The sequence below is a fragment of the Aquisalimonas sp. 2447 genome, from assembly GCF_012044895.1.
Lineage (GTDB): Bacteria > Pseudomonadota > Gammaproteobacteria > Nitrococcales > Aquisalimonadaceae > Aquisalimonas.
On sequence record NZ_CP050695.1, the window covers coordinates 2386731 to 2442374 of the forward strand.

Consider the following 55644-nt stretch of genomic DNA (forward strand, 5'->3'; position numbering starts at 1 on the left):
CGGAAGCCACGCACGCTCTGGTCACCGCCGGTGAAGAAACGCAGCGACGGCGGCGTGCGATCGAAGCTCTCGGAGATCACGGCCCCGCCATCCGCCCGTGCGACGACCCGGTGGCGGCCGTACGTGCGCAGCCACTTGGTGCCAAGCCGGAAGCGAGACAGCTGGATGCTGGAGCCGAGTTCCTCGTGGGTGGCCTCCACGGAGGCGAACTGGCGATCCCCCCAGGTGGGGTCCATGCCGCCGCGACTGCGGGTCCGTGTCAGACTCATGCCCGGGAGGGTCAGGGTACTCTCGCCGCGGTCCCCGGCCTGAGTGAATTTCTCCCGCTCCCAGCGCAGGAACAGGGTCTGCGTCCAGCCGCGGGTGAGCACCCGCTGCCGCTGGATCGCCGCAGTCAGCTTTTCCGTCTCTGTATCTTCGATGTCCTCGCGCTGCCAGCCCCCCTGGAACTGCAGCCGGTGGTCCAGCGGCGGCGTCAGCGGAATGGTGTAGGTGCTGCTCAGGGACTGTCGCACCTCCGAGACCTCGGCCTCGGAAGACAGGCTGTGCCCGTCGGCGTTGACCCACGGCTTGCGCCAGTTCAGGCGCACACGCGGGCCAACGTCGGTGGCGTAGCCCACGCCGACGCCCACGCGATTGGGGCGGTTCATGCGGACATCAGCCTCCACCGGCACGCGACGCTCGTCGCCGGCCCGGTCCTGGTGCGTTCGCACACGCACGTCCCGGAAGTAGTCGCTGTTGAGCAGGTTCCTGTTCAGCGCGGCGATGCCGTCGGAGTGGTACGGATCATCCGGTTCGAAGGGCACCAGTCGTCGCCGCAGGTCCGCCGACAGGGTCTCGTCGGTGTAGTCCACGTCACCGAAGCTGTACCGGTCACCGGAGTTGTAGTGGAGGACGATCTCCGCCTCCTGGTTGCGCAAGCTGACGTTGATGCGGGTGGTCTCGAAGGCACCGTCAAAATACCCGCGGGTCAGGGCCAGGTTGCGGATGGCGCGCTTGGAGGATTCGTAGCGCCCGTGGTGGAGCCGATCGCCTTCGCGCAAGGGAATGCGATCGCGCAACGACTGGAACGCGCTGTCATCCGCCGCCTCGCCGCGGAACTGGACATCCACCCGGGTGATCCGGATCGCCGGCCCCGGCTCCACATGGATGATGATGGTGTGCCGATCATCCTCCCGGCGGCGCTCCACGCGGATCTCCGGCTCGTAGTGACCCAGCGCCTGCAATGCCTCGGTGGCGCGCTGATTGACCCGCCCGGCGAAGCGGCGCACCACCAGTGGATCACTGCTCGGCGGCTCGCCCACGTGATTGCGGATGTTGTCGGCCAGATCCCCTTCCACCCCCCGGATCTCGATGGTGACACTGGCCGCGGCGGACGCGCTGCACAGCAATAGCAGCAGTCCGCAGACCGCGACCAGTGCGGCGCGGAAGGGGTGACGACAGCGGAACATCGGCAGCGGCATCGGTACGACCCCGCCTAGAGCTGCAGTGGCGGTTCATCGAGGAGTGCCGCCTGCTCGCGCAGGGCAAGGATCTGTTCCTCCCAGTAGCGTTCCCCGCCGAACCACGGAAACGCCGGAGGAAACGCGGGATCATTCCAGCGTAGCGCCAGCCAGTAGGAGAACCGCATCATGCGCAGCGTCCGCAGGGCTTCCACCAGGTGCAACTGGCGTGGGTCGAAGTCGGAGAAATCCTCGTAGCCCTCCAGGAGCTCGTCCAGCTGCCGGGTCATCTCGCCCCGGTCTCCGGAGAGCAGCATCCAGAGGTCCTGAACCGCGGGGCCGTTCAGGGCATCGTCCAGATCAACAAAGTGCGGACCGTCATCGGTCCAGAGAATGTTGCCGGGGTGACAGTCCCCGTGCAGGCGGATGGTGGCCACATTGCCGGCCCGCTGGAAACACGCCTCCACCCGGGCCAGGACATCCTCGGCGACACCGGCATAGACTTGCTCCAGCGCCGGCGGCACCAGACCGTTGTCCAGCACATAGCGCAGGGCCACCCGGCCGAAGGTCTCGGGGGTCAACGTCGGCCGCTCCGCGAACGTGCTCATGCCGCCGACCAGATGCAGGCGGCCCAGGTAGCGTCCCAACCACAGGCGCGCCTCCGGGCTGTCCAGGTCCGGCAGACGCCCGCCCTGGCGCGGGAACAGCGTGAAACGATGGCCCCGGTAGTGGTGCAGAGTCTCGCCGTTGAAGGCGAGCGGCGCCACCACCGGGATGTCCCGCTCCTGCAGTTCCACCGTGAAGGCATGCTCCTCAAGGATGGCGGCGTCGCTCCAGCGACCCGGCCGGTAGAACTTGCCGATCACCGGGGTCTGATCCTCGAGCCCGATCTGGTAGACCCGGTTCTCGTAGCTGTTCAGTTGCAGCAGGCGTCCGTCGCAGTCCAGCCCCAGGGATTCCACGGCATCCAGGACCACCGACGGCCCGAGGTCCGCGTAGGGCGTTTCACTGACGGGCTGCTCCATGAGGGCTTTCTGCTCCGGGGTTAACGATGGTCGCGGAAACGCTCCGCTCGCACGGGACGTGCCTGTTGAATCAGACACGCAAGCTGCCGCGGAGTGCCGTGACCAACCTTTCAGGCGGTATTGCCAGGTCAGTCAAACGACTCCGCGAGTTCACGGGCGCGTCGCCAGTCGGGGTGCTCCTGCAATGCCGCCAGGTCCGGCGCCGCCGGCGTTCCGCCCCGCAGCCGCTGCAGCCGCTCCGCGGTGACGTCCGGGACCTCCGCGCCGAGCGCGTCCAGCACCTTGCCGATGCCGTCGAGTTCATTGCACAGCATGACCAGATCACAGCCGGCGTGCACCGCGGATTCCGCCCGTGCCACCAGATCACCCACACTGGCTGCGGCCTCCATGCCGAGATCATCCCCGACCACCACGCCCCGGAAATTCATCTCCTCCCGCAGGGTGCGGTGAATCCAGGTGGGCGAGAACGTGGCGGGCTGGTTGTCCACGTGCGGGTATACCACGTGGGCGGTCATGATCGCGGTCAGGGCGTCCTCGTCGATGAGTCGCTCGAACACCGCCATGTCCGCACCGCGCAGTTCCAGTTCCGGACGATGGTCCACCGGCAGGTCGGTGTGGGAATCGGCGGTGACGGCACCGTGGCCGGGGAAGTGCTTGCCGCAGCTCGCCATGCCGGCGGCGCGCATGCCGCGGGACCAGGCCCCGCCCAGGGCGGCCACTGCATCCGGGTCACCATGGAACGCCCGGTCACCGATAACGGCGCTGATGCCCCGGTCCAGATCCAGCACCGGGGCAAAGCTGAGATCGATGCCGGCGGTACGCAGTTCCGCGGACATCAGCCAGCCGAGCTGCCCGGCACCGGCCTCGGCGGCTGCGGGGTCCCGGTCATGCCACTCGCCCAGCCGTCGCACCGGCGGCAGTCGCGTGCACGGCGCACCGATGCGCTGCACCCGCCCGCCTTCCTGATCCACCGCCACCAGGCCCGGCGTGCTCAGCGACCGAATGTCCCCCACCAGGGCCCGAAGCTGCTCCCACTCACCGATATTGCGCTGGAACAGGATGGCGCCGGCGACCCGCGGGTGCTGCAGCAGCTCCCGTTCGTCCGCGGTCAATTCCGGGCCCTGGAGGCCGATCATCAAACCGCCCGGCGTCATGATGTCCTCCAGTCCGGGTAGAGCCCGCTGTCCGGCGCCCGGGGCGCCATGGCCGAGTCTCCCAGCCACACCGGCGCGCCCGTCGGCACCTTGTGGAACAGCTCCAGCACGTCGCTGTTACGCATGCGAATACAGCCTCGCGAACCGGGCTGCCCGAGGGTGACGGATTCCGGGCAACCGTGAAAATAGATGTAGCGGCGCATGGTATCCACCGGTCCGAACCGGTTCCGCCCCGGCTCCCGACCACACAGCCAGAGGATGCGGGTGAGAATCCAGTCGCGACCTGGCTCGGCCGCCATGCGTTCCGGCGTGCAGATCTCCCCGGTCCAGCGCCGGCCACGGAACACTGCACCCTCAGGAGCGCCAGCGCCGATGCGGGCCCGGATAACATGCCAGCCCCGCGGGGTGCAGAAGGAACCGTCCTGCTCGCCGGGCCCGTTGGCGGCGGTGGACGCGGGATACACGCGCACTTCCCCATCCGCAAGCAGTTGCACTTGCTGGCGGTCCAGCAGGACGCGAATCCAGGGCATCGACGGCGCGCTCACTGCCACTCCCGGTAGGGATGCTTTACCAGGCAGACATTGTAATAGCGGGGATCGTCCGAGACTTCCTCACCCAGCCATGCCGGCCGCTGGAACGCCTCGTCCACCGACTGGAGTTCAAGTTCCGCCACCACCAGCCCGGCATTGTCGCCGAAGAACTCGTCGATCTCCCAGAGGTGCCCGCCGTGATGAAGATAATGACGCGTCTTCTCGATCAACGGGGTCTCGCAGAGGTTATCCAGCATCTCGCGGGCATCGGCTGCGGGAATGGGGTACTCGTACTCCTGCCGGGAAATGCCCAGCGTGGCGCTCTTGATATTGAGCCAGGCGTGATCGTCGCTGAGGCGCACCCGCAGGGACGCCTTTTCCGTGCCACCGAAGTAGCCCTGACGGATGACCTGGGTCTTCTCCACCTCCTGCCGCCAGCTGGCATCCGTGAGCAGAAACTTGCGTTCGATCTCGGCGGCCACATCCCCCCCTTTTCAGCCTGTGCGCAAAGCCAGCATGGTAACGTAATCGTCTGCCAGGACGTATCGTCAATCAACTCGTCAATCTACGGGGACCGCTTGCATGACGACGGCCAGAGAGCTGCAGGACCTGCTGCACCGCCAGATTCCACTGAGCGCGGCCATGGGCCTCACCGTGCAGGCGCTGGACGGGCGCAGTCTGACCCTGAGAGCCCCGCTGGCGGCCAACCACAACCACGCGGGCACCATGTTTGCCGGCAGTCAGCACGCCCTGGCCAGCCTGGCCGGCTGGGGGCTGTTGCGCGCCTGGGCAGACGATAACGACTGGTCCGCCGAGCTGGTGCTGGCCCACGCGGACATCCGCTATCTCCGCCCTGCCCCGGGTGACCTGGAAGCGACGGCAACCCTGGACGACGAGCAACGGGCGCGCCTGCAGGAGGCCCGGGAGACCAACGGCGCGGCGCGCCTGGAGCTGCGTATGGATCTGGTGGCCGACTGCCAGGTCTGCTCCCGCTTCACTGGCCTGTTCGCAGCCCGCGGCACTGCGTCCGGCGACTGATTTGGTAGACTTCGCGCCTGTTTTCGGAATCAAGGGAGATCTTCATGAAACGCCTGGTCATGCTGCGCCACGGACAGAGCATCTGGAATCTGGAGAACCGGTTCACCGGCTGGTACGACGTCGATCTGACGGATCAGGGGCGCGATGAAGCCCGCGCGGCGGGCGAACTGCTGCGCGCCCACGGCTTCCGTTTCGATATCGCCTACACCTCGGTGCTCAAACGCGCCATTCGCACCCTCTGGATCGCCCTGGACGAACTGGACGCCATGTGGATTCCGGTGATCAAGGACTGGCGTCTCAACGAACGCCACTACGGCGCACTGACCGGGCTGAACAAGGCCGAAACCGCCGAGAAGTACGGCGATGACCAGGTCCATGTGTGGCGGCGCAGCTATGCAACCCCGCCCCCGGCCCTGGAAGCGGACGACGAGCGCCACCCGCGGTTCGATCCCCGTTACGCCGGGCTACCCGCGGATCAGCTCCCGGGCACGGAATCGCTGGAGACCACCCTGCAACGGGTTCTGCCCTACTGGGAAGCGGACATTGCACCGGCGCTGAAGCAGCACGACACGGTGCTCATCGCCGCCCACGGCAACAGCCTGCGGGCGCTGATCAAGCACCTACAGGGCATCAGCGACGAGGAGATCACCAGTGTCGAGATCCCCACCGGCCAGCCGCTGGTGTTCGAGCTTGACGACAGCCTGCGTGTGAGCGAGGAATACTACCTGCGTGACCGGGCCCTGCCGGATCGCTGAGAAGGTGCGACACCATGACTGACAGCCGCTCCATCGCCCTGATTACCGGCGCCAACCGTGGCATCGGCTTCGAGACGGCGCGACAGCTCGGCAAGCTCGGGCTTCGCGTGGTGCTCACAAGCCGGGACGGCATCAAGGGCAAGGCGGCCACGGACAAGCTGCAGACCGAAGGCCTCGATGTCCTCTACCATCCGCTGGACGTTGACCGGGAGGACAGCCGTCTGCAGCTTTTCCAGCATCTGGAGGACCGCCACGGACGCCTGGACGTGCTGATCAATAACGCCGGTGTGATGCCCGACGGCGATCCTGCGCAACCGCAGCAGGCCAGCGTGTTCGATGCCGAGCTGGAGCAGGTGCGTCAGAGCATGGAAACCAACCTGTACGGGCCGCTGCGCCTGTCCCAACTGGCCGTTCCGCTCATGCGGCGCAACGGCTTCGGGCGTATCGTCAACGTCTCTTCCGGCCTGGCGCAGCTCGCGGAGATGCGGGGCGCCTTCGCGGCCTACCGGCTGTCGAAGACGGCCCTGAACGCATTGACGCGGATCCTCGCCGCCGAGGTGCGCGGCGAGAACATTCTCGTGAACTCTGTGAGCCCGGGCTGGGTACGAACCCGCATGGGCGGCGAGAACGCGCCACGCCCGCCGGTAGAGGCAGTGCGCGGCATCACGTGGCTGGCAACCTTGGATGACAACGGCCCCAGCGGCGGTTTCTACCAGGATCGCATGGCCATACCCTGGTAATCTTCGGCCTGCGGGCTTCAACACGTATGGGAGCGATGCATGGATGCTCTGAACACGCTGCTCAAGGCCCTGCTGGCGGTGATCGTGCTCGGCGTGATCCTGGTCACCGGGACCATCGTCAAGAACTGGCCACCGATGCTGGACAGTCCCGGACCGTTGGTTCGCGTGGCCACGTACCTGAGCACGAACACGGTGGAGACCCGCCAGCACGCTGCCCGGCCGGAACTCCGCAACCGCGTGTACGCCGCCACACCGCAGGAGACCTGGGACGCCGCCCGCATGGCCGTCGAGCGGCTGCGCTGGGAGGTGGTGCACAGTGATCCGGACAACCTCTCCATCCAGGCGGTGACCTACACGGCCCTGTTGCGGTTCGAGGGCGACGTGTACATCCAGATCCGGGACGCGGAACCCGACTTGAGCACCGTCTACTTCCACGCGAGCTCGCGCCTCGGCCGGGGTGATTTCGCCGCCAACACCCGGAAACTGCTGGATTTCCGTGAGCAACTGGAAACGGAGCTGATGAACCGGTGACACCGGTGCGGGACGGGGTGGTCAGTGCCGGTACACAGTGCGAACGGTCATGCCACCGGGCCGGATCACCACCGGTTCCTCCAGCCCCTGACGGCGTTCACCACCGGCACCGCGGGTGATCAGCTCCGGGGCGTATTCCCCCGGGGGCAGATCAACACGGACCATCCAGAAGCTGTCGGGGAGTGTGCGCCAGAGGCGGGTATCGGCCTGCTCGAACAGGAAACCCAGGATATTCACCAGGGCGCCCAGGGCCTGGCTCTCGTCGCGGGCCTGACCGGCCACCTGGTGGCGCGCCACGTTCCGGCTGATGGCGCGTGCGGTCAACAGGGGCATGCGGGCAGCCAGCCAGTCATCCACCAGATCGGACACCACCTCCACCCGCTCACCGTCGACACGCTGTTCATCAGTGCTCAGGGACACGGCGCGCACTGGATCCCCCCGTCGCTGGAGCGTTGGCAGGGAAACGCGGTAGAGCTGGCCGGAACGGGGATCCTGGGTGGCCACCGTTCGCTCCCGCAGCCGCGGCGCGAGACCACTGTGAACGACCACCAGCAGCTGCCCGTGGCCCTCCGGGCGCGGCTGCCACGAGGCCATGCCGAAGCGCTCGGCCCAACGGTCCCGCTCATCCGGCAGATCCAGGGCATCCAGCATGCGCACCAGGCTCACCTGCAGATCCCGGGGCACGGGCCTGCCCAGGGCCTCGTACCGCTGTGCGGCACGGCGGTATGCAATCAGGGCATCACTGCGATCGCCGCTGGCCTCGAACACGATGCCACTGAGGTAGCGGGCGAAGGCATCGCCGCCGTGGGGGGCGGCACCGTCGATCGGGTCCACCCGGCGCAGACCGAGATCCACCTGCAAGGCTTCCACCCGCGCGGCATCAGTGCGGCCGAGTTCCAGGAAGTTGAGCATCTGCATCAAATGGAGCAGCACCCGTTCGTGCACGCTGGCCTGGTAGGCCCCGGTGGTTTCGGCGAACGTCCACTCGGCGACGCTCTCGCTGATGCTGATGGGCTCCAGCGCACCGAGAACACCCTTGGCCTCCTCGAAGGCATCGACACTGGCCTCCAACTGCCCGTCCACGCGCAGCAGCATGCCGCGATTCATCAGGTACAGCGCCTGGTTCCGGGAGGTATCCAGGGCACTGGCGGCCTCCAGCGCCCCGGCCGCATCACCGGCGCGCAGACGCTCATCGATGCGATCGTAATGCTGAGTGGAGGCGCAGCCGGCAAGCACCAGCACCGCCAGTGCCAGCAGCGTGCGCGCTGCGGCCCCGATGGCAGACGCCGGGACCATGACGGCCTCCGTCAGGAACGGAACAGCCCGCGCCGGATCACCTTGCGGATTTCCTTCTGTCCGACCCAGACGCGGGTGTTGTCCGCCAGGCTGGTGAGCGCGAGGTTGACCTGGTAGTAGGCCACTTCGGTACGCCCTTCCACATCCTTGATGGTATTGATGGTGCCGGTGAGCATGTAGTCCGCACCCAGCTCCTGCCCCGCCGGGCTGCGGGTATCGGGCCGCGCGTGTTCTTCCTGATCCGCGCGCTCCCCACGGATGGCCTGGCGCTCGCCGCTGTCGGCGACAAAGGTCACGCGGCCGGAATTGATCAGTTCCCGCTCGATGTCACGAATGAAGGTGTTGGTGTTGATGTGCTCGTCGCTGAGATTGCGGATCTCGCCGACGATGACCGCGGGATTGCTGTCGCGTGTGGCATGGTGGCGCTCCAGCCAGGCACGCCGCATCAGGTCCTCGACCATCTCCTCGGACACCAGGCGGGAGTCACGCTCGTTCCAGCGCCCCGTCAGATCTTCGGTTTCGTCCGGGCCGACGCGGTCCACCTGGGTGGCGCAGCCCGCCAGCAGAAACAGCAGTGCCAGGAGGAGACCCGACCAGCGCACATGCCGCAATTTCATCCCTGCCCTCATCACCCTTGCCCTCTTCGCTGTTTTCATTCCGCCGCGTTTCAGCCGTAGCGGTTACGGAGCCCCATTGTACCCCGGCTCCATTCCCGCACTCAGACCATTTGCGCGCAACCGCGGTTCCCCGGACACGGGTGACGCGAACGCGCAGGGTGCATCAAGATGCACCCTCCCCTCCGTCGCTTCCGTCGCTTCCGTAGGGCGGACCTTCAGGTCCGCCGTCTCCCGACATGCAAGCCAAGGCGGCTTATCGAAGCGTGAACGGCGGACCTGAAGGTCCGCCCTACGGCCCTACGACCCCGTACGCCCCCGCACGCTCCCGTGCGGCCCCGTACGGTGTGCCATACGGTCCGGTGCGCCAACAAAAGGCCCGATCCGCCGGGCGAATCGGGCCTTTTTCCATGACGCGTGGTCAGCCGATCAGAGCTCGCCGCTCAGCCAGTAGTCCACGTGCGCACCGTTCTCGTCGATGAACTTGCTCACGGCCTCATCGTAGGAGTTCTCCTCGGCATAGGCCATGTAGTCCTCAAGGAGTTCGATGTCGATGAAGATACGGGCCAGAACGCCGGTAACCTCGGGATGGTCCTCGTGCAGGCCGTTACGCGCCAGCGCATGCACACGCTCGGCACCGCCCAGGCTGCCTTCCGGATCCTCGAGATAGCGCAGGTCGTAGGCGCCGAACTTCCAGTGCGGGCTCCAACCAGTGACGACGATCCACTCGTCACGGCCGATGGCGCGGTCAAGCGCCGCGGTCATGCCGGCACCGCTGGAGAACTGCAGCTCGTAGCCATCCAGGCCGTAATCCTCCATGGCCTGCTCGGACAGGTTGGACAGGCCAGCACCCGGATCGATACCGGTGATCTCGCCGTCCAGCCGGTCCCGCACCTCGTCGTTGGTGAGATCGGAAATGGAGCTCAGCTCGTCTTCCGGGATGTAGTCCGGCACCACCCAGCCCAGGCGAGCGCCCATGTACAGCGGCCCCAGGTCGACATAGTCGCCTGCGATGCCGTCCAAGTAGTCACCGTGGGTGCCGGGCTGCCAGGACATCAGCATGGCATCGATGTCACCGCTGGCGATGCCCTGGTACTGCGGCGCGATGTCAGTCTGCACCAGCTCGACCTCGTAGCCGCCGTGATCGACCAGTACTTTCTCGGCCAGCTTGGTGATGAACTCGGCATCCGACCAGGCGGTCCAGCCGATGGTGACTTCATCAGCCGATGCGGAGGTACCTGCGACGGCCGCCCCGAGCACCATGGTGGTCAGAGCGCGACTCGTGGTTTTTAACATGCTTGTACTCCTCGTTTGCCCTCGATCACGTTGAACAGGATCTGTTCAACTTTCACACACCGCCTCACCGGCCGTAAAGGCCGGCCAGGTGAAGCGGGCTGTAGAAAGCAGGGCTTTCCGCAGCCCGCCGGCCGGTGTCAAGGCCCCGGACAGGACGTTCTGCCCAGGGTTCTCCAGAGAGTATAACCAACTCACGCCTGCTGTTGGGGTTTGCCCGCCCAGCGCTTGAGGAACTCCAGCGGCGAGCGGCGCTGGGCGCCGGAGCCGTAGGTGGGCGCGAAACTCTGCGTGATGCGGTCCAGCAGGATCGCCAGGATCACGACACCCAGGCCGCCCTCGAAACCCAGACCGACGTTGAGACGCTGGATGCCCGTGAGCACCACGTTGCCAAGCCCCCCGGCGCCGATCATGGAGGCAATCACCACCATGGACAGCGACAGCATGATGGTCTGGTTGATACCGGCCATGATGTTCGGCAGCGCCAGCGGCAACTGCACCTTGTACAGCAACTGCCGGTCCGTGCAGCCGAAGGCGCGGCCGGCCTCCACGTTCTCCTGGCTGACCTGGCGGATGCCCAGGTTGGTGAGGCGCACCGCCGGCGGCATGGCGAACACCACCGTGGCGATGGTGCCGGGCACCTTGCCCAGGCCGAAGAAGATCACCGCCGGGATCAGGTAGACGAAGGGAGGCATGGTCTGCATGAAATCCAGCACCGGCCTGACGATCTGCGCCACCAGGTCGTTACGGGACATGGCCACGCCGATGGGCAGGCCGATGATCAGCGCCACCACGCTCGCCGCAAGCACCAGCGCCAGCGTCGACATGGTGGGCGCCCAGAGATCCATCACCCCCACCAGCAGCAATGCCACCGCGGCGAATACGCCGAACTTCCAGCTCACGCGCCAGAAACTCAGCAACACGATGGCGATGATGAACACCTCCGCCGGCACCCAGAGGAGGAAATCCTCGAAGTTGTTGGTGAAGAAACCGACGATATTGGCAAAGCCATCCAGCGCCGGTTCCAGGTTGTTCCGAATCCAGTCGACCACGTCCTCGACATAGCGGCCGATGGGGATTTCGACGTCATCCAGGAAAAAAGCCATGATTAACCTGCCTTGTCCAGAGTCTGCAGAAGGGCGGTCTTGGAGATGGAGCCGATGTAGCGCCCTTCCTCATCCACCACCGGCACGGGCCAGCGCGCTTCCGCTACCAGGCCCAGCACCTCGTTCAGGGGTTTGTCCCGGGGCACCGCCTCGGCCTCGGCCTCGAAGGCGCTCTGCCAGCGGTCTTCACCGCCGGATTCCGCGGCCTTCACCAGGTTCGCGGCACTGACGACGCCCTGGTACTTGCCATCGCGGTCCACGACCATGCCGTACTCGCGGTCGTGCTCGCGCAACCGCGCCAGGGCGGCGTTAACGTCCGCCCCGGGGCGCTGGATCACCGTCACCTGCTTGTTGGTGGCGATATCGCCGGCGGCAAAAACCTGACTGACGTCAACGCCGTAGAAGAAGGACTTCACGTATTCGTTGGCCGGCTGGGAGACGATTTCCTCCGGTGTGCCCACCTGGACCACGCGACCGCCCTCCATCATGGCGATGCGGTCGCCGATGCGCATGGCTTCGTCCAGGTCATGGGAGATGAAGACCACCGTGCGCTGGTCCTTTTTCTGCAGGGCGATGAGTTCGTCCTGCATCTCCGTGCGGATGAGCGGGTCCAGCGCGGAGAACGCCTCGTCCATCAGCAGGATGCCGGGATCCGTAGCCAATGCCCGGGCCAGTCCCACACGCTGTTTCATGCCGCCGGAGAGTTCATGAGGGTAGCTGTTGAGCCAGGCGCCCAGGCCGACCGCTTCCAGCGCTTCGCCGGCGCGCTTGTGGCGTTGTTCCCGGGGAATGCTGGAGACCTCGAGGCCGAAGGCGGCGTTGTCCAGCACGGTCTTGTGGGGCATCAGGGCGAAGGACTGGAACACCATGCTCATGTCGTTGCGACGCATGTTGATCAGTTCCTTCTTGCTCATCTTCGTGATGTCGCGGCCGTCCACCTTGACGGTCCCGCTGGTGGGGTCGATGAGCCGGTTGAGCATCCGCACCAGGGTGGATTTACCGGAGCCTGACAGCCCCATCACCACGAAGATCTCCCCGGGCCGGATGGCGAAGTTGGCATCCTGTACACCGACGGTGTTGCCGGTTTCTTTCAGGATGTCGTCCTTGTGATAGCCCTGCTCCACCATCTCCAGGGCTTGTTTCGGACTGGGACCGAATATCTTGTAGAGATTCTCGACGACAAGCTTCGCGTCTTCAGACATGGATTCGCCTTTGGATGACGCCTCCACGCGCAGGGGCCACTGCCGACGAAGGAACTCCGCCGCCAGGTCGCGGGCCTCGGCCCGGCCGACGCAGCGGAAACTCTCGCGCCGCGCCGGTTTCACCCTCCACGCGTGTTGGCTTGTTCTGTTTCCCCGGGACCGATGCCAACAGGCAACAGCCGGGATTACCAACAACAGCACTTTAAGAGAGGCATACCGCGTCCGCAAACGCGATTGCCACAAACCGCGCCCTGTGGCGCAGCACCACCCGCAACGCGAGCGGGTTTTTATTTAATCATTCAATTAATTTTGACGTAGTTTACGCATAACTCGCCGGATCACCAAACCCACATCACCATGAATGCGAACAATTCTCATTGCGTTTTACGGTCATGCCGGGCAAGGTCCTCTCAACGTCGTCTCAAAACGCCAAGCACGCCAAACCATCGGAGGGCACAACGATGATCGAACGACGCACCCGGGCGACCGCCACAGGTGTGACGCTGCTGGCACTGGCAGCCGCCACCACCACACTCCAGGCCCAGGAGGACCGAAGCCCCACCCTCCTCGACCGCATCAGCATCACCGGTGACCCGGACCGCATCCAGGACGTCCCCGGCTCCGCCCAGCAGCTCGACCGTGACGAGCTGGACCGCCACAGTTACAGCGATCCCCACCGCATCCTCCGGGCCATCCCCGGCGTCAACGTCGCGGAGGAGGAAGGCTTCGGCCAGTTCCCGCATATCAGCATGCGCGGCACCCCGCCCGAGCGGAACAGCCGCATCACCGTCATGGAGGACGGCGTGCTGGTCGCCCCCGCGCCCTACGCAGCGCCGGCGGCCTACTATTTCCCGCCCATGGGCCGCATGGACCGGGTGGAGGTACAGAAAGGCTCCAGTGCCATCCGCCACGGGCCGTACACCACCGGTGGCGCCCTGAACATGCTGTCCACGCCGATCCCGGACGACACCAGCGGCAAGGCGGACATTCTGTTCGGTTCCAACAACGGGCGTCGCATCCATACCCACGTGGGTGGCACGGAGGACCTTCCCGGGGAGCGCAGCGGCCAGATCGGCTGGCTCATCGAGGGCTTCGCCGAACAGTCCGACGGTTTCAAGAGCCTGGACAACCCCGCCTCCGGGCCCAATCAGCCGGACCCGAACACCGGATTCGACCGCCGCAACATCATGACCAAGCTGCGCTGGAACGCCGACCCCACGGCGGAGATCTACCAGGAAGTCGAACTCAAGTACGCCCGGGACGACCGCACGGTGAACGACACCTACCTCGGGCTCATCCAGGAAGACTTCGACAGCGATCCCTTTCGGCGCTATCACGGCTCGCAGAAAGACGAGATCAACACCGAGAACGAGCTGTTCCAGCTCCGGCACTACATCAACCCGACGCCCAACACCGACCTAACCACCACCATCTACCGCACGGATACGGTGCGGAACTGGTACAAGCTGCATGAGGTAGCGCCAGATGGCGCCGACTTCGACGATCCGGATTCTTTCACAGGAATCGGCAGCATCCTTGACGATCCTGACCAATTCGCAAGCGAGTTTGACTGGATTCGAGGGCAGCAAGGAGAGGATAGCGACGCCCGCGGCGCCGTCCGCGCCAACAACCGCGAGTATTACGCCCAGGGCATCGACTTCCGCGGCGGCTACTGGTTCGACCTGGGTGGCTGGAACCACGAACTGGAGGCCGGCCTGCGCTTCCACGAGGACGAGGAAGACCGCTTCCAGTGGCAGGATCAGTACGAAATGGGCGAGTTCGGTGATATGTATCAGGTGGAACGCGGCACCCCCGGCGAGACCACCAACCGCTTGACCGAGGCGGACGCCATCGCCACCTACCTGCAGAACACCATGCGCCGGGGCCCGTGGCAGATCACCACCGGCCTGCGCTACGAGGATATCGAGATCCTTCGCCGGGACTGGAACGATCCGGAACGTACCGGCGCCAACGAGAGTCGCGACGACACGGCGACGTACCGCGTGTGGATTCCGGGCATCGGCGCCACCTACGAGATCGACGCCAACTGGAGCGTCCTCGCCGGCGTTCATCGCGGTTTCGCACCAGGCGGTACGAGCCCGGACTCCGAGGCGGAGCGCAGCACCAACTATGAGGCCGGCTTCCGGTTCAGCAGCGCCAACACCCGCGCCGAGGTGATCGGTTTTTACAACGACTACTCCAATATCAACATCGAGTGCACCGCCGTGGGCGGGGGCTGCGCGGATGATGACATCGGCACGGTGCAGTCCGCCGGGGAAGTGGAAATCTACGGACTGGAGGCCCTGGCCATCCATGACCTGGGTGCTTCGCAGGGCTGGAACTACGCGGTACCGATCAGCCTCGGTTATACCCTGACCCAGAGCCGGTTCAAACAGGACATTGGCGAAAACGCCCCGAACCAGTGGGCCAAGGCCCGCAAGGGTGATTCACTGCCAGAGATCCCCGAACACCAGATCAACGCCAGCGTCGGCGTAGGTCAGGAGGACTGGCGGGCGACCCTGAACGCCAACTACGTCACCTCCGTGGTGGCACGCGCCGACCCGGATTTCAGCGACCAGGAAATCGAGTCCCGCCTGCTGCTGGACGTCTCCGGCGAGTATCGCGTCCACCAGAACGTGCGCCTGTTCGGCTCGGTGGAAAACCTCACCGACAAGGAGTACGTGGCCCACTACCGCCCGGCCGGCGCCCGCCCGGGCAAGTCCCGGGAGTTCTGGGCCGGCGTGAAAATGGACTTCTGACGATCCGGGTTCCCCGCCGGGGACCCCGTCATGGAGTGCCTCCTCGAGGCTACGCGCCCTTCAGCCGCATCTCCGGATGCGGCTGTTTTCTTTATCTGCGGAGCTGTCGCGACTGACGTCGCTCCTACAAGCCGGGGATAACTGGCGCGCCGTCGATTCGTAGGGCGCATCTCGATGCACCGCGAGTAACCGTAGGGCGGACCTTCAGGTCCGCCGTGAACAAGCAGCCCGGCACCGTTGGCCGATCCGCGGCCGACACGGTGGACCTGAAGGTCCACCCTACGCCTGAATCAGGCGGTATTGCCGGGAGGAAGCGTAGGGTGGATCTTCAGATCCACCTTCTCGGCCAGATGCGGCCTCCGTGGGAGCGACGTCAGTCGCGACGCCTTGCGTCCTGGCGACGGTCCCGGCAGCGCACGGCCGCTGCCGGCGGGCTCCGGCGGTCTACCCTTTCGCCTCGCGCTTCTCCCGCTCGCCGGCCTCCTCGTCCACGTCGTGCTCGGCGGCGTAATCGCTGGCGGGGCCCTTGGGTTCCTCGTCCTCGCCGAGGGGCTTCTGACTCTCCTCCCGGGCCTCGGCGTCGCTCTCGCCTTCCGCCTGCCGCTCGGCCTGCGGCTCAGGCTCGCCTTCCGGTTGCTCCTGAGCGGCCGGCGCCTGATCCGTACCTGCCTCTGCTGCTTCGCCGGCAGGCTTGGTCGTCGCGGCCTTGTCCTCGCTCCCAGCGTCCTCGGCTGCCTCGGTGGGCGCCTGCAGGGTGCGCTCCTCGGGCTTGCTCTCCAGCATGCCGGCACTGGGACCGGTGCCCAGCCGCTCGGAGCCTTCGGCCAGATGCTCGTAGAGGCTCCGGTAGCCGCTGGTGACCTGATTGAACAGGTGGGCGGTCTTCTCGAAGTGGGTGCGCACGTCCTCACGGTAGCGTTGCAGCTCGGCGTGGGCCTCGTCGCGCTCCTGCTCCATGGACCGGGCTTTTTCCACGCCCGGGGCGGTATAACGCCCGAGCCAGATGCCGCCGGCCAGGCAAATCAGCACAACAATGATCCAGACGATGGTCGTCATAAGGCGTTACCCCCAGTTTGACGAATTGGCGTGCGCGCAGACCCGCGACACCGCGGGTCAAGGAGACATGACCCCTCGACTATACTGCACACTTCCCCGGATGCCGAAGCGGATTGCACCAACGCCACCCTTCCCCTGCCCCGTCCCGATGGGCAATCATCGCGACATCACCCACCACTCCGCGGAGTCCCGACCATGGATGAATCCGTCCTCCACGCCATGCAGCGCTGGCCCGACGTCCCCGCCGTCTACGGCTACATCGGCGTCAACCGGCGCGGTGAGTTCCTGCTCAAGGGGCACGTGGTCAGCCACGTGCGCACCCGCGAGTTCATCAACCGCAACTACACGCTGGACGAGCAGGGCCGTGCCTACTTCCAGAACGGCCCCCAGCGCGCCTACGCGGACCTGGAGGTGACACCCTGGGTGTATCGGCTCATGGACGACGGCAGCCTGCGGACCCACACCGAGGCACTGGTGGCGGAACTGCGGGAGGCCTGGCTGGCGCCGGATGGCGACGTGGTGCTGGTCACCGAGCTGGGTCCGGGACTGCTCCACGCCCAGGATCTGGACGCCCTGCCCGGTTATCTGCGCGCGGAGGACGGGGTGTCGCTGGATGACGCCCTCACGGTGTTGCTGCAAGGCGACAACGCTGAGGTCACCCTGTCGCTGGTGTGCGGACACGCCCGACTGCGATTGTTGGATACTGACAACATCTCAGCCCGTTTCGGCATCAACACCCGCCCCGCACCCGCCGCCGGCGAGAACGCCGCGGAGTCGGAACACCGCCCCGCGTGGGAGCCTGCACCTGTCGAGTCGTCATGACGTTAGTGACGCACCGCGGCAGAAAATACCGGGAAAGTGCCCCAGAGCGCCCACTGACGGGGGTTGTCACGCTACGTACACGGGAGTATGGTTCGGATTGTTGCAACCGCACAACGGATTTGTCGCCTGTACGCACTTGCATCCTGAGAGAGCAAGCTACACTGAACAGGGAAAACCAGAATCGGGCGTCGGGTTTCCGCAACACGCGCCCAAACCAGGCATCTCTTGGATGACTGAAACAGGAGTAACAATAATGGCAACACGCACCACGCTGAAGGCAACTGCAGTTACTTCCATGTCCGCGCTGGCGCTGGCGGCTCTGACGACCACCGCGCAGGCTGACGACGACCGCGTCGAAGTCTACGGTATGGTGGATGTTGGGTTGGAAACGTATTCTGCCGATGATGAAGCAGCAGGATTCATCTTTCCTGGTTTCAACTCAGCCGGCGGCAACAACGACGCCAAAGACTTTGCGCTCGCTAATGGTGTGAGCTCCCGCATTGGAGTGCGCGGCGGCGAAGACTTGACGCCGAACCTGCGCGCTTCCTACAACATCGAGCTTGGCATCGACATCCTCAACGAGACTGGGGGCGCCACGGGCGCTGGCTCGACCGGTACCCGGCTGGGTTGGGCCGGACTTGGCGGTGATTGGGGTGAAGTGCGTGTCGGGACGGACTGGATGGCTCTGTACGAGTTTGGTGGCTGGAACACCCACCGCACGGACATGCACGGCTATGGTAGTTACTACTACACCACCGGCGTACTTCGTGATTCCGCCCAGTTTGGTTTCCGACAGGGCAGCACGGTCAGCTATCAGTACGGAAGTGCCTGGGGCCACTCTGATCCGTTTGCGTTCAATATCACCGCAGGCATCGGCGAGGGTGAAGATAACGAGGAAGGCATCAGCTCCCTTCAGGCTGCGGCCCAGTATTCGTTCAACGATGCTATCAGCGTGAACGCCGTCGTCTATCAGGAGTTTGTTGACGGTCCTGCCGATGATGATGAGGCGACTCTTTACAACGTTGGCGCCCGCTGGAATGTCACGCCCGCACTGGAACTGGCTGCCAACTACACCGTGGTCACGGACTTCTCCGACGCGGTGGCCGATTCAGGCACCGACGGCAGTGACGAGCGCGATTCCATCGCTTTGGCTGCCATGTACGACTTCGGTCAAGGTTGGGATGGGCATCTTGGCGTGTCCCAGGCGAGTGCCGACGACATCGCAGACATTGACTACAACGTCTACGGGTTCGTCCGGCATTCGTTTACCAACCGGACCAACGCGCGGTTGGAGTTCGAGCACATCGACTATGATGGCGACGCGAATGATGCCACCGAGACCGTCGGCATGGTCGCGCTGCAGCACAACTTCTAAGAAGAAGTTCAGGTCAGCATAGTGCTGAACCCCTGACGGGCGCCTTCGGGCGCCCGTTTTTTGTTGCGCGCGGGATTCCTGCCCGATGCAAAGCCCTGTGGGAGCGACGTCAGTCGCGATGCCAGTGCACACAGGTAGCTGTCGCGACTGACGTCGCTCCCACGGGGCGGGTGGGTCGGGTATTCTTGCGGCTTGCCAACCATCAACCGAATGAGCCGTTCATGCCGATTGCCTACTGGACCATCCTGATCGCCGCCCTCATGCCCATCATCTTCGCCGGCATTGCCAAGGCCGGTGGTGAGCGCTTCACGAACCGCCGCCCCCGGGAATGGCTGGCCAACCAGGCGGGCTGGCGGCAGCGGGCCAACTGGGCGCAGCAGAACAGCTTCGAGGCCTTCGCCCCCTTCGCCGCCGGCGTGCTCACCGCTCAGCAGCTGGATGCCGGCCAGGGCACCATCAACACCCTGGCGGTGGCCTTCATTGGCTTCCGCATCCTCTACGGCGCGCTCTACATCGTCGATGCCCACCTTTGGCGCAGCCTGGCCTGGCTCGGAGGCATGGTCTGCACCATCGGGCTGTTCGTGGCGGCGGCGGCATAGAGCAGGCGACACCCCTCCAGCCGCCCGCCGTGGGAGCGACGTCAGTCGTGACGTTGGGCTGATGGAACTGGATGTCGCGACTTACGTCGCTCCCACGGGCAGGGGGTGGAAATCGCGACTGACGTCGCTCCCACGGTGCCGGTGTCTCACCCCTGATACACCCCTTGGGCCAACCGGCCGGCCATCGTATACTCGAGCCATACCAACGATGAGCCCGAAGCGGAACAGCGCATTCCGCCGGGCGCCACTGCCGGTGCAACGCCGGCCCCGCGAGGGTGGAATCACCATGAAAACATTGGCATTGCTGTGGGTTTTGCTCCTGGCAGGTCCCGGGTGGGCGATGGCCCAGCAGGCCCCGTCGGAGATTCTGGAGGAGGCGCAGCAGTTGCGCAGTGACGGGGAACTGGATTGGGCCGCGGAACTGCTGGACGAGGCCCTGGACGATCTCCCTCCCACCGAGCCGTTATTCCAGGAAATCCATCTGGAGCGGAACTACCACTGGCGCATGGCCCGAATCCGGCAACAACTCAGCGACGGCGACATCGAAGGCGCCCGGGAAACGCACACCGAGGTCGTCCGGTTCCTGCGGGGACACCCCCAGCGTAACCGTTTCATCGGCAACGTGGATCGCTATGATCTGGTGATTCGCGGCCGGGAGCGTTGACTCAGTCCGCGCGGGGCCACCGGTAGATGCGCTCCAGGAGGTCCGCGTCATCGAAGTGGCGCCGGCCCACGAACGCCGTGGCGTGGCGGTGATACTGGCGCATGGCTCCGGGTTCCGGCACGCCGGAGACCCAGAAGAACCACCGCTCACTGCGCTCGGTTCCCGTCACCAACCCGTCCGCCTGGAACAGACTGGCGCGATCACCGTCCTCCCGGGGCAGACTGCGCAGGGTGTCGTAGGGCTCCAGGGCGTATGTCTCTCCGTGGTCCGGCACCGGCGCAAACGCCAGCCGGGTGACGTAGTGGCTGCCGTCCTGAAGATGGACCCGTAGCCGCTCACCCTCCTCCGGCTCGCCGGGTCCGGGCAGGATCAACGGTGGTTCGGCGTAGTCCGCCGAGGATCGCGCTTCCAGGCCCTGCACTGGATAATGCTGATGGTAGCAGCCGCAGTTGTGCATGCTTTCAACCAGCAGCAGTTCCCCGTCGGTGCTGAAGGTCATCCGGAGATTGAGTCCGTCCAGTCGGCCGCCGAGCAGATCGAACCAGTGATCCAGAGGGCGCTCCGTGAACCACCAGGTGTAGTTGATCTGCACCAGGGTCTGATCGCCGAAGCGGGTGCCGCTGGCATGGGCATAGACGACCGGGTCCCCGGTATCCACCTGCGGCAGCCCTTCGGCAGTGAGCGACGGACGGCCGATCCGGTTATGTTCCGCATCCCGCTCCACCTCCACCACTGGCGCGACCGCCCGGAAGAACTCCTGCCACTGCGTCTCGCTGAGTTGCGGCCAGCCAAGGGCATCCAGGTCGGCGTCGGCAAGCAGGCGTGCGCCCGCGGCGACATCACCGTCACCGGCGGCCGGAAGGTAGCGCAGCGCGGGCGTTTCCCCGGCGACTTGGTTGGTAAAGTCTTCCCGGACGCCGCGCTGCCAGGTCGCCACCCCGGCACGGATGAACCAGCGACTCACGGGATAGACGCCGACGGCCCGCTGCCAGGTAATGTATTCGTCTGGCACCGACAGGGCGTCCGCGGCCTCGCGCCAGGGGCCATCGTCCGCCTCCAGGCCATCCGCCTGGCGGAGCCGGTCACCGCAGACGTCCACCGCGCCTTCGGGATCATCAACGCCCGCGGGCCGGGGGAAGGCCCCGCGCTCCTCCGGTTCCAGGTGGCGCAACTCCAGCAGCCGCGCCTCGCGATCCAGGGTCTGCGCCGCGTCCAGCCAGGCATCGCGAACCCCGGACTCGTCCAGAGCGTCGGCGAAACTGTCGAGGAAGCGTGTCGAACGTAGATACGGGTAGGCGGCGGGTGGTGCCCCGATGCCGTCCCTGACGCCGGCCTCTTCAACGCGCTGGTCCATGGTCTGGAAAAAGGCCCGGCAGGCGGCTTCCGGTCCGTCATCGGGGTCGGGCCGGTCCGGGACCGTGCTGCACGCGGCCAGGACGAGGCCGGCCAGCAACACCACCGGGGCCCAGGCGCGCCCGCACGCGGAGCGTGCCCTCCCGATGGCCATACCGCGCCCGGGGGCGTTGCGGTTATCATGCCGCTTTAGCGGAACGCCGCCTGGCCGTTGCCGCAATCCCCAACTCGGAGGACCCATGAGCAAGCTCCCTCATCTCAACGAAACCGGTGAAGTCCACATCGTGAACGTCGGCGAAAAGGACAGTACCCGCCGAGTTGCCCTGGCGGAGGGGCGCATTCTCATGGCCCCGGAGACCCTCGCTGCCATTCGGGAGCAGCGCATCAAGAAGGGCGACGTCCTGGCCGTGGCCCGGGTCGCCGGCCTCATGGCCTCAAAGAAGACCTGGGAGACCGTTCCCCTTTGTCACCCCATCCAGCTTACCCACGCGGAGGTCACGCTGGAACCGCTGGAGGACGGCAGCGGCATCCACTGCACCGCGCGCACCGAGACGGTGGAGCGCACCGGGGTGGAGATGGAGGCGCTGAACGCTGCCCAGGCCGCTCTGCTCACCGTCTACGACATGTGCAAAGGCATGGACCGGGCCATGGAAATTACCGGCGTGCGACTGATGCACAAGAGCGGGGGACGCTCCGGCACGTGGGAACGTGACGGCTCCGAGAGTTAGCCGTTGCGGTGCATCAAGATGCACCCTACGAGCCTACGAGCCTCAGACCCGGGCACACGTAGGGTGCATCTTGATGCACCGTCTAACGGGGGGGTTACCTCCGCACCGTGCGGAGCCGCTCAGCGCGCCTACGGGGTACGGTAGCCTGAACCAGTGCCCTGGATCCTCGCGGGCCTTCGCGATGACGGCGTACCCATCACATGGTGCGCTGCCGGAACGCGTCGATGACGGCTTTCATGTCATCGGGAAGCTTTTTGAGGACGGCTCGCGCCATGTCCTCGGGGACACCCCAGGCGGCTTCGGCGATGGAGCCGGCAATGGCGGCCTGGGTGTCGGCATCGCCGCCCAGGGAGATGGCATTGCGGATGGCGTCCTCGACACTGTCGGCCTCCAGAAAGGCGCGGATGGCCTGGGGTACGGAGCCCTGACAGGTGATGTCGAAGCTGTATTCCGGGCGGATGACCTCCAGCGGGGTCCCGAGGTCGTAACCGGATTCCCGGGCCACGCGTTCGCGGATGGTCTCCATTCCCTGCCCCCGACGGGCCAGGTACGCCGCCAGCGCCACGGCGCGGGCACCGCGGATGCCCTCGGGATGGTCATGGGTACAGGCGGCGGTGCGCTCGGCTTCCGCCAGCACCCGCGCTTCGTCGTCGAACCACCAGGCCACCGGGCTGACGCGCATGGCCGAGCCATTACCGAAACTGTTGTAGGGCTCCGGGCTGGCGGCCATGAACCACTGGGCGAAGCGGATGCCGTAGCCGCGGGTGGGGAATCGCCGCGCCCACCGCCGCATGGCGGAGGCGTAGGACTCCCCCTCCAGCAGCGCATCGGCAACGGCGACGGTGAGCACGGTGTCGTCGGTGAACCCGCAGTCGTGGTGGAACAGGGGAAAATCCTTTTTCTTCATGGGCCAGTGCTCGTACACCGAACCGATGACATCGCCGCTGATTGCGCCCAGCATGGCACCCTCCGCTGGCATCCCGGCACGCCGGGCGCCCCTGCTGCGCCCGCACGCGGGTCAGGATGCTACCGCACGTGATTGACTTCCTGGCCCAGCATTTCGGCGGTCACCAGAACGATCCCCTTGGGCGAGACATGGAAATGGCGCCGATCCACCTCCGGATTGTGGCCGATGACGCTTCCATCCGGGATGTTGCACCCCTCGTCCACCACTGCATTGCGGATACGGCAATTGCGGCCCACGGAGACCGCCGGGAGAATCACCGACTGCTCCACGACTGACCCCGGCTCCACCACGACCTGGGAAAACAGCAGCGAATGACGGACCACGGAGCCGTCGATGATATCCCCGCCGGAAACCATGGCATCCACGGCCATGCCCGGGAGCTCGTCACCGCCGATCTCGGCGGTGATGAACTTGGCCGGTGGCAGTTGCGCCTGATAGGTCCAGATGGGCCAGTTCTCGTCGTAGATATCCAGCTCCGGGTCGGCGCCGATCAGCTCCTGATTGGCCTCGTAGAACGCGTCCACTGTGCCGACATCACGCCAGTAGGGCTGGAGATCGGTTTTCGGATCCCGGAACGGGTGGGCGACCACGCGGGCCTCATGGATGGCCGCGGGGATCACGTCCTTGCCGAAATCCCGTGTGGAGTCAGCGTTCTCGGCGTCTTCCCGCAGCACCCGCACAAGGAAATCCCGGTTGAACACGTAGATGCCCATGGACACCAGGGCGATATTCGGCTCCCCCGGCACCGGCGCGGGATCGTCGGGTTTTTCGTTGAACTCCAGCACATGCCCGTTCTCGTCAACACTCATGACCCCGAAAGCGCGGGCCCGCTCCAGCGGCGTCTCCACGCAGCCCACGGTCATGTCCGCACCGGACTCCACATGGCGGGCGATCATGGGCCCGTAGTCCATCTTGTAGACGTGGTCACCGGCGAGCACCAGCACGTACTCCGGGTTGTGCGCCTTGACGATATCCAGGCTCTGGTAGACGGCATCAGCGGTGCCCGCATACCACAGCGGCCGGTCCAGACGCTGCTGTGCCGGCACCAGTTCCACGAACTCGCCGAACTCGCCCCGCAGGAACCCCCAGCCACGCTGCACGTGCTGGATGAGGGAGTGTGCCTTGTACTGGGTGAGCACCTGGATGCGGCGAATGCCGGAGTTGATGCAGTTGGATAGCGGGAAGTCGATCAGCCGGAATTTGCCGCCGAAGGGCACCGCCGGTTTGGTGCGCCAGTCGGTGAGATTGGCAAGCCGCCCGCCACGTCCGCCGGCAAGGATCATCGCCAGGGTGTCGCGGGTGAGCCGGCTGACGAATCGCGGGTTACGCTCAAGGAACATCCGGCGCCCTTCTGCTGGTTGGCTGACAGGCGCTCAGGATAATGGCTGGCCGGTGCGGTCACAACGTCCGCCGCGTGACACGAGGACTGTGACGCATTGCACTGTCCGTCGACTGTATCTGCGCGACGCTGTACTGATACGGTTTCGAACGTTCCGAACTCGGCCGACCCCAATGACCAAGAACACACCCGGGCATACTTCTCGTTTGAAAACGGCCTTCTTCATTCAGTTCATGCTCTTCTTCGGCGCCATCGCCACGTTCACTGTGGGCACGAACATGGCGATGGGGCTGGACTTCTCCTTTAACTACAAGTGGATTGCAACGGCCCTGTTCGTCTTTGCCCTGGCGGCGGCGGCGCACCGTGGCTATCACCACGCCCAGGTGCTGCGCCTCGGGGTCTATGGGAGTGCCTTCGCCCTCTTTCCCATGGCATGGCTGTCCAGCGCCGGACTGGTGTCGCCGTCGATTGTCTATGCGGCGCTGCTGATAGTATTGATCAACTACCTGCTCACGGGCCGTGAGCGCCTGGCAACCAATGCCCTGTTCATTCTTCAGGTCATGGGCCTGATCACCGCGTATTACCTGCAGCCGGGCCTGTTCGCCACGTTGACGCCGGAGCAACAACTGGCGGACTGGCTCATTAACGTGCCCATCGTGTTCGCCTTTCTCGCTTTCCTGCTGACCCGGTTCGAGCGTGCCTACGAGCGGGCGCGGCAAAAGAACCTGCAGCGGGCCCTGGACATGGAGCGCCTGTCGGTCACGGACCCGCTTACCGGGCTTTACAACCGGCTGGAACTGGAGCGCCGCCTGGACAACGCCATGTCACGTTTCCAGCGCACCCGGGAACCCGTGACAGTCCTGTTCGTCGACATCGACCACTTCAAGCTCTACAACGACTACTACGGGCACGGGCAGGGAGACACCTGCCTGGTGAAGATCGCCGAGCTTCTGCGGGCGGCGCTACTCCGGGACACCGACACCGCATTCCGCATCGGCGGCGAGGAGTTCGTGATCCTGCTGGAGGGCGCCGACCTGGCCGGCGGACAGACCCTGGCGGCCCGCCTGGGTGAGCACATCAACGCGGCGGCGCTGCCCCACGCCGCATCACCCGGGGTGCGGCACATCACGGCCAGCATTGGCGTCGCCGCCTGCACCGCCGAGACAGACTCGTCCCGCGAACTGTTGCGCGCGGCCGACGCGGCGCTCTACCAGGCCAAGGCTTCCGGACGCAACCGCGTGATGGTGGCGGAAGAACACGCAGAGCGGTCGACCGATAAGCCCGGCTCTGTCACTCGACCTGAAGCGGTGGCCGGGGCCCGCCTGGCATAACACCCGGGCTTTCCAGCACGCCCGCACGTCGCAGAAACCGGACATCGGCCTGGCGATCCACATCCCGCGCCGGACTCAGTTCCGTGACCCGCCATCCAAGACGTCGTGCCCGCTGCCGGGTGGCCTGCATGACGTCCGCCGTTCCCCAGGGCACGGCGCGGAAGAGCCGAGACTCCACTCGCCGCAGCCCCACCAGGACATAGCCCCCGTCGTGGGCCGGGCAGAACACGGCATCGTCACCCGCGGCGAGACTGCTGAAGGCCTCCCGGACATGCCCGGCGGTCAATCCGGCGCAGTCGGCGCCGACGATCACCGCATACGGGCTGTCCGTCAGACAGGCATGCAGCGTCGCCGCCATGCGTTCGCCCAGATCCCCGGGGGGCTGGACGCGCAACGGCACCCCTGCCTCCCGGCTGCGGGTCCGCAGCCAGGGATGCGCGGCCGACGGTGCCGCCCAGACCTCCACCGGGGCAGTCCGGCTGTGCAGAACGGTCTCCAGGGTGCGGCGGAACAATTGCTGGTAGACCCCGCAGGCGCCCCGTGCACCCCAGACGGGCCGCAGGCGGGACTTCACCCGGCCGGGGACCGGCGCCTTGGCGAACAGGAGCAGGCGGCCCTCCGGGTACGCCCAGTACCCGGTCACGAGGAAGAACCGTAGTAGCGCCGGTGCAGGTCGGCAGGGTCGGCACCAAGGAAGAAGGCGAACCGCAGACGCCACATCAACCACACGGTGCGCCAGGTGCCGTTGTCCTGCCAGCGGCGGGCAGAGGTGTGCAAACGTGTGCTCAACGCCACGGGAAGGCCGCGCTGGCGCAGGGCCTGGGACATGGCCACGTCTTCCATCAGCGGCAGTTCCGGAAACCCGCCGACGGCGTCGAACAGCCGGCGGCTGACGAACATGCCCTGATCCCCGGTGGCAATGCCGGTGAAACGGGAACGCAGGTTGATGCTCGTCTCGATAATCCGGAAGGCAACACCCGACGCGTCCAGGGTGACGTCGAACCGACCCCAGGTCCGGCGCCCGCCGTGGCAGGCGTCGACAATGCGATCCACGGCGTCTTCCGGCACCCGGGTATCGGCGTGCAGGAACCACAGGACGTCGCCACTGGCGGCGTGCGCACCGTGGTTCATCTGCACCGCCCGCCCCCGGGGGCTTTCCAGCACCCGGTCGGCCATGGGTGCCGCCTGGTCACGGGTATCGTCGGTGCTGCCGCCATCGACGACCAGCACTTCATGCCCGTCGCGGCGGGCGGGCTGCAGGGGTTCGAGACAGGCGGCGATGGCCGCCGACTCGTTGAGCGCGGGCACGATCACTGAAAGACGCATACCCCGATGGTAGGCCTGTGCGGGCGGGAGGTGAAGGGGCAGACGACGGACGGCAGCCGTCTCCGGCATACTTCGGCCTGCAACCGACACGGAAACGCAGGGAGAGACAGCGGCACATGATCATTACACTCGGACTCATCGCCGCCACGGTTGCGGTGTCCTACCTGGCCTGGCGGGACCCGCAGCTGATGAGCAAGCTCATCCACTGGCCACCCGGCGTGCAGCGGGGCGAGTACTGGCGGCTGGTGACCCACGGCTTTATCCACGCCGACGGCACCCACCTGCTGTTCAACATGGTGACGCTGTTCTTCTTCGGCCGGTTCATGGAACAGGCGTTGACGCCGCGCATCGGCGAGGTGGGGTTCGTGCTGTTCTACCTGGCCGGGATCGTCATCGCCTCGCTGCCCAGCCAGTTCCGCCACCGGAACAACGCCCGTTTTCAGAGCCTGGGCGCGTCCGGGGCGGTTGCCGCGGTGCTGTTCGCCTACATCCTGCTGCAGCCGTGGTCCATGCTGATTGTGTTGGTGGTGCCGGTACCGGCCATCGTCTTCGCCGCGGCCTACGTGGGCTATTCCATGTGGGCGGAGCGCCAGGCCAGCGACAACATCAACCACAGCGCCCATCTCTGGGGCGCGGCCTGGGGCGTGGTGTTCCTGGTGGCGCTGGAGCCGGCGGTGCTGCCCCATTTCGTCAACGAGCTGCTGGCACCGCTGCAGTAATCAGAACGAGGAGCCGGGCTGTTCCAGAAACGCCAGCTCCTCGGCGGTGGACTGCCGGCCGATGATGGCGTTGCGGTGGGGAAACCGGCTGAAGCGGGCGATGACGTCCCGGTGGCGGATGGCGAAGTCCAGAAACACGTCGAAGGGTTGCTTGTGCGCCGCCGGCACCTCATCGCGCAGTGCCTGGAACATGGCCACGGAGCATTCCTGCATGGCCATGTCCTCGGCATGCTCTAACGGCATGTACAGAAATACCCGCTCGATGGGCCGAAGATCCCGGTCTTCCTCCGTCTCGATGCCGTCCAGCGCATGCGTCAGGGCACGGTCGTCCAGCGCGAAGGCATCCGGCGTGTCCCGGTGGATATTGCGCGTGAACTGATCCATGAGGATCACCAAAGCCAGGCGCCCACGTGGCGTTCGCGCCCAGGCATCACGCTCGCCTTGCCCGGCAGCGCGGACCAGGGTCCCGAAGCGCTCACGGATTTCCGCGTCGGTGGTGGCATTCTTCGACCACCAAAGGGCCCCGCGCTGATCGGCGAGGCGCCCGTCATCGGGCTCGTCGCCGAACCAGTAAGAAAGCACCTCGTCTGCCGTCGCCATGGATCGCTTCCCGGTTGTTTCGCCCGGTGGCATGATAGCGCACACTCCGGATCGATAACGACCTTGCGGAACAACGCGGAGGCCCTATGAGCGACCAGCCGATCAGCCGCTTTCCCGTGGCAACCCTTGAAGACGTACCGACGGACATCCGCGACTACGTTCTGGCCATCCAGGAAAAATCCGGATTCGTGCCCAACGTGTTCCTGGCACTGGCCCACCGACCCGATGAGTGCCGCGCCTTCATGAACTACCACGACACGCTCATGGACGGCGACAGCGGTCTCACCAAGGCGGAACGGGAGATGATCGTTGTGGCCACCTCCGCCGCCAACCAGTGCCTGTACTGCGTGGTGTCTCACGGAGCCATTCTGCGCATACGCGCCAAGGATCCGCTGCTGGCCGACCAGGTGGCGGTGAACTACCGCAAGGCCAACATCAGCGATCGCCAGCGCGCCATGCTGGATTACGCCATGAAAGTGGCGCTGTGTTCGGAAGATATCGAGGACGCCGACTTCGCCCCGCTCCGGGAGCATGGCTTCACCCAGGACGACATCTGGGACATCGGCGCCGTTGCCGCCTTCTTCGCCATGAGCAACCGCCTGGCCAACATGGCGTCCATGCGCCCGAACGACGAGTTCTACGGACTGGGGCGGTAGGCCCGCTAGGCGTAGGGTGGACCTTCAGGTCCACCTTCCGCTGAACCGCAAGTCGAGGTGGTTCATCGGAGGCCGTAATGGCGGACGTCGGGTAGGCCGGCCGGTTACCCGGCCGGCCCCCACAGATCCACTCGTGCGGGTTTCCCGCAAGTGGCTCCTCGTGTGAGTGGCTTCGCTACGTGGCGCAGATCCTGGCCCGGGCGAGCGGGTAACACTCCAGGAACCGGGAGAACTCCGACCACGGGATCGCCGCCTTCTGCGAGCGCCGCGACAGCCATCGGTGCCAGGAGCGCATCGCCTGGGAGCGGACCTGGTCGATCGCTGCAAAGTTACCACGCACGCCGAAGTAGGCGTAGTGGCCCCGGAGTCTGCGGTTCAGGGCTTGCCACTGCTCAACCACGGGGTGATGCCGCATCACACAGCACCAACGATCGATTGCATGCATGGCCCGGCGCAGCCATCCCGCGCCGTCTTGCGCTTGACCACCAGCGCCCTCGCCTCGACCGCCCCCAGTAGTGGGTGAAGCCGAGAAAATCGAAGGTCTCCGGGTGCGGTCCTCCGCCCGATCCGGGCCGGTCGAACCGCACAACCCGGGTCTTCTCCGGGTGGAGTTCCAGTCCGTAGCGCGCAAAACGCTTGGGCAGCACCTCCATCACCCGCCGGGCATCGCTCTCGCAGGCGAACACCAGCAGCGCATCGTCGGCAAAACGCACCAGGTGCGCCTCACCGCGCAACCGGGGCCGGACACTGTCCTCGAACCACGTATCCAGCACCTCGTGGAGGAAAATGTTGGCGAGCATCGGCGAGATCACCCCGCCCTGCGGGTGCCCCGCCAGGCTGGCGCCACTGCCCTTCCTCCAGCACGCCGGCGTTCAACCATTTGCCGATCAACCGAACCAGCACGCCGTCACGTACCCGCCGACGCAGCACCTCCCGCAACAGACCATGGTCGACCCGGTCAAAGAACTTGCGCACGTCAAGATCAATCACCCAGCCACCGCCCATCGCCATCAACGGCCGCCAGACCGCCTGCAGCGCCTGGTGCGCCGAGCGTCCCAGGCGGAAGCCGTACGAGCCCTCGTGGAACTCCGGCTCGTAGACCGCCTCCAGCACCATCGCCACCGCCCGCTGGAGCACCTTGTCCTCAAACGTCGGAATGCCGAGCGCTCGGCGCTCGCTCCCGTCACCCTTGGGGATCGAGGTGCCCCGCACCGGCGGCGCCCGGTACGCCCCGGACTTCGCCCGCTCCAGCAGCGAGCTCAGGTTCGCCTCAAGCTCCTCGCCGTAGGCGGCACCCGTGCGACCATCAACGCCCGGCGCCCCGTCCTTGCGCGTGCGTCGATACGCCTCACGCAACCACGCCTCGTCAATGTGATGGGCCAACGTCAAAAGCGGCCTGTCCGGAAGACGCCGCGCCAGATCCGCTATCTGTTGGCATCGCGTTGAGATGAGATCAGAGTCCAATGCCTCCGCCATCGGTCCCTCCAACAGCTCCACTCACACGGTCTCCCCTTCCCCTTCACCGGGTCCGCTGGGGCGCGTTCCCCGGCTGCTCCGGTACTATGGGAGACTCCGACTGCCTGCCGCCCGTCTGGAACCGCTCTGGCTGTCCTCGCAGCACCATACCGCCGCAGCGCCCTCAGCCTTCGCTCCAGCAGCAGGAGGACGCTCCCACCACTGGCCCGGACTGCGGATCAGCGGTCGCCCGCACCGTCTACTTCTTAGGCGGAGACGACAGGCCCTCCCAGGTTCCTGGGGGACCCCAATGTGCCCATGCCCCGCTCTCGGACCCCGGCGGGCACACCACACCAGGCCTCTACAGTGCAGCGTTACTGCCTTCCGGTCTTCAGACACCGTCGGCACCCACAATGTCGCGGATTTCGGGGCTCAATCACGCAGCCTGGACACTCGCTGTCTACGCTTCACCACAGCAGTTACCCACTGCAGCGCAAGACTCGCTTCCGGCTGGTGGCCAACCTCTACCGGGCGGGCTCAACGGCCCGCTGGGTCCCTCTCGCAATTTCATGGCCGCCTCCATGCCACCAATCCCAAGCGACCAGGCTTCGCCTGGCGCTCGTCGGGTAGGCCGGCCGGTTACCCGGCCGGCCCCCACAGATCCACTCGTGCGGGTTTCCCGCAAGTGGCTCCTCGTGTGAGTGGCTTCGCTACGTGGCGCAGATCCTGGCCCGGGCGAGCGGGTAACACTCCAGGAACCGGGAGAACTCCGACCACGGGATCGCCGCCTTCTGCGAGCGCCGCGACAGCCATCGGTGCCAGGAGCGCATCGCCTGGGAGCGGACCTGGTCGATCGCTGCAAAGTTACCACGCACGCCGAAGTAGGCGTAGTGGCCCCGGAGTCTGCGGTTCAGGGCTTGCCACTGCTCAACCACGGGGTGATGCCGCATCACACAGCACCAACGATCGATTGCATGCATGGCCCGGCGCAGCCATCCCGCGCCGTCTTGCGCTTGACCACCAGCGCCCTCGCCTCGACCGCCCCCAGTAGTGGGTGAAGCCGAGAAAATCGAAGGTCTCCGGGTGCGGTCCTCCGCCCGATCCGGGCCGGTCGAACCGCACAACCCGGGTCTTCTCCGGGTGGAGTTCCAGCCCGTAGCGCGCAAAACGCTTGGGCAGCACCTCCATCACCCGCCGGGCATCGCTCTCGCAGGCGAACACCAGCAGCGCATCGTCGGCAAAACGCACCAGGTGCGCCTCACCGCGCAACCGGGGCCGGACACTGTCCTCGAACCACGTATCCAGCACCTCGTGGAGGAAAATGTTGGCGAGCATCGGCGAGATCACCCCGCCCTGCGGGTGCCCCGCCAGGCTGGCGCCACTGCCCTTCCTCCAGCACGCCGGCGTTCAACCATTTGCCGATCAACCGAACCAGCACGCCGTCACGTACCCGCCGACGCAGCACCTCCCGCAACAGACCATGGTCGACCCGGTCAAAGAACTTGCGCACGTCAAGATCAATCACCCAGCCACCGCCCATCGCCATCAACGGCCGCCAGACCGCCTGCAGCGCCTGGTGCGCCGAGCGTCCCAGGCGGAAGCCGTACGAGCCCTCGTGGAACTCCGGCTCGTAGACCGCCTCCAGCACCATCGCCACCGCCCGCTGGAGCACCTTGTCCTCAAACGTCGGAATGCCGAGCGCTCGGCGCTCGCTCCCGTCACCCTTGGGGATCGAGGTGCCCCGCACCGGCGGCGCCCGGTACCCCGGACTTCGCCCGCTCCAGCAGCGAGCTCAGGTTCGCCTCAAGCTCCTCGCCGTAGGCGGCACCCGTGCGACCATCAACGCCCGGCGCCCCGTCCTTGCGCGTGCGTCGATACGCCTCACGCAACCACGCCTCGTCAATGTGATGGGCCAACGTCAAAAGCGGCCTGTCCGGAAGACGCCGCGCCAGATCCGCTATCTGTTGGCATCGCGTTGAGATGAGATCAGAGTCCAATGCCTCCGCCATCGGTCCCTCCAACAGCTCCACTCACACGGTCTCCCCTTCCCCTTCACCGGGTCCGCTGGGGCGCGTTCCCCGGCTGCTCCGGTACTATGGGAGACTCCGACTGCCTGCCGCCCGTCTGGCACCGCTCTGGCTGTCCTCGCAGCACCATACCGCCGCAGCGCCCTCAGCCTTCGCTCCAGCAGCAGGAGGACGCTCCCACCACTGGCCCGGACTGCGGATCAGCGGTCGCCCGCACCGTCTACTTCTTGGGCGGAGACGACAGGCCCTCCCAGGTTCCTGGGGGACCCCAATGTGCCCATGCCCCGCTCTCGGACCCCGGCGGGCACACCACACCAGGCCTCTACAGTGCAGCGTTACTGCCTTCCGGTCTTCAGACACCGTCGGCACCCACAATGTCGCGGATTTCGGGGCTCAATCACGCAGCCTGGACACTCGCTGTCTACGCTTCACCACAGCAGTTACCCACTGCAGCGCAAGACTCGCTTCCGGCTGGTGGCCAACCTCTACCGGGCGGGCTCAACGGCCCGCTGGGTCCCTCTCGCAATTTCATGGCCGCCTCCATGCCACCAATCCCAAGCGACCAGGCTTCGCCTGGCGCTCCTGAAGGTCCGCCCTACGAAAGCCTCCGGCCTACGCAATGACGGGGCCTCATGGATGCTCCCACTCATCCAGGATTTCCAGCACATGCGGAATCGCCGGGGGGATTTCATCGTCGGGCGATGCCCGCACCAGCATGCCACGATGGGACGCCGGCACCAGCGTCGGCGGCGGCGCCTCAGGGAGTGAAAGCGATGACACCGGAACGACACCATCGCCCAGGCCCTCGCCGACCTCGCGCCACCAGGTCTCGAAGGTACGCGGGAGCTGGTCTTCGCCCAGTTCGCTGGAGACGGCATCCACCGCCTCGATGATCTCGGCATCGGGCTGGCCCAGCATGCCGCCAATGAGCTGGATCGGAATCGCCTCGGGCCAGCGGCGGTCGTTGAGATCCGTCAGGAACTGACTCCCCGGGCGCAGGTCGATCTTGGCCGCGCCGGTGCCGCTACGCAGCGGCGCAAACAGGCTGAAGTCCTCTTCCTGCGCCTGTGCCACGAACTCGCGCAGCCCCAGCCAGACCCGCAACCGGGCCAGTTCGGAGCCGTGATTGGGCGTGCCGATGAGAATACCGCCCTGCACCGGCGGCCCCTCGACAGCGGGCGACGCAGCCTCGGGGTGCCGCAGGCGGGTGACAAAATCGCGAATCACCAGCCCGCCCATGCTGTGCCCCACCAGTACCACGGGCGTGTCACCGGGCAGCTCGGACCACCGCTCCGCCAGCAGATCCACGCTGCGGTCGATGGCCTGGTCGTTGGGGTAGCGGAACTCCCAGGGCTCGACACCCGCTTCCCGCAACTCCGGGATCAGATCGTTCCAGATGTCCCCCGGCTCATCGAGGCCGTGGATCAGGATCACGTCGGGATGCCGTTGGGCACTCCCTTCGCCACCCTGGGGGACAAAACCGATGCGGTGATCCGGCAACCGCATCTGTTCCGGGAAGCGCTCCTGCAGGAGTTGGTGGAGCTGAATCCGCAACTCCCGTTCCTCCGCCGGATGCTCCTCGGCCCACCACGTCCAGACGGTGACACTCAGCAACCAGATCAACAGCGGCAGACCGACGATGATCCAGAGCCAGCGGCGGCGCCACCAAGGCCTTTTCATGCATGCCCTCCAGACAGCGGAGTCACGTGTGGCGAATCTCCATGTTCAATGGCAACACTGAACGATCCGCTGATGAAACCGCAGGATGCCATCGGGCCGATATCCGATGTGCAATTCCTGCTCCGGCTGGAAGGTTCCGCTTTCAGTCACTCCCGGGCCTCGCGGTCCAGCAGGACCCGCTTGCGGTCCACACCCCAGCGGTAGCCGGAGAGCCCGCCGTCGTTGCGCACCACCCGGTGACACGGGATGGCGACCGCAAGGGCGTTCGCCGCACAGGCGCCGGCCACGGCCCGGGCGCTGCCTGGCGCACCGATACGGCGCGCCAACTCCGAGTAGCTAACCGTCTCGCCCGGCGGAATGGCCCGGAGCGCTTCCCAGACACGGCGCTGGAATGCGGTGCCGCGGATATCCAGGGGCAGATCCAGCCCGGTGCGGGGTGATTCGACGAAACCGACCACCTGAGCCACTTCCTGCTCGAAGGATGCGTCTCCACCGACCAGTTCCGCGGCGGGGAAGCGGTCCTCCAGTTCGTGGACCAGCGCTTCAGGATCATCACCCAGGAGAATGGCGCAGATGCCGACATCCGTCCGCGCCACCAGGATGGCACCCAGGCGGCACTCGGCCACGGCAAAGCGGATCTCGGCCCCGTCGCCGCCTGCCCGGTACCGCCCCGGGGTCATGCCCAGTTCGGCATCCGCTTGGGCATAGAACCGGCCGCTGGAGGAATAGCCGGCATGGTAGATGGCATCGGTGACACTGGCGCTCTCCGAGAGCGCCCGCCGTACGGTCTCGCTGCGGCAGCCTGCGGCGTAAGCCCGCGGCGTCAGGCCGGTTACCGCCTTGAAGGTGCGTTGCAGATGCCAGGGGCTCCAGCCCACCTCGGCGGCCAGCTCCGCCAGCCGTGGCGGCTGCTCCGAGGCCTCGATATACCGGCAGATCCGGGTGACCACATCAGTCTGCGCGGGTGTGAACGTACTGCTCACGAGTCGCCTCCATCATGCCTGGATTGCCGTTCCGATTGAGGATAGTCCAGTCGCTGTCCAGGCGGCACTCCGGATCTTGCGGCAGGGAAAGACGGAACCGTTCCCGCGAACCTCTGGCCGCTCAGCGCGCCCGCAGGCCGTAGGGTGGATTCCGGTCCACCATTCCAGCCTCGGCCAAGCCGCCTTGGCCTGCAGAGCGGAGACGGCGGACCTGAAGGTCCGCCCTACGGCTGGGCTGGCCGGTACAGCCAAGCAGCGCAACGCCGGCTGCGGATGCGCTGAGCAGCCCCGAAGGGCGCATGTCCTCCATTGAACAGAAGCCTGCGCTCCGAGAACAGTAGAGCCTTCCGCCACTGGTAACAATCTCCTGTACGTACCGGCGGGTAGCGCGGTTACCGGAGGCGGCGGGTCACCGAGGCCGTCGCCTCCACGGCCCAAGGCAGATATTGGCATCCACTCCACGTGCCAATGGGAGAGAGAGGCAATGGCGAAGTTCCCCAAGAGTGCAAGCGTCGTGATCATCGGCCAGGGCGGTATCGTCGGGGCGTCGGTGGCCCATCACCTCATCGAACGGGGGTGGGACAACATCGTCGGTATCGACAAATCCATGATTCCCACCGATGTGGGCTCCACCTCCCACGCCTCGGACTTCTGCTACATGACCTCGCACGACCACATGACGTGCTACACCACCATGTACAGCGCCGACTTCTATGAGAAGCGGGGCCATTACCAGCGCGTCGGCGGCCTGGAGATCGCCCGGGTGGGCGATGACGAGCGCCTGGAAGAGCTCAAGCGCAAGGTGGGCTCGGCCCGCGCCTTCGGCACCAACGCGCACATGATCAGCGCCGGCGAAGCCAAGGAGCGCATGCCTCTGCTCAACGAGGATATGGTCCAGGCAGCCATGTGGGACCCGGATGCCGGACTGGTCATTCCGCGCTCCCAGACCGTAGCGGGGGAACTGGTGGAGGAAGGCAAGGCCACCGGACGGCTGCAGACCTTCGCCAACACCCCGGCAACCAGCCTGGATATTCGCCACGGCCAGATCCATGGCGTGGAGACGCCCCGCGGCTACATCGAGACCTCGAAAGTGGTGGTGTGCTGCGGCATCTGGGGCCGGCTCATCGCCGAACAGGCGCTGCAGGATCTACCCATGATGCCGGTGGAACACCCGCTACTGTGGTTCGGTCCCTACGAGGAGTTCAACGGCACCGGCTACGAGATCGGCTACCCGTTGATGCGGGACCAGGGCAACTCCGCCTACCTCCGTGACACCGGTGACCCCGTCACTTCCGAAGGCGGCTACATCGAGTGGGGCTACTACGAGGAGAAGGCCCCGCGCCTGGTGCACCCCCGGGACATCCTGGAGAAGGAAGAGTCACGGCTTTCTCCGTCGCAGCGTGATCTGGAGCTGGAGCAGATCATGGAGCCGCTGGAGCGGGCCATGGAGCTCACCCCCATCCTCGCCGAGCTCGGGCTGGACGAGAAGCGCTCTTTCAACGGGCTACTGTCAGTGACCGCTGATGGCGGTTCCATCATCGGTGAATCACCGCAGACCGAGGGCCTGTGGTTCTGCGAGGCCATCTGGGTCAAGGACGGTCCCGGCGCCGGCAAGGTGCTGGCGGACTGGATGACCGACGACCGGACCGAGATCGACCACCACGGCATCGACATCGCGCGGTTCTACCCGCTGCAGAACACCCCCTGCTACATTCACGACCGCTGCTACGAGACGGCCTTCAAGATCTACAACCCGCCGGTACACCCGCGGGAGCCCTACGCCATGGGTCGCAACCTGCGGCGCAGCCCCTTCTGGCCTCGGGAAGAGGCCCTGGGCGGCTATTTCATGGAAGCCGCCGGCTGGGAACGTGCCCACGGCTACGCCGCCAACGAGGCGCTGCTGCTGGACACCTATGGACACCGGATTCCGGAGCGCCACAACGAGTGGGACAACCGCCACTTCTGGCGGGTCTCCAACGCCGAGCATCTGGCGCTGTCCGAGAACGTGGGCATGATCAACCTCTCCCACTTCGCCGTGTTCGACGTCTCCGGACCCGACGCAGAACCACTGCTGGAGTACCTGTCCGTCGCCAAGGTGGGCGGCGACACGCCCATCGACAAGGGTGTGTACACCCACTTCCTGGACCACGAGGGTGGCGTCAAGGCGGACCTGACCATCATTCGCCTGGCGGAGGACCGCTGGCGGGTGATGTGCGGCGGTGATACCGGCCACCGGGACTACGTGTGGATGAAACGCATCGCCTCGCGTAAGGGCCTGCATGCCTACATCGACGATCGCACGGACCACCTGGGCTGCCTTGGCCTTTGGGGCCCGAATGCCCGGGAAACCCTGCAGGCGGTCGCGGACCACCCGGCCGAGCTCAGTCACGAGCGGTTCCCCTTCGCCACGGCGAAACAGATCACCATCAAGGGCATGCCCGTGTACGCCTTCCGCATTTCCTACGTGGGCGAGCAGGGCTGGGAGCTGCACGTGCCGTTCAGCTACGGCCTGTCCCTGTGGGATCTGCTCTACGAGGAGGGAGTGACCCCGGTAGGCATCGAGACCTACGCCAACAGCCGCCGCCTGGAGAAGAGCCTGCGGCTGCAGAACGCCGACCTGCTCACCGAGTACAACCTCTACGAGGCAGGCCTGGCACGGCCCAAGGTCAAGGCGGCGGACTTCCACGGGAAGGAAGCGTACCTGGCGCAGCGCGAACGGGAGAGCCAGCCCGCGTACCTGTGCACCATGACCATGGTGGACAACCGGGACGAACAGGGTGTACCGCGCTACCCGGTGGGTCACTGCCCGATCCTGGACCCGGAGACTGGCAAGGTGCTGGTGGACCAGCTCGGGCGACGCTCCTACACAACCAGTGTCGCCTACGGCCCGTCCGTGGAGAAGACCATTGCTCTGGGGTATCTACCGCGGGAGTTCGCCGTGGAAGGCAAGGAGATCCTCATGGAGTACTTCCACGAGCACTTCACCATGCGTATCGAGGCGGTGGGCTATCGGGCCCTGTACGACCCGGACAACGAACGGCCCAAGTCGTAGCGCTGGGGGATTCCGAGGGAAGGCGCATCTGTAGGGCGGACCTTAGGGCGGACCTTTAGGTCCGCCTTCCCACAACATGCAGGCCAAAGCGGCTTATCGAGGGGCGCCTACAGATTCACTCCGGCATCCCCGATCTGCGGCAGCGGCCGATCCTCGCCCCGAGCCGCACCGCGTAACCACTCGATCTCCTGCGCCCACCCCTCCGGGCCAGCCGGCGTTTCCAGGAACATCGGTAGTGAACGCGTGCGGGCGTCGGTGAGCACCCGGCGAAAGGCCTCGGCCCCGATCTCGCCACGACCTATGAGTGCATGGCGGTCCTTGCGGGAGGCGAAGGGCGGCTTGGAGTCGTTCAGGTGCAGCGCCACCAGGCGATCCATGCCAAGCACCCGGTCGAACGCCTCCCAGGTCTCCTCCCAGCCTTCTTCGGTGTGGATCGGATAGCCCGCGGCGAACACGTGGGCCGTGTCGATGCACACACCGAAGCGCTCCGGCTGCTCAAGCTGATCCAATATGGCCCGCAACTCCTCGAAGGAGGAGCCCAGCGTGGTCCCCTGCCCGGCCACGTTCTCCAGCACCAGCAGCACATCGGTCTTGTCCGGATGGGTGCGACACAGCGCGTTCAGGGCGTGGGCGATCTGCGCGATGCCGGTGGCTTCCCCTTCGCCGACGTGGGCGCCTGGGTGGAAGTTCAGCAGCTCCACACCGAGCTGGTGGCAGCGGATCAGTTCCTGATCGAAGGCGTTGTACGACCGGGCGAACTTGTCCGGATCCGTGGTGCCGAGGTTGATGAGGTACGAGCTGTGGCTCATTACCGCGCCGATGCCGTGGGCCCGCCGGTTCTCGCGGAAGGCCGCGGCCTCGTCATCGCTGATGGGCTTAACCTGCCACTGACGCTGGTTGCGGGTGAATATCTGGATGCAGTCGCAGCCGATCTCCCGACCACGTTCCGGAGCGTTCTGGGGTCCGCCGGCGGCGGAGACGTGAGCGCCGAGTTGCATCGGTTGGTGGCTCCTTGTTGGCTTGGTGGCAGGTTCATGGTGCATCGAGGCGTAGGGCGGACCTTCAGGTCCGCCGATCAGGCATCGATCAACCACCTTGGCTTGCATGTCGGTCACAGGCGGACCTGGAGGTCCGCCCTACAGGCCCTCGTCGGCGCTACGTCTGTTTCAGGTCTCCCTGATCAAACGATGATCACGTCCTGACCGCGAACGGGGCGCCGTGCGTCGGCCACTGGGAGTCCGGCACGATCACGATCTTGCCCAGATAGTTGCTGCCCCTGTCGACGAAATACTGTTCGGCGTCGTGAAGCTCCGACAGTCGGAACGCCCCGTGGAGCACCGGCCGGAGCTGCCCCGAGCGGATCCAGGCGATCAACTGCTCCGCCTCCTCCCGGGTGCCGTGGGAGACACCGAAGATCTGGACCTGGTAGAGATAGACGCGCGTCCACATGATCTCGCTGACGTTGCCGGCACTCGCCCCCGCGATACTCAGGCGCGGATAGGTGGAGCGCGCCTTCATGTCGAAGATCATGGTGTCGATGAAGCGGTCCGTCATCTCGCCACCGGCCAGGTCCATGACCGCGTCGATGGGCTTGTCGCCGGTGACGGCGCGCACCCGGGCCTCGAAGTCCTCCATCTGCGAGCGGTCCAGCACGGCCTCGGCACCCAGTTCCAGCAAAGCCTCGGCCTTGTCCTGCTGGCTCAGCGCATAGGGGATCGCTCCCAGGATGCGGCAAAGCTGGATCAGTGCCGTCCCCACGCCTCCACTGGCGCCGGTGACCAGCACCCGCTCCCCGGCCGTGACCCCGGCGGCGGTCAGCATGTGCAGGGCCGTCTGGTAGGAGCACATGCCCATGGCCGCCAGCTCCGCGTCCGCCAGGTCCGGGTTGTCCACCGCGTGAAACTGGTCCGACGGCACGGCAACATACTCGGCGAAGCCGCCATCGGCGCCGTGACCGTAGTAGTCCGGAGTCAGGTTGATGTCCCTGCGGCTGTCCGCGTAGATGTTGAAATCCAGCAGGCCACGCTCGCCGACCCGTGCGGGATCAACGCCCTCGCCCACGGCGGCGACGCGGCCCGCCACATCCGCGCCCTGGATGCGCGGGAACGTGAACGTCGGCGCGCCACCCACCTGGAATGAGACGGTATCGCCCTTGTCCTTGACCGGATACAGCCCTTCCCGAGCCTTGCGGTCGGTATTGTTCTTGGCCGTGGCGGTGACCCGCACCAGCACCTCGCCGGGCCCCGGGCGCGGGGTCGGGACGTCAGTACGGTATTGCAGCTTGTCCACACCGCCATGTCCGGTGAGGACCATCGCCGCCATGGTTTCCGGAACCGGAATCTCGCCTGCCATGAGCGCACCTTTGTCGGCTGGTTGCCATGACGCCCGACGATAGCAGAATCCGCCGCCGCGGTGGCCCGAACAGGATTGGTATGCTGAGGCCCTTTCCCCCGCGAGACGAATCGCACCACCTGGTGAACGACCTCAGCCACCCGGCGCGGCTGCGCCCGTCAGAAGAATCGCACCAACAGGAACAACCCGACCATCGCTATGCCGAAGGCGAGCTTCGCCGCCACGCCGATCGCCAGGCCCACCGTCGCGCCCCAGCCGGCGCGTGCCGCCGCCGGTAGCCCGCTGCGGGTGGAGAGTTCCCCGACCAAGGCGCCGATGAAAGGCCCCAGCAGCAGGCCCGGCAGCCCGAAGAAGAGACCCACGAGCGCGCCCAGCGCCGCCCCCGTGATGGACCGGGCCGAGGCGCCATAGCGCCGCGCGCCGAAGGCACCGGCAATGAAATCCGCCAGGGACGCGAGCGCCGCCATGACGCCCAGGACCACGAGCGTGAACATACCCACATGGGCAAACCCCTCCGCCCAGGCGGCCACCCACAGCCCGGCGAACAGCAACAGCGGCCCGGGAAGCGGCGGCAGCACCAGCCCGACCAGGCCGGCGCCGATGAGCAGGATCGCGAGTAGCCAGAGCAGAACGGTCATGGGCGTGGCGCCGCGGCGTGCATTGGTGCTTTCTCCTGGGCGGGTTCGGGGGGACTTTAGCCGAAGTGACCAGAGTGTGCATTCGAGATTGCCGGGATGGCACCGAAGAAGCGGTGGATGGCGCATCTTGATGCGTCGCCACACCCCGATCGCGCGGTCTAGACTAATGCGGAGAACCGGCCGCACGCATGCGTGGTCAAACTGGTCGATTCCACCGCACACGGAGCGCCGCCACCATGAACACACGCGTCCCACAACTCATTCGGGGCATCCTGGCCCTGGCACTCTCTCTGGCACTGGTACCTCTGGCATCGGCCCACCACGGCTGGGGCTGGGCCAGCGACGAGTTCACGGAGCTGACCGGCGAGATCGTCGATGTCCGCCTCGGCAACCCCCACGGCGAAGTGGATATCGAGGTCGACGGTGAGGTGTGGACCATCGAGGTGGGTCAGCCGTGGCGCAACGAGCGCAGCGGCCTGACGGAGGAGCTGCTGGAGACGGGCAGCGAGTTCTCTGCCCTCGGGCACATCTCCAACCGTGAGGGCGAGCGGCTCCTGAAGGCCGTGCGCGTCACCACGGGCGAGGGCCACCACGAACTCTACCCGGGCCGGGTTCCGGACGACGATTGATCACCGAGGCACTGCTCGCCGTTGAGGCCTGGGCGCCGGTCGCGGCGCTCAGGAGCTCCATGCTGGTGTACCCGCTGGTGAACGCCGGGCATATCCTCGGGGTGGCACTGCTGGTGGGCGGCATCGTACCGCTGGACCTGCGTCTGGCGGGTCTGTGGTCGCGCACGGCGATCGATCATCTCATGCCGGTACTCGCACAAACCGCGATGGCAGGCTTCATGCTGGCCGTGGTCTCCGGTGCGCTGCTGTTCGCCACCCGGGCCAGCGAGTACGCCGCCTCGCCGTTGTTCCTGGGCAAGCTCCTGCTGATCGTCCTCGCCGGCCTGAACGCCGCCTGGTTCCTGCGTCGCGCCGGCGGCACCGGTGGCGCCGCGAGGGCAAGCGCCATCGGATCCATGATCCTGTGGATCGGGGTATTGCTGCTCGGGCGGCTGGTCGGCTACTTCTAGTCGTGTCCCGCTTACCGTATCCTGAGCGCCATGCAAACCGATGACCTTCGAATCACCCGCTCCCACCCCCTGCTGACCCCGGCCATCCTGGACGACGCGGGGCGACGGATTCGCCAGGGAGGCAGCGGCATCAAGGGCCTCATGGTGGAGAGCCATCTGGCGGCGGGAAAGCAGGACCCGCACCAGCAACCGCTCACCTACGGCCAGAGCATCACCGATGCCTGCCTGGGCTTCGAGGACACGCGCGCGGCGCTACTGCGTCTTGCCGAAACAATCGGCTAACGCGGCCCGTCCGGGGAACGAGTATCCCCCGACGCGGCCGGATTGACGCCTACCGCGACGCCACATGACTGGTGGTCACCTCCACCAGCAGGCGGCCGTCATCCCCCGTGACCTGGGTGCGGACAACGCTGACCGATCTGCCACGCTTCACGAACTCGGCGCGGGCCCGCAGCGTGCCCTCCTTCTGGTTGCCGGTGAGATTGGCGTTCAGGTTGATGGCCAGGGGAAACCCCTGCATCCCGGCGGTGACATCCTCGCCGCCGAGCACCAGGTGGGTCGCGACCACGTCCGCGAACCAGAGCATTGCCCCGGCATGGACCGTGCCGAAGGGGTTCATGATGCCCGGGCGCACGGGCATTTCACCCAGCACGTGGTCGTCCTGCCGATCGGTTATCGTGAAGGCGATCTCGCCGCTATAGTCTTTCAACAGTCTTCTCCCGGCGCCCGGTCACCCAGGACGGCATTGTTGTCGATACAAGAGGGCTACGCGAGCAACGCTCGCCACCACCCTCGGCTGGCCTGGCTGTGCGATCTATTACATCACAGTGGCAATCCCGTATCCCGATAGCACGGTTTGAGAACCATAACGGGGAAGGAAACGCCCGCCCCTGGAAAAGGGCCGGGCGTGGTTACATCGACGGCAGGATCACCAGTTCTTGTACTCGGTGTCGTAGATAGTCCCGATATGTATCACTCTCTACGAGTCGAGAAAAGACTCGCGGGAACGGGAGAAGCGGGGGATCAACTATGGCTCAAGGGAACACGGCGCCACCGCTGCGCCAGCGGCGTTTCGCCCCGTTTTTCGGGACCCGGTTCCCGGGTGCATTCCACGACAACCCGGGAGGCTGACAGGCTCAGTCGCCACACCACTGCTGCGTCTTCTCCGAGGCATATTCCTTGGCTGCGAGCCAACGGGGGTTCCCCTCGGCGACGTCGCCGAGTTCACGAAGCTGGGTGAGCGCACCCCGGAAGTCACGACAGCGAATTTCCCGCACGCGGGCGGATGGCGCCGGCCGGCTCCCGGACTCCATCTCCCGGGTGCGCGCCTCCACGCCGGACTCAGGCGGTTCGGTACTGAAATGGGTGGTTCCGGAGCTGTCCGTCCACTCGTAGACGGTGGTCGCCAGCGCCGGCGATACGACCAGGAGCAGGCACAACGACACAGTCAGCCGAATTCTCATGATCATCGGATACCCGTCCCTGTCAGGTGGAGCGGCCAAGGATGCGTGATCCCTACCCTACCAGGGAGCCTCCCGGCTGGATGTGTCAGAGGTAACAATTGCGGCCATGGAGCGCCGCCTGCTTGATCGCCTTCGAGGGCGCGACCGGGTGACGGTCGCGCCCCGAGGCCATCGCGGAGTTGCCGCGGCCCCTCCGGGTCACGAGGCCAGGACCGCGATCACAGGTACGGCTTCATCTCCAGCTTGGCGATGGCGTTCCGGTGAACCTCGTCGGGGCCATCGGCGGTGCGCAGATGGCGGGCATAGGCGTAGAGATCAGCCAGGGGGAAGTCCTCGGTGTAGCCCGCGGCGCCGTGGGCCTGGATGGCCCAGTCGATGATCTGGCAGGTCATGTTGGGCACTGCCACCTTGATCATGGCGATCTGCTGGCGGGCTTCCTTGTTGCCCACAAGGTCCATCATCTGTGCGGCATTGAGCACCAGCAACCGCGCCTGATCAATCATGATGCGGGCGTCCGCGATCCGCTCGCGCCACACGCCCTGCTCCGCCAGCGGCTTGCCGAACGCCACCCGGGAGGCCAGGCGCTTGCACCACAGCTCCATGGCGACTTCGGCCAGCCCGATGGCGCGCATGCAATGGTGAATGCGCCCCGGCCCGAGGCGCCCCTGGGCGATCTCGAAGCCGCGTCCTTCGCCCAGAATCAGGTTCTCCGCCGGCACGCGAGCATTGTCGAACAGGACTTCCGGGTGTCCCTTGGGCGCGTGGTAGTAGCCGTATACCGGCATGTCCCGTACCACGGTCACGCCGGGGTTGTCCTTGGGCACGATGACCATGGACTGCTGCTTGTGCCGGTCGGCGTTGTCGGGATCCGTCTTGCCCATGACAATGAAGAACTGTGTGCGCTCGTTGCAGCCACCGGTGATGAACCACTTGCGGCCGTTGACCACGTACTCGTCGCCGTCGCGCTGGATGCGGGTCTCGATGTTGGTGGCGTCGCTGGAAGCCACCGCCGGCTCGGTCATGGCGAAGGAGGAGCGGATCTCGCCGTTGAGCAGCGGCTGCAGCCACTGCTTCTTGTGGGCGTCACTGCCGTAGTGGGCGAGAACCTCCATGTTGCCGGTGTCCGGCGCGGCGCAGTTGAACACCTCGGAGGCCCAGGTGACGCGGCCCATGATCTCCGCCAGGGGTGCGTACTCAAGGTTGGTGAGCCCGGGGCTGTATTCCCCGTACGCCGGCGGCAGGAACAGGTTCCACAATCCCTGCTCCCGGGCCCTGGGCTTGAGCTCCTCGATGATGGGCACCGGGCCATAGCCGCGGCCCTGCTGCTTGTTCTCCTCGAGCTGCTGCTCGTAGACGGCAACATTGGGGTAGATGTGCTCGTTCATGAACGCGAGCAACTTCTCGCGCAGCTCCTGAACCTTGGGTGAATAGCGGAAATCCATGGGCGTGCTCCGTTCGTGTCGGTGTTTTCCGGTTTGCAGCATGCAGCCTGCGGCCGGGGCATAAATCAGTCAAATCAATGTTTATTATGAGTTAACATAAACACCATGGATTTATCCCGCGTCGATCTGAACCTGCTGGTGGTCCTGGAGGCCATCTACACCGAAGGCGGCCTCACCCGGGCCGGGGAGCGCCTCAACGTCACCCAGCCGGCGGTCAGCCACGCCCTGGGGCGCCTGCGCGATCTGCTCGGGGATCCACTGTTCGTGCGCGAAGGGCACGCCATGGTGCCGACACCGTTCACCCGCAACCTGATCGAACCGTTGCGGCAGAACCTGCGTGCCATGGAGCTCACGCTCAACGAGGCCAAACGCTTCGACCCGGCCGCCTCCGAGCAGCGTTTCACCCTGGGGTGTCGGGATGCCCTGGAACTGCGGGTGCTCCCGGGGTTACTGAGCGGACTGAGCGAACGCGCCCCGGAGCTGGAGATCGCCACGGTGACCTTCCGGCGCCGGAACATGGAAGCGGATCTCTTCAGCGGCGACCTGGACCTGGTCACTGACTCCCTGCTGCCGCGTTCACAGAACATCCGCCACGTGCACATCAACACCGATCCGCTGGTGGTGATGGCCCGGCGGGATCATCCGGCCCTGGGCAGCGGGCTGGACCTGGATACCTACCTGCGCCACCGGCACATCCTGGTGACCTCCCGGCGCACCGGGCCGGGACTGGAGGATTTCGAGCTGGCACGACGCGGCCTGCAGCGCAAGGTCACCCTGCGTTGCCAGCACTTCTTCGCCGCGTCGCGGGTGGTGCGGGAAACGGACCTGCTGCTGACCATGCCCGGCCGGCTGGCGGAACTGCTGAATCTGGACGACGCCTACACCCTGGCCCCGTTTCCGCTGGACATGCCGCCCCAGGACCTCTATCTCTGCTGGCACGCCAACGTGGACAACGATCCGGCCAACCGCTGGTTGCGGGAGCAGATCATCGCGGTTCTGGAGACGGTGTGAGGGCCGCGGTGGCCGGTTGGTCACGGCAGCGAAACGCCGCCGGGGGCAATTACAGAGTATTCCTACCGGAACGCCGGCTCGTCAAAACTACGCAGCTTGCGGGAATGCAGTGCGTCGATCCCCGACTGCTCGATGATGCGCAGGGTCTCAAGGCCGATGGTGAGGTGCTGGTTGATGCGGGTGCGGTAGAAGGAGTTCGCCATGCTGCGCAGCTTGAGCTCGCCGTGCATGGGCTTGTCCGAGACGCACAGCAATGTCCCGTAAGGCACCCGCAGGCGGAAGCCGTTGGCGGCGATGGTGGCGCTTTCCATATCCACGGCAACGGCGCGGGACTGGCTGAAGCGCTCGTAGAGCTCGTCGTAGCGAAACTCCCAGTTGCGGTTGTCGGTGCTGGCCACGGTGCCCGTGCGCAGGCGGGTCTTGATATCGGTGCCGTCCAGGCCGGTCACCCCGGCCACAGCATCCTGCAGTGCCACCTGGATTTCAGCGATGGCGGGAATGGGTACCCACAGCGGCAGATCCTGGTCCAGCACGTGATCCTCGCGGATGTACGCGTGCGCAAGGACGTAATCCCCGAGCTGCTGCGAGCGGCGCAGGCCGCCGCAATGTCCCACCATCAGCCAGCAGTGCGGCCGCATCACCGCCAGGTGGTCGGTGATGGTCTTGGCGTTGGACGGACCCATGCCGATGTTGATCAGCGTCACGCCCAGCCCGTCCGGGCGAACCAGGTGGTAGGCCGGCATGGGCGGCATGTGCCGGGGCGTCTCGCCACCGCTGGTGTAGCGCCGCGAGGCGGGACTTGCCGTGATGCACTCCCCGGGCTCGACGAAGGCCTCATAGCCGTTCCCGTCGCTCACCTGCTCGTGGGCATACGCGACAAAATCATCTACATAGCGCTGATAGTTAGTAAACAGAACAAAGCCCTGGAAATGCCGCGGATCGGTGCCCGTGTAGTGGTGCAACCGCTGCAGGGCAATGTCTACCCGCTGAGCGGTGAACAGGGCCAAGGGGTACGGATGCCCAGACAGGGTGCGGCCTGTGGCGTTGGCGATGCTGTCGTCAATGAGGCCGAGATTCGGCAGGTGAAAGACCTCGCTCAACCGCCGCACCCGTTCCTGGTCCAGGTCCGCCGTGGATTCCTCGATGACGAACGGCAGCGGGATCGGTTGATCGCTGACGCCTACCTGCACCGGAACGCCATGGTTGGCGATGAGCAGCCGGAGTTGCTCGTGGAAGTAGTCACCGAAGAGGTCCGGCCGGGTCACCGTGGTCCCGTGAATTCCCGGATTACGCAGGGACCCGTAAGTGGGCTGCGCATCGGTGACCAGCTGCTCCGCGGTCACCTCGATGCCCAGGTAGGGATAGCAAGCGTCCACGCGGGTCTCGCTGCCCGGATGGCCCGCAACGAACCGCCGATGCGCCTCCCGGATGCGCTCCACGGCGGTCTCGTAGATATGCCGGATCCGGGCCACAGCCTCGTCGGCGGTATGGCAGGGCTGCAGATCACGCACGGGGCCGTGCCCGGTTCCAGGCATGATGACTGCTCCTCCACACCAGTGTGCCGCTTACCTTCCAGGCAGGTGATTCAGCTCGATGGTACAGCAGCAGGTCCCGGGCCGGCCGTCAACGGGGGGGGGGGTGCCCATTCATGTTCGATTACGCACCGCCATTCGGCTCGGCGATGAGCCAGTCATCCAGCAGATCCACCGGGAGCGTACTCGTAAGCGGACTGCGTTCCATGATCTCGGCCTTGGCCTTTTCCAACGCCTCCTGGTCACTGGTGGCTTCCACTCGAACGACTTCCTCTGCCAGGGCCCCGAGCGACGCCCGAGCATCGCCCATGGCGGAAGCAGCCACACTGCATTTCCACTGTGACATACCATCAATCTCCCGTTTCAACCCGGTTTGTACAGTGTTGCATAAGTCATGAGCGCTCTCCCTGTTCAGTCCCTTGGGGGCAATTCCCGGGTCGGCCGCACTTCGATGCTGCCGAAGCGCGCCGGCGGAATGCGGCTGGCCAGCTGGAGGGCTTCATTCAGGTCTTTCGCCTCCAGCAGGTAGAAACCGGCGAGCTGTTCCTTGGTCTCCGCGAACGGCCCGTCGGAGACGATGACCTCGCCGTCGCGCACCTGCACGGTGGTGGCCGTTTCCACGGGCTGGAGCGGCTGGCCGGACACGTAATTGCCCTGTTCACTCAGCCGTTCGACCCCCGCCACGCACTCCTGGTTGAGGTCATGCCACTCCTCCTCGGTCATGGCATCGATGATGCTTTCCTGGTAGTAGACCAGTGCCACGTACTTCATGACCCGCCCTCCTCCATGGCCATGCCGCCCTCACCCAGCCCGCAGCTGATCATCCAGCTCACGCCGAAGCGATCGGTCACCATGCCGAACCGGTGCGCCCAGAACGTCCGTTCGAAGGGCATGACCTCGGTGCCGCCATCCAGAAGACGCCGGAACACGGTCTCTGCCTGCTCCGTCTCGTCGTATTCCAGATGCACCTGCACGCTACGGGGCGGCAGATAGCAGTCCTCCTGCATGTCGGCGCCCATCAGCCGGCGGCCGCGCACGTTGACCGAGGCGTGGATGATGCGGTCGTGCCAGTCCTCGGACAAATCCGCCGCCGCCGGGGTCTCGCCGAAGGTCATGATCTCCTCCAGTTGGCCTCCGGTGATCTCGGCGTAGAACGTCATGGCCTCACGGCAGTTGCCCGGAAAAGCCACGTGGACGTTCATCTCCCTGGGCAAGCGCCAGTGTCGACGATGTTGATCGAGCGCCGGGCCCGGGCTGAAGTCCGCCATGGTGAAATAGCGCCGCAGTTCCAGGGTGACGTCGCCGTCTTCCGGCGGCCATTGCTTGGCCCAGGCCACGGCCTCGTCCAGCGAGTCCACCTCCAGCACCGTGTACCCGGCGACCAGTTCCTTGGTCTCGGCGAAGGGGCCGTCGGTGACCACGGGTTCGCCGTCCCGGAATTCAATGCGGCAGCCCTCGCTGGTCGGGCGCAGCCCGTCGCCGGTGACAAATACGCCGGCACGGAGCATGCGCTCGTTGTAGTCGGCCATGGCCTGCAGCACTGTTTCAGTGGGGAGGACGCCATTCTCGGTGTCGGCATCGGCCTTGCGCATGAGCATGTACTTCACGGTGCGTTCCTCGTTTTAGTGGGTTCATCCGTGAGTCGTGCGGGCCACCGCGAATTCGACATCAGGCCGGAATGCACTCCGGGTCAAGCGGAGGCGCCGTCCAGTTCGCGCATTCGACGCGCCAGGAATCGCCGCTCCGGCGCCTGGACGGCGAGGGCCAGCGCGCGCTGGTACGCCCGGCGGGCAGCATCGGCGGAACCTGCGCGTCGGTGCAGATCCGCCAGGGCAGCGTGATAGAGGTGATAGTTGAGGATCTCCTTCTCACCCGCCAGCTCCTCCAGCAGGCGCAGCCCGTCCTCGGGACCGTCGCGCATTGCCACGGCCACCGCGCGGTTCAGACCGACCACCGGCGACGGCTGCCGCCGGTAGAGGGCGTCGTACAGCAGCACGATCCGGCGCCAGTCGGTCTCTTCGTAACGACTCGCCCGGGCGTGCTCGGCAGCAATGGACGCCTGCAGGGTATACGGGCCGGTGGGCATCTCCGCCAGCGCGCGCTCAAGCCACCCCACACCGGCGTCAATCCGAGCACGGTCCCAGAGATTGCGGTCCTGCTCCTCCAGAGTCACCAGATCTCCACCAGCATCCTGGCGAGCGTGGCGACGGGAGTCGTGCAGCAGCATCAACGCAAGCAGTCCGTACACTTCTCCGTGGGGGAGCAGACGCGCGAGCTCGATGGACAGACGAATGGCCTCGTCGGCGAGGCTGACATCCACCACCGCCTCGCCGTCACTGCGCGAATAGCCCTCGTTGAAGACCAGATAGATCACCCGCAGCACCCCTGGCAGACGCTCGGGGAGCTCGGCGGCGGACGGCACCTCGTAGGGGATACCGGCATCACGGATCCTGCGCTTGGCACGCACGATCCGTTGGGCCAGCGTTGTCGGTTTCTGCAGCAGGGCGCTGGCGACCTGCTCCGTGGTCAGCCCGCACATCTCCCGCAGGGTGAGCGCGACCCGCGCACTCATGGCGAGACTCGGGTGGCAGCAGATGAACAACAGCCGCAACTGGTCGTCCGCCACGGTCTGCTCATCCAGCTCGTCGGCGTGTTCGTCGTCCGGTCCGACCATGTGCGCGTACTGGCGGGCGGTCTGGCGACGGCGGATATGATCAATGCCCCGGCGGTGACCGGTGCGGATCAGCCACGCGGAGGGATTGTCCGGCACACCCTCGACGGGCCACTGCTGCACGGCGGCTGCAAACGCCTCCTGCATGGCCTCCTCGGCCAGGGAGAAATCGTCGAGCAACCGGATGAGCGTTGCCAGAATGCGGCGGGACTGCTGTTGGTAGACCCGTTCAAGTTCCCTGTGAACGTCGTACATGGCAGCGGCATCCGTCTCCTGGCGATCCGCCCTTCAATGTCAGCGTCAGCAAACGGCGGGGCCCGACTCTGCTTCCGAGCATAGCACCATCACAGAGGGCTCGCCGGAGGACGGGCAGGCCCTCACGGGCCTGCCGTCTTCTTGCAATGCCATCGAGAAACCCCATCGCCGTCAGGCGACGGCCCGAGGCGGCGGAACGATTGTCATCCCGACGGCAGCGGCTGTTGCCATCACAGCTGCAAAATCGGGTTCTTTCGGCGCGGGCAGGGTTGCCTGGCCTTCCGGGAGCACCTCGCCGATACCGGTAAAGAACGCTTCATGCATGCGACCGGGAGCATTCAGTATCAGCAGGCGGGCGGGGCTCTCACCCACGGCCCGGGGAGCCGGCGTCCCCATGAAATGGAGAACTCAACGCCCGGGGGATTCCGTCAGCCTGAGCATAACGCCGCCGAAGGGGAACGCACCTGCCGCCACGGAGTAGCTCCGGGTGCCGGCTTCATGCGCCGCCCGCGCCGGGTCCTGTACCTGGACGTCCACGGCGGCAAGTCGTTCGCGCGGGTCGCCGGACTGCCGCGCGGCGATGCGCGCTGCCCCCGCCACAAGGCATGGCGCCCCGTCCTGCGCCGGCGCGGGCAACTGGAGGATCGACGCCCAGTGACGCATCAAGCCGTGGGGATCAGGGCTCTCCAGCTCTATCCCCATCAGTGCCTGCTCCGGGTTAGCGTTCGCCATCCAGTCTGCACCGGCCGGCCAGTACGGCCCGTCGAGACGCTCGCCGCCGGGGGTGTGCCCGAACTCGATCATCGCCGCGCGGCAGTCTCGGGGATGGAGCTGGACGCTGTGATAGCCATTCTGCTGTATGACGTTGGCTCGCCGGACTCCCAGCGATTCCGCGTGCAGCGCCCGGGCCTCGGGATCGGCGCAATCGAAGATCGCCATGTATCCGCCGCGGCCGCCGGAGCGCTGGATGAAGCGCTCGACGGCGGTGCCGGACTGGATCGGCGCCACGATCTCGAGAAAGCCCGTACCGACGGCAAAGAGCACGTTCTCCAGACCGTACTTGGCGAGGTTCTCGTCCCGGTGACACACCGGCACGCCCAGGATCGCTTCCAGGTCCTCGGCCAAGGGTTCGAGACGAGGCGCGGCCAGGCAGACCTGCCTGAGCCTGAGATAGTCACCCAACGCCGCCTACCTCCCCTTGAACACGGGCTCGCGCTTCTCGGCGAAGGCCTTGGCAGCCTCCCGGTGATCCTCCGTCTGACCGCAGTGCACATGATGGGTGGCTTCCAGGTCCAGGCAGTCGTCGACGTCACCGTGCATTGCCCGGTTAAGATTCTCCTTCATGTAGCGGTAGGCCACCGTGGGTCCACCGGCGAGCCGTCCTGCAATCCCCCGCGTCCGTTCCTCAAGTTCCTCGGGCTCGCACACCCAGTTCGCCAGCCCGAGTTGCAGCGCCTCCTCGGCGCGCACGCGCTCGGAAAGATAATAGAACTCCCGCGCCTTTGCGGAGCCGACGAGCTGGGTCAGGAAGTACGTACCGCCGTAGTCGCCGGCGAAGCCGACGCGGGCGAACGCGGTGGTCATGAAGGCACTGCTGGACATGATGCGGAGATCGCAGGCAAGCGCCAGGGACAAGCCGGCGCCGGCTGCCGGACCCGGCAGCGCCGCCAGTGTGGGCTTCGGCATCTTGAAGAGTTTGCCCGCCGTTGCCCGCTGATTGTCCCGCTGAACGTGGATAGCCTCGTCCAGGGTCAGGTCACCGACGGTGCCGTCGCCACGCGCAGCCATGCCCTTGACGTCGCCACCGGCGCAGAAGGCCTTGCCGGCACCGGTGAGCACGATGCACTTCACCTCCCGGTCAAACTCGGCATGCGCCAGCTGCTCGGCCAGGGCCCTGGTCATCGGCCTGGACAGGGCGTTGCGCGCATCGGGGCGATTCAGGGTCAGCGTCAGCACGCCCTCTTCCTGCACCGCGAGCAGGTCGCCGGTGCCAGTGTCGATCTCTTTCGATTGCATGCTCCAAACTCCTCCTGTCTTTATCCCGGCTCCCGCTCCAGCGATCTGTCGGCCGGTTGCCTCGCCTCGTGTACGGGCTCAACCCTGACGGCAATGCCATTGAGAACGGCATTGCCGCTCAAGGCATCCACGGCCTGATCATCGGTGATGTCGTTTATGCTGACCCCGGGCTTGCTCTGCGCCACCGCCAGCTGCACGCCATCCCGGCCGTGCCCCCAGCCATGGGGCAAGGAGACCACTCCCGGCATGATGTCGTCACTGAGCCCCACTGTCACCTCCAGTTCCCCGGCGCTGGAGCTGATCCGGGCCCGCCCCTGATCGTGCAGCCCCAGCCGGGCCGCATCGTCCGGATGCACGTACAGGGCGCAACGGTTCCTGCCCTTGATCAGCCGCTGGCTGTTGTGCATCCAGGAGTTGTTGCTGCGCAGATCCCGCCGCCCGATCAACGTCAGGGGCGCGTCGGCGCCCGCTCCACCGAACTCCTCGCTGAGACGCTTGAGGTCATGGACCAGTGGCTCCGGCGCGGCCTGTATCTTGCCGTTGTCGGTGAACAGATAGCGTGGGAAGTTCGGCTGCATCGGCCCCAGGTCCAGACCGTGGGGATAGCGCTTGAGCACGTCCAGGCTCAGCCCCTCGTCATGCGCCACGGGTGCGCCGCTGTTGTACTCGGTGAAGCCCTCGCCGTAGGGACCGGTGCGCAGGCCGTGGTCGAGGATGGCCGCTGGCGACGGCGCGCGCCCTGGCTGCTCCGCATCCGGGTACTTCAGTGCCGCAATCCGCGATGTCAGCCCCTGCACGATATCCCAGTCCGAACGGGCGCCCTCGGGTGGCTGGAACAAGGCCTCGGAGAACCGCGCCAGATTGCGCACCGCCAGCAGGTTGAAGACCAGGTCGTACTGCTCGTGCTCCAACGGCCCGGTGGGTGGCAGGATGATGTCGGCGTGGCGCGAGGTCTCGTTGAGATAGAAGTCGATGGAGACCATGAAGTCAAGCTGTTCCAGGGCACGATCCATCTGCCGGCCGTTGGGGCTGGACAGCACCGGATTGCCCGCCACGCACAGGAACGCCCGGATCTGGCCTTCCCCCGGGGTCAGCATCTCCTCCGCCATGACGGCGGTGGGCAGAGTGCGCTCGAACTCGGGCAGCCCACGCACACGGCTCCTGTAGGTGCCGAAGCTGCCCATGGGCCGCTTGAGGGATTTATCGAAGGCAGGCGTGGTGAACATCATGCCACCGGCACGATCCAGATTGCCGGTAAGGATGTTGAGCACCAGCATGAGCCAGTGGTTGAGCGCGCCGAAACGCTGCGTGGACACTCCCATGCGCCCGTAGCAGACAGCGCGTTCCGCCCCCGCGAATGCCTCGGCGATGCGCTGGATCTCGTCGACTGCGATGCCGCACTGCTGGCTGATCTCCGCCAGCGGGAACTCATCGAACAGTGCCAGCAGCTCGTCCCAGCCATCCAGCAATGGCGCCAGATGATCGGGATCGTAGAGGCGCTGGTCGATGATGTGCTGAATCAGGCCAATCAGGAACAGCGCATCGGTGGAGGGCCGGATGAACAGGTGCTCGGACATGTAGCGCGCCGACTCGGTCCGCCGCGGGTCCACCAGCACCACCTTGCCGCCCCGCTCCTGAATGGCTTCCAGGCGCTTGAGGATGTCACCCGCCGTCATCAGGCTGCCGTTGGAGGCCGCCGGGTTGGCACCCAGCATCAGCATGTAGTCCGTGCGGTCGATGTCGGGAATGGTGAACAGGTTGCTGTGACCGAACATGAGGTAGGACACCAGCTGGTGCGGCATCTGGTCCAGCGAGGCGGCGGTGAACATGTTTCCGGAGCCCAGCGTCTTGCGCAGCGCGGGGGAGCCTATCAACAGGCCCAGGTTGTGCGATGCCGGGTTGCCCCAGTACCCGCCCACGGCACTGTTGCCATGCCGGGACTGGATCTCCACAAGACGCTGCGCGACTTTGTCCAGCGCGGTGTCCCAGTCGATCTCGCGCCATTCGCCATCGACCTTCTCCAGCGGCGTTTTCAGGCGGTCCGGGTCATTGTGCAGGTCCTGCAGCGCATAACCCTTGGGGCAGATATGGCCCTCGCTGTGCGGGTCGTCCGGATCACCGGCAACGGACAGAATCCGGTCGCCCTGGTATTCGATTTTCACGCCGCACATGGCCTCGCACAGGGGGCAGCTCCTGAAATGCGTCTTCACCGGCAAGTCCGCCTGCGCACTGCGTTCGCGTTCGGCTTCCGCCCGGGCGTCGCGGATGACCTGCAGCATCGTGGACACATCGGTGATCTTTCGCCGCGGCCTCCCCTCGGACTTGCCCAGGCTTTGTTCATGGGCATCTAGCAGGCGCCAGTCGGCAAAGCTGACGTAGTCCACCTTGCGGCTATCCAGCAGCGCCTGAACATCGACCTCGATGGCCGCAGGCGCCTCGGGCAGCTGCTCCAGCAATTGATCCACGGTCTCGTTGGCGCAGTGCTTGTTGCTGCCGATCACGCCGCTGGCGCCGCGTTTGATCCAGCCTGTGACGAACTCCCTGGTGGAGGGCTCGGCGTCGTCACCCAGGGCGCGGCCGTCGCGGTTCTGGATGACGCCACGCCGGGCGTCGAAGGCCAGACCGTCCACCGCCTGCCCCTGGTAGCCGGTGGCGTGCACCACCAGCCCGGCGGGAACGGTGAACGACTCGTCCGTCGCCCGGGCGACCACCCGCCCCTGGCCGTCGTCCTCCAGACGATTGCGGACCAGGTTGAGGCACTGCTGTTGGTCCGCGTCTACGCCGATCTCCACCGGACTGACGTTGAACACGAATCGAATCCGCTTCGACCCGCCCCGGCCCCGCTCCGCAATGCTGCGCAGCAGTTCCAGGTTCTGCCGCGCCTCGGTGGAGTCCGCCCGTGCAAGCTGCGCTTCGCTGGCGGCGTCCAGGTTCAGATCGTCGGGCTCCACCACCAGATCCACATCCGG

At 66.0% G+C, this 55644-nt stretch carries 58 protein-coding genes (2 of these 58 running past the window's edge); 18 read left to right on the forward strand and 40 right to left on the reverse strand.

Annotated elements, in window-relative coordinates:
• The 5 genes from KU884_RS11195 to KU884_RS11215 form a co-directional block, all read right to left on the reverse strand.
• Positions 1-1463, reverse strand: the 5' portion of a protein-coding gene (locus KU884_RS11195) for an autotransporter assembly complex family protein (protein WP_167782721.1). The gene continues 289 nt to the left of window position 1, outside the view; only the first 1463 of its 1752 coding nucleotides appear in the window; its start codon is at positions 1461-1463; its stop codon lies off the left edge, out of view.
• Positions 1464-1477: 14 nt separating this feature from the next.
• Positions 1478-2467: a serine/threonine protein kinase gene (locus KU884_RS11200; protein WP_167782722.1), complete on the reverse strand. Its 990-nt coding sequence runs from the start codon at positions 2465-2467 to the stop codon at positions 1478-1480.
• Positions 2468-2595: 128 nt separating this feature from the next.
• Complete coding sequence (gene nagZ, locus KU884_RS11205; RefSeq protein WP_167782723.1) at positions 2596-3621, reverse strand: beta-N-acetylhexosaminidase; 1026 nt, start codon at positions 3619-3621, stop codon at positions 2596-2598.
• Entirely contained in the window at positions 3618-4151 is a 534-nt protein-coding gene (locus tag KU884_RS11210; RefSeq protein ID WP_167784226.1) for a L,D-transpeptidase, read from the reverse strand. The genes nagZ and KU884_RS11210 overlap by 4 nt, the downstream gene beginning before the upstream one ends.
• Positions 4152-4162: 11 nt before the next feature.
• Positions 4163-4633, reverse strand: a complete 471-nt coding sequence (locus KU884_RS11215; protein ID WP_167782724.1) for a CYTH domain-containing protein — start codon at positions 4631-4633, stop codon at positions 4163-4165.
• 100 nt (positions 4634-4733) lie between these two features.
• On the opposite strand from KU884_RS11215, the gene KU884_RS11220 reads away from it, so the two are divergent.
• From KU884_RS11220 to KU884_RS11235, 4 genes are read left to right on the forward strand one after another with little or no spacing between them, the layout of a single operon-like run.
• The gene (locus KU884_RS11220) at positions 4734-5189 is read left to right on the forward strand and encodes a YiiD C-terminal domain-containing protein (protein ID WP_167782725.1); all 456 of its coding nucleotides are present in this window, start codon (positions 4734-4736) and stop codon (positions 5187-5189) included.
• 53 nt (positions 5190-5242) lie between these two features.
• Positions 5243-5944, forward strand: coding sequence for a 2,3-diphosphoglycerate-dependent phosphoglycerate mutase (gene gpmA, locus KU884_RS11225; RefSeq protein WP_217351493.1), 702 nt, complete (start codon positions 5243-5245; stop codon positions 5942-5944).
• A gap of 14 nt (positions 5945-5958) precedes the next feature.
• Positions 5959-6684, forward strand: coding sequence for an SDR family oxidoreductase (locus KU884_RS11230; protein WP_167782727.1), 726 nt, complete (start codon positions 5959-5961; stop codon positions 6682-6684).
• A 39-nt stretch (positions 6685-6723) separates the two neighbouring features.
• Positions 6724-7215, forward strand: coding sequence for a DUF1499 domain-containing protein (locus KU884_RS11235; RefSeq protein ID WP_167782728.1), 492 nt, complete (start codon positions 6724-6726; stop codon positions 7213-7215).
• A gap of 21 nt (positions 7216-7236) precedes the next feature.
• On the opposite strand, the gene KU884_RS11240 is transcribed toward KU884_RS11235, so the two are convergent.
• From KU884_RS11240 to proV, 5 genes are all read right to left on the reverse strand, one after another.
• Positions 7237-8511 carry a COG3014 family protein gene (locus KU884_RS11240; RefSeq protein ID WP_167782729.1) on the reverse strand — a complete coding sequence of 425 codons (1275 nt, stop codon included), beginning with the start codon at positions 8509-8511 and terminating at the stop codon, positions 7237-7239.
• An 11-nt stretch (positions 8512-8522) separates the two neighbouring features.
• A complete protein-coding gene (locus KU884_RS11245; protein ID WP_167782730.1) occupies positions 8523-9128 on the reverse strand; it encodes a penicillin-binding protein activator LpoB in 606 nt (201 codons plus the stop codon).
• Between the two features lie 426 nt (positions 9129-9554).
• Complete coding sequence (locus KU884_RS11250; RefSeq protein WP_167782731.1) at positions 9555-10421, reverse strand: glycine betaine ABC transporter substrate-binding protein; 867 nt, start codon at positions 10419-10421, stop codon at positions 9555-9557.
• Between the two features lie 191 nt (positions 10422-10612).
• A complete protein-coding gene (locus KU884_RS11255; protein WP_167782732.1) occupies positions 10613-11524 on the reverse strand; it encodes a proline/glycine betaine ABC transporter permease in 912 nt (303 codons plus the stop codon).
• A gap of 2 nt (positions 11525-11526) precedes the next feature.
• Entirely contained in the window at positions 11527-12726 is a 1200-nt protein-coding gene (gene proV, locus KU884_RS11260; protein WP_167782733.1) for a glycine betaine/L-proline ABC transporter ATP-binding protein ProV, read from the reverse strand.
• A 461-nt stretch (positions 12727-13187) separates the two neighbouring features.
• Between proV and KU884_RS11265 the strand changes: the two genes are divergently transcribed.
• Positions 13188-15485 carry a TonB-dependent receptor domain-containing protein gene (locus KU884_RS11265; RefSeq protein ID WP_167782734.1) on the forward strand — a complete coding sequence of 766 codons (2298 nt, stop codon included), beginning with the start codon at positions 13188-13190 and terminating at the stop codon, positions 15483-15485.
• 444 nt (positions 15486-15929) lie between these two features.
• Here the strand turns inward: KU884_RS11265 and KU884_RS11270 are convergent, their stop codons facing one another.
• A complete protein-coding gene (locus tag KU884_RS11270) occupies positions 15930-16541 on the reverse strand; it encodes a ZapG family protein (protein ID WP_167782735.1) in 612 nt (203 codons plus the stop codon).
• A 195-nt stretch (positions 16542-16736) separates the two neighbouring features.
• On the opposite strand from KU884_RS11270, the gene KU884_RS11275 reads away from it, so the two are divergent.
• From KU884_RS11275 to KU884_RS11290, 4 genes are all read left to right on the forward strand, one after another.
• Complete coding sequence (locus KU884_RS11275) at positions 16737-17363, forward strand: DUF2946 family protein (RefSeq protein ID WP_167782736.1); 627 nt, start codon at positions 16737-16739, stop codon at positions 17361-17363.
• A gap of 253 nt (positions 17364-17616) precedes the next feature.
• Complete coding sequence (locus KU884_RS11280; protein ID WP_167782737.1) at positions 17617-18738, forward strand: porin; 1122 nt, start codon at positions 17617-17619, stop codon at positions 18736-18738.
• Positions 18739-18959: 221 nt separating this feature from the next.
• Complete coding sequence (locus KU884_RS11285; RefSeq protein WP_167782738.1) at positions 18960-19337, forward strand: MAPEG family protein; 378 nt, start codon at positions 18960-18962, stop codon at positions 19335-19337.
• 340 nt (positions 19338-19677) lie between these two features.
• On the forward strand, positions 19678-20001 hold the full coding sequence (locus KU884_RS11290) for a hypothetical protein (protein WP_167782739.1): 324 nt from the start codon (positions 19678-19680) through the stop codon (positions 19999-20001).
• A 1-nt stretch (position 20002) separates the two neighbouring features.
• Here KU884_RS11290 and KU884_RS11295 read toward each other — a convergent pair whose 3' ends face one another.
• Positions 20003-21508: a hypothetical protein gene (locus KU884_RS11295; RefSeq protein WP_167782740.1), complete on the reverse strand. Its 1506-nt coding sequence runs from the start codon at positions 21506-21508 to the stop codon at positions 20003-20005.
• Positions 21509-21593: 85 nt separating this feature from the next.
• On the opposite strand from KU884_RS11295, the gene moaC reads away from it, so the two are divergent.
• On the forward strand, positions 21594-22082 hold the full coding sequence (moaC, locus tag KU884_RS11300) for a cyclic pyranopterin monophosphate synthase MoaC (protein WP_167782741.1): 489 nt from the start codon (positions 21594-21596) through the stop codon (positions 22080-22082).
• 196 nt (positions 22083-22278) lie between these two features.
• Here the strand turns inward: moaC and KU884_RS11305 are convergent, their stop codons facing one another.
• Both KU884_RS11305 and glgC read right to left on the reverse strand, forming a co-directional pair.
• Positions 22279-23043 (reverse strand): ADP-ribosylglycohydrolase family protein, encoded by a 765-nt coding sequence (locus tag KU884_RS11305; protein ID WP_167782742.1) that lies wholly within the window; start codon positions 23041-23043, stop codon positions 22279-22281.
• 65 nt (positions 23044-23108) lie between these two features.
• Positions 23109-24389 (reverse strand): glucose-1-phosphate adenylyltransferase, encoded by a 1281-nt coding sequence (gene glgC, locus KU884_RS11310; RefSeq protein WP_167782743.1) that lies wholly within the window; start codon positions 24387-24389, stop codon positions 23109-23111.
• 172 nt (positions 24390-24561) lie between these two features.
• Between glgC and KU884_RS11315 the strand changes: the two genes are divergently transcribed.
• Positions 24562-25719 (forward strand): diguanylate cyclase, encoded by a 1158-nt coding sequence (locus tag KU884_RS11315; RefSeq protein WP_167782744.1) that lies wholly within the window; start codon positions 24562-24564, stop codon positions 25717-25719.
• Here the strand turns inward: KU884_RS11315 and KU884_RS11320 are convergent.
• Complete coding sequence (locus KU884_RS11320; protein ID WP_167782745.1) at positions 25679-26362, reverse strand: TIGR04282 family arsenosugar biosynthesis glycosyltransferase; 684 nt, start codon at positions 26360-26362, stop codon at positions 25679-25681. The genes KU884_RS11315 and KU884_RS11320 overlap by 41 nt on opposite strands.
• Positions 26359-27045 (reverse strand): TIGR04283 family arsenosugar biosynthesis glycosyltransferase, encoded by a 687-nt coding sequence (locus tag KU884_RS11325; RefSeq protein WP_167782746.1) that lies wholly within the window; start codon positions 27043-27045, stop codon positions 26359-26361. The genes KU884_RS11320 and KU884_RS11325 overlap by 4 nt, the downstream gene beginning before the upstream one ends.
• Before the next feature lie 116 nt (positions 27046-27161).
• On the opposite strand from KU884_RS11325, the gene KU884_RS11330 reads away from it, so the two are divergent.
• On the forward strand, positions 27162-27764 hold the full coding sequence (locus KU884_RS11330; protein WP_167782747.1) for a rhomboid family intramembrane serine protease: 603 nt from the start codon (positions 27162-27164) through the stop codon (positions 27762-27764).
• Here the strand turns inward: KU884_RS11330 and KU884_RS11335 are convergent, their stop codons facing one another.
• Positions 27765-28364 carry a DUF924 family protein gene (locus KU884_RS11335; protein WP_167782748.1) on the reverse strand — a complete coding sequence of 200 codons (600 nt, stop codon included), beginning with the start codon at positions 28362-28364 and terminating at the stop codon, positions 27765-27767.
• An 86-nt stretch (positions 28365-28450) separates the two neighbouring features.
• Between KU884_RS11335 and KU884_RS11340 the strand changes: the two genes are divergently transcribed.
• Positions 28451-29020 (forward strand): peroxidase-related enzyme, encoded by a 570-nt coding sequence (locus KU884_RS11340; protein ID WP_167782749.1) that lies wholly within the window; start codon positions 28451-28453, stop codon positions 29018-29020.
• Between the two features lie 175 nt (positions 29021-29195).
• Here KU884_RS11340 and KU884_RS19005 read toward each other — a convergent pair whose 3' ends face one another.
• The 9 genes from KU884_RS19005 to ada form a co-directional block, all read right to left on the reverse strand.
• The gene (locus tag KU884_RS19005; RefSeq protein ID WP_217351354.1) at positions 29196-29435 is read right to left on the reverse strand and encodes a hypothetical protein; all 240 of its coding nucleotides are present in this window, start codon (positions 29433-29435) and stop codon (positions 29196-29198) included.
• Entirely contained in the window at positions 29413-29820 is a 408-nt protein-coding gene (locus KU884_RS19010; RefSeq protein WP_254432026.1) for a reverse transcriptase domain-containing protein, read from the reverse strand. The genes KU884_RS19005 and KU884_RS19010 overlap by 23 nt, the downstream gene beginning before the upstream one ends.
• Positions 29744-30403: a reverse transcriptase domain-containing protein gene (locus KU884_RS19015; protein ID WP_254432027.1), complete on the reverse strand. Its 660-nt coding sequence runs from the start codon at positions 30401-30403 to the stop codon at positions 29744-29746. The genes KU884_RS19010 and KU884_RS19015 overlap by 77 nt, the downstream gene beginning before the upstream one ends.
• 782 nt (positions 30404-31185) lie before the next feature.
• On the reverse strand, positions 31186-31425 hold the full coding sequence (locus KU884_RS19020; RefSeq protein WP_217351354.1) for a hypothetical protein: 240 nt from the start codon (positions 31423-31425) through the stop codon (positions 31186-31188).
• Positions 31403-31810: a reverse transcriptase domain-containing protein gene (locus KU884_RS19025; protein WP_254432026.1), complete on the reverse strand. Its 408-nt coding sequence runs from the start codon at positions 31808-31810 to the stop codon at positions 31403-31405. Before KU884_RS19025 ends, KU884_RS19020 begins: the two co-directional genes overlap by 23 nt.
• Entirely contained in the window at positions 31734-32222 is a 489-nt protein-coding gene (locus tag KU884_RS11355; protein ID WP_217351350.1) for a reverse transcriptase/maturase family protein, read from the reverse strand. The genes KU884_RS19025 and KU884_RS11355 overlap by 77 nt, the downstream gene beginning before the upstream one ends.
• A complete protein-coding gene (locus KU884_RS11360) occupies positions 32194-32391 on the reverse strand; it encodes a hypothetical protein (protein WP_217351351.1) in 198 nt (65 codons plus the stop codon). Before KU884_RS11360 ends, KU884_RS11355 begins: the two co-directional genes overlap by 29 nt.
• 741 nt (positions 32392-33132) lie before the next feature.
• Positions 33133-34182 carry a triacylglycerol lipase gene (locus tag KU884_RS11365; RefSeq protein ID WP_167782750.1) on the reverse strand — a complete coding sequence of 350 codons (1050 nt, stop codon included), beginning with the start codon at positions 34180-34182 and terminating at the stop codon, positions 33133-33135.
• Between the two features lie 146 nt (positions 34183-34328).
• Entirely contained in the window at positions 34329-35165 is an 837-nt protein-coding gene (gene ada, locus KU884_RS11370; RefSeq protein ID WP_167782751.1) for a bifunctional DNA-binding transcriptional regulator/O6-methylguanine-DNA methyltransferase Ada, read from the reverse strand.
• A 484-nt stretch (positions 35166-35649) separates the two neighbouring features.
• Between ada and KU884_RS11375 the strand changes: the two genes are divergently transcribed.
• Complete coding sequence (locus KU884_RS11375) at positions 35650-38217, forward strand: FAD-dependent oxidoreductase (RefSeq protein WP_167782752.1); 2568 nt, start codon at positions 35650-35652, stop codon at positions 38215-38217.
• A gap of 107 nt (positions 38218-38324) precedes the next feature.
• Here KU884_RS11375 and KU884_RS11380 read toward each other — a convergent pair whose 3' ends face one another.
• The 3 genes from KU884_RS11380 to KU884_RS11390 form a co-directional block, all read right to left on the reverse strand.
• Positions 38325-39215, reverse strand: coding sequence for a deoxyribonuclease IV (locus tag KU884_RS11380; protein WP_167782753.1), 891 nt, complete (start codon positions 39213-39215; stop codon positions 38325-38327).
• Positions 39216-39408: 193 nt separating this feature from the next.
• Positions 39409-40569 (reverse strand): zinc-binding dehydrogenase, encoded by a 1161-nt coding sequence (locus KU884_RS11385; RefSeq protein ID WP_167782754.1) that lies wholly within the window; start codon positions 40567-40569, stop codon positions 39409-39411.
• Between the two features lie 158 nt (positions 40570-40727).
• Entirely contained in the window at positions 40728-41207 is a 480-nt protein-coding gene (locus tag KU884_RS11390) for a DUF456 domain-containing protein (protein WP_167782755.1), read from the reverse strand.
• A gap of 236 nt (positions 41208-41443) precedes the next feature.
• On the opposite strand from KU884_RS11390, the gene KU884_RS11395 reads away from it, so the two are divergent.
• The 3 genes from KU884_RS11395 to KU884_RS19120 are packed head-to-tail and all read left to right on the forward strand — an operon-like array spanning position 41444 to position 42567.
• A complete protein-coding gene (locus tag KU884_RS11395) occupies positions 41444-41836 on the forward strand; it encodes a DUF6152 family protein (protein WP_167782756.1) in 393 nt (130 codons plus the stop codon).
• A complete protein-coding gene (locus KU884_RS11400) occupies positions 41833-42285 on the forward strand; it encodes a hypothetical protein (protein WP_167782757.1) in 453 nt (150 codons plus the stop codon). The genes KU884_RS11395 and KU884_RS11400 overlap by 4 nt, the downstream gene beginning before the upstream one ends.
• 30 nt (positions 42286-42315) lie before the next feature.
• Positions 42316-42567 (forward strand): hypothetical protein, encoded by a 252-nt coding sequence (locus KU884_RS19120; protein ID WP_167782758.1) that lies wholly within the window; start codon positions 42316-42318, stop codon positions 42565-42567.
• Between the two features lie 49 nt (positions 42568-42616).
• Here KU884_RS19120 and KU884_RS11410 read toward each other — a convergent pair whose 3' ends face one another.
• The 3 genes from KU884_RS11410 to KU884_RS11420 all read right to left on the reverse strand — a co-directional run bounded on the left by KU884_RS11410 (position 42617) and on the right by KU884_RS11420 (position 45190).
• Positions 42617-42994, reverse strand: a complete 378-nt coding sequence (locus KU884_RS11410; protein WP_167782759.1) for a PaaI family thioesterase — start codon at positions 42992-42994, stop codon at positions 42617-42619.
• 427 nt (positions 42995-43421) lie between these two features.
• The gene (locus KU884_RS11415; RefSeq protein WP_167782760.1) at positions 43422-43754 is read right to left on the reverse strand and encodes a DUF4124 domain-containing protein; all 333 of its coding nucleotides are present in this window, start codon (positions 43752-43754) and stop codon (positions 43422-43424) included.
• 212 nt (positions 43755-43966) lie between these two features.
• Positions 43967-45190: an acyl-CoA dehydrogenase family protein gene (locus KU884_RS11420; RefSeq protein ID WP_167782761.1), complete on the reverse strand. Its 1224-nt coding sequence runs from the start codon at positions 45188-45190 to the stop codon at positions 43967-43969.
• Between the two features lie 105 nt (positions 45191-45295).
• On the opposite strand from KU884_RS11420, the gene KU884_RS11425 reads away from it, so the two are divergent.
• Positions 45296-46201 (forward strand): LysR family transcriptional regulator, encoded by a 906-nt coding sequence (locus tag KU884_RS11425; protein WP_167782762.1) that lies wholly within the window; start codon positions 45296-45298, stop codon positions 46199-46201.
• Positions 46202-46263: 62 nt separating this feature from the next.
• Here KU884_RS11425 and KU884_RS11430 read toward each other — a convergent pair whose 3' ends face one another.
• The 8 genes from KU884_RS11430 to KU884_RS11465 form a co-directional block, all read right to left on the reverse strand.
• Entirely contained in the window at positions 46264-47736 is a 1473-nt protein-coding gene (locus tag KU884_RS11430) for an AMP nucleosidase (RefSeq protein ID WP_167782763.1), read from the reverse strand.
• Between the two features lie 121 nt (positions 47737-47857).
• On the reverse strand, positions 47858-48079 hold the full coding sequence (locus tag KU884_RS11435; protein WP_167782764.1) for a hypothetical protein: 222 nt from the start codon (positions 48077-48079) through the stop codon (positions 47858-47860).
• A gap of 65 nt (positions 48080-48144) precedes the next feature.
• Complete coding sequence (locus KU884_RS11440) at positions 48145-48504, reverse strand: YciI family protein (RefSeq protein ID WP_167782765.1); 360 nt, start codon at positions 48502-48504, stop codon at positions 48145-48147.
• On the reverse strand, positions 48501-49331 hold the full coding sequence (locus KU884_RS11445; protein WP_254432261.1) for a YciI family protein: 831 nt from the start codon (positions 49329-49331) through the stop codon (positions 48501-48503). Before KU884_RS11445 ends, KU884_RS11440 begins: the two co-directional genes overlap by 4 nt.
• A 92-nt stretch (positions 49332-49423) precedes the next feature.
• Positions 49424-50659, reverse strand: coding sequence for an RNA polymerase sigma factor (locus tag KU884_RS11450; RefSeq protein ID WP_167782767.1), 1236 nt, complete (start codon positions 50657-50659; stop codon positions 49424-49426).
• Between the two features lie 408 nt (positions 50660-51067).
• Entirely contained in the window at positions 51068-51841 is a 774-nt protein-coding gene (locus KU884_RS11455) for a hypothetical protein (protein ID WP_167782768.1), read from the reverse strand.
• A gap of 6 nt (positions 51842-51847) precedes the next feature.
• The gene (locus KU884_RS11460; RefSeq protein WP_167782769.1) at positions 51848-52675 is read right to left on the reverse strand and encodes an enoyl-CoA hydratase; all 828 of its coding nucleotides are present in this window, start codon (positions 52673-52675) and stop codon (positions 51848-51850) included.
• 20 nt (positions 52676-52695) lie between these two features.
• Positions 52696-55644, reverse strand: partial view of a molybdopterin-dependent oxidoreductase gene (locus KU884_RS11465; protein WP_167782770.1) — the 3' portion only. 927 nt of this gene lie beyond the right edge of the window; only the last 2949 of its 3876 coding nucleotides appear in the window; its start codon lies beyond the right edge, outside the window; its stop codon occupies positions 52696-52698.

What these genes read in the sequence shown, in the direction of transcription:
- KU884_RS11200 (WP_167782722.1), bottom strand. Translation starts at nt 2,467, where the DNA reads ATGGAGCAGCCCGTCAGTGAAACGCCCTACGCGGACCTCGGGCCGTCG.
- nagZ (WP_167782723.1), bottom strand. Translation starts at nt 3,621, where the DNA reads ATGACGCCGGGCGGTTTGATGATCGGCCTCCAGGGCCCGGAATTGACC.
- KU884_RS11210 (WP_167784226.1), bottom strand. Translation starts at nt 4,151, where the DNA reads ATGCCCTGGATTCGCGTCCTGCTGGACCGCCAGCAAGTGCAACTGCTT.
- KU884_RS11220 (WP_167782725.1), top strand. Translation starts at nt 4,734, where the DNA reads ATGACGACGGCCAGAGAGCTGCAGGACCTGCTGCACCGCCAGATTCCA.
- KU884_RS11230 (WP_167782727.1), top strand. Translation starts at nt 5,959, where the DNA reads ATGACTGACAGCCGCTCCATCGCCCTGATTACCGGCGCCAACCGTGGC.
- KU884_RS11235 (WP_167782728.1), top strand. Translation starts at nt 6,724, where the DNA reads ATGGATGCTCTGAACACGCTGCTCAAGGCCCTGCTGGCGGTGATCGTG.
- KU884_RS11240 (WP_167782729.1), bottom strand. Translation starts at nt 8,511, where the DNA reads ATGGTCCCGGCGTCTGCCATCGGGGCCGCAGCGCGCACGCTGCTGGCA.
- KU884_RS11245 (WP_167782730.1), bottom strand. Translation starts at nt 9,128, where the DNA reads ATGAAATTGCGGCATGTGCGCTGGTCGGGTCTCCTCCTGGCACTGCTG.
- KU884_RS11250 (WP_167782731.1), bottom strand. Translation starts at nt 10,421, where the DNA reads ATGTTAAAAACCACGAGTCGCGCTCTGACCACCATGGTGCTCGGGGCG.
- KU884_RS11255 (WP_167782732.1), bottom strand. Translation starts at nt 11,524, where the DNA reads ATGGCTTTTTTCCTGGATGACGTCGAAATCCCCATCGGCCGCTATGTC.
- proV (WP_167782733.1), bottom strand. Translation starts at nt 12,726, where the DNA reads ATGTCTGAAGACGCGAAGCTTGTCGTCGAGAATCTCTACAAGATATTC.
- KU884_RS11265 (WP_167782734.1), top strand. Translation starts at nt 13,188, where the DNA reads ATGATCGAACGACGCACCCGGGCGACCGCCACAGGTGTGACGCTGCTG.
- KU884_RS11270 (WP_167782735.1), bottom strand. Translation starts at nt 16,541, where the DNA reads ATGACGACCATCGTCTGGATCATTGTTGTGCTGATTTGCCTGGCCGGC.
- KU884_RS11275 (WP_167782736.1), top strand. Translation starts at nt 16,737, where the DNA reads ATGGATGAATCCGTCCTCCACGCCATGCAGCGCTGGCCCGACGTCCCC.
- KU884_RS11280 (WP_167782737.1), top strand. Translation starts at nt 17,617, where the DNA reads ATGGCAACACGCACCACGCTGAAGGCAACTGCAGTTACTTCCATGTCC.
- KU884_RS11285 (WP_167782738.1), top strand. Translation starts at nt 18,960, where the DNA reads ATGCCGATTGCCTACTGGACCATCCTGATCGCCGCCCTCATGCCCATC.
- KU884_RS11290 (WP_167782739.1), top strand. Translation starts at nt 19,678, where the DNA reads ATGGCCCAGCAGGCCCCGTCGGAGATTCTGGAGGAGGCGCAGCAGTTG.
- KU884_RS11295 (WP_167782740.1), bottom strand. Translation starts at nt 21,508, where the DNA reads ATGGCCATCGGGAGGGCACGCTCCGCGTGCGGGCGCGCCTGGGCCCCG.
- moaC (WP_167782741.1), top strand. Translation starts at nt 21,594, where the DNA reads ATGAGCAAGCTCCCTCATCTCAACGAAACCGGTGAAGTCCACATCGTG.
- KU884_RS11305 (WP_167782742.1), bottom strand. Translation starts at nt 23,043, where the DNA reads ATGCTGGGCGCAATCAGCGGCGATGTCATCGGTTCGGTGTACGAGCAC.
- glgC (WP_167782743.1), bottom strand. Translation starts at nt 24,389, where the DNA reads ATGTTCCTTGAGCGTAACCCGCGATTCGTCAGCCGGCTCACCCGCGAC.
- KU884_RS11315 (WP_167782744.1), top strand. Translation starts at nt 24,562, where the DNA reads ATGACCAAGAACACACCCGGGCATACTTCTCGTTTGAAAACGGCCTTC.
- KU884_RS11325 (WP_167782746.1), bottom strand. Translation starts at nt 27,045, where the DNA reads ATGCGTCTTTCAGTGATCGTGCCCGCGCTCAACGAGTCGGCGGCCATC.
- KU884_RS11330 (WP_167782747.1), top strand. Translation starts at nt 27,162, where the DNA reads ATGATCATTACACTCGGACTCATCGCCGCCACGGTTGCGGTGTCCTAC.
- KU884_RS11335 (WP_167782748.1), bottom strand. Translation starts at nt 28,364, where the DNA reads ATGGCGACGGCAGACGAGGTGCTTTCTTACTGGTTCGGCGACGAGCCC.
- KU884_RS11340 (WP_167782749.1), top strand. Translation starts at nt 28,451, where the DNA reads ATGAGCGACCAGCCGATCAGCCGCTTTCCCGTGGCAACCCTTGAAGAC.
- KU884_RS19005 (WP_217351354.1), bottom strand. Translation starts at nt 29,435, where the DNA reads ATGCGGCATCACCCCGTGGTTGAGCAGTGGCAAGCCCTGAACCGCAGA.
- KU884_RS19010 (WP_254432026.1), bottom strand. Translation starts at nt 29,820, where the DNA reads ATGCTCGCCAACATTTTCCTCCACGAGGTGCTGGATACGTGGTTCGAG.
- KU884_RS19020 (WP_217351354.1), bottom strand. Translation starts at nt 31,425, where the DNA reads ATGCGGCATCACCCCGTGGTTGAGCAGTGGCAAGCCCTGAACCGCAGA.
- KU884_RS19025 (WP_254432026.1), bottom strand. Translation starts at nt 31,810, where the DNA reads ATGCTCGCCAACATTTTCCTCCACGAGGTGCTGGATACGTGGTTCGAG.
- KU884_RS11365 (WP_167782750.1), bottom strand. Translation starts at nt 34,182, where the DNA reads ATGAAAAGGCCTTGGTGGCGCCGCCGCTGGCTCTGGATCATCGTCGGT.
- KU884_RS11375 (WP_167782752.1), top strand. Translation starts at nt 35,650, where the DNA reads ATGGCGAAGTTCCCCAAGAGTGCAAGCGTCGTGATCATCGGCCAGGGC.
- KU884_RS11380 (WP_167782753.1), bottom strand. Translation starts at nt 39,215, where the DNA reads ATGCAACTCGGCGCTCACGTCTCCGCCGCCGGCGGACCCCAGAACGCT.
- KU884_RS11385 (WP_167782754.1), bottom strand. Translation starts at nt 40,569, where the DNA reads ATGGCAGGCGAGATTCCGGTTCCGGAAACCATGGCGGCGATGGTCCTC.
- KU884_RS11390 (WP_167782755.1), bottom strand. Translation starts at nt 41,207, where the DNA reads ATGACCGTTCTGCTCTGGCTACTCGCGATCCTGCTCATCGGCGCCGGC.
- KU884_RS11395 (WP_167782756.1), top strand. Translation starts at nt 41,444, where the DNA reads ATGAACACACGCGTCCCACAACTCATTCGGGGCATCCTGGCCCTGGCA.
- KU884_RS19120 (WP_167782758.1), top strand. Translation starts at nt 42,316, where the DNA reads ATGCAAACCGATGACCTTCGAATCACCCGCTCCCACCCCCTGCTGACC.
- KU884_RS11415 (WP_167782760.1), bottom strand. Translation starts at nt 43,754, where the DNA reads ATGATCATGAGAATTCGGCTGACTGTGTCGTTGTGCCTGCTCCTGGTC.
- KU884_RS11420 (WP_167782761.1), bottom strand. Translation starts at nt 45,190, where the DNA reads ATGGATTTCCGCTATTCACCCAAGGTTCAGGAGCTGCGCGAGAAGTTG.
- KU884_RS11425 (WP_167782762.1), top strand. Translation starts at nt 45,296, where the DNA reads ATGGATTTATCCCGCGTCGATCTGAACCTGCTGGTGGTCCTGGAGGCC.
- KU884_RS11430 (WP_167782763.1), bottom strand. Translation starts at nt 47,736, where the DNA reads ATGCCTGGAACCGGGCACGGCCCCGTGCGTGATCTGCAGCCCTGCCAT.
- KU884_RS11435 (WP_167782764.1), bottom strand. Translation starts at nt 48,079, where the DNA reads ATGTCACAGTGGAAATGCAGTGTGGCTGCTTCCGCCATGGGCGATGCT.
- KU884_RS11440 (WP_167782765.1), bottom strand. Translation starts at nt 48,504, where the DNA reads ATGAAGTACGTGGCACTGGTCTACTACCAGGAAAGCATCATCGATGCC.
- KU884_RS11445 (WP_254432261.1), bottom strand. Translation starts at nt 49,331, where the DNA reads ATGCTCATGCGCAAGGCCGATGCCGACACCGAGAATGGCGTCCTCCCC.
- KU884_RS11450 (WP_167782767.1), bottom strand. Translation starts at nt 50,659, where the DNA reads ATGTACGACGTTCACAGGGAACTTGAACGGGTCTACCAACAGCAGTCC.
- KU884_RS11460 (WP_167782769.1), bottom strand. Translation starts at nt 52,675, where the DNA reads ATGCAATCGAAAGAGATCGACACTGGCACCGGCGACCTGCTCGCGGTG.